The organism is Pantoea sp. B623, assembly GCF_024814475.1.
Classification (GTDB): domain Bacteria; phylum Pseudomonadota; class Gammaproteobacteria; order Enterobacterales; family Enterobacteriaceae; genus Pantoea; species Pantoea ananatis.
On sequence record NZ_JANUXM010000004.1, the window covers coordinates 4,308,072 to 4,365,742 of the forward strand.

52 protein-coding genes, 1 tRNA gene and 2 pseudogenes (2 of these 55 cut by a window edge) are annotated in these 57,671 nt (G+C 52.3%); 48 read left to right on the top strand and 7 right to left on the bottom strand.

Annotated features, from left to right (window positions below; translation table 11 throughout):
- From tagH to NXS97_RS22035, 36 genes are all read left to right on the top strand, one after another.
- A protein-coding gene (gene tagH / locus NXS97_RS21865; protein WP_116219943.1) for a type VI secretion system-associated FHA domain protein TagH crosses the window boundary here: on the top strand, positions 1 to 203 show its final stretch. Its footprint begins 1,693 nt before the window's first position; the window shows 203 of its 1,896 coding nt (coding positions 1,694-1,896); its start codon lies beyond the left edge, outside the window; its stop codon occupies positions 201 to 203.
- A complete protein-coding gene (locus tag NXS97_RS21870; protein ID WP_013026239.1) occupies positions 200 to 991 on the top strand; it encodes a PP2C family serine/threonine-protein phosphatase in 792 nt (263 codons plus the stop codon). The genes tagH and NXS97_RS21870 overlap by 4 nt, the downstream gene beginning before the upstream one ends.
- 10 nt (positions 992 to 1,001) lie before the next feature.
- Positions 1,002 to 2,015: a hypothetical protein gene (locus NXS97_RS21875; RefSeq protein ID WP_234033862.1), complete on the top strand. Its 1,014-nt coding sequence runs from the start codon at positions 1,002 to 1,004 to the stop codon at positions 2,013 to 2,015.
- 16 nt (positions 2,016 to 2,031) lie between these two features.
- Complete coding sequence (locus NXS97_RS21880; protein WP_019106469.1) at positions 2,032 to 2,859, top strand: type VI secretion system accessory protein TagJ; 828 nt, start codon at positions 2,032 to 2,034, stop codon at positions 2,857 to 2,859.
- Positions 2,849 to 3,424, top strand: a complete 576-nt coding sequence (gene tssE, locus NXS97_RS21885) for a type VI secretion system baseplate subunit TssE (RefSeq protein WP_013026236.1) — start codon at positions 2,849 to 2,851, stop codon at positions 3,422 to 3,424. Before NXS97_RS21880 ends, tssE begins: the two co-directional genes overlap by 11 nt.
- A gap of 2 nt (positions 3,425 to 3,426) precedes the next feature.
- Entirely contained in the window at positions 3,427 to 5,304 is a 1,878-nt protein-coding gene (gene tssF / locus NXS97_RS21890) for a type VI secretion system baseplate subunit TssF (protein ID WP_013026235.1), read from the top strand.
- Positions 5,301 to 6,350 (top strand): type VI secretion system baseplate subunit TssG, encoded by a 1,050-nt coding sequence (gene tssG, locus NXS97_RS21895; protein ID WP_116219944.1) that lies wholly within the window; start codon positions 5,301 to 5,303, stop codon positions 6,348 to 6,350. Before tssF ends, tssG begins: the two co-directional genes overlap by 4 nt.
- A 53-nt stretch (positions 6,351 to 6,403) precedes the next feature.
- Positions 6,404 to 9,013, top strand: a complete 2,610-nt coding sequence (gene tssH, locus NXS97_RS21900; RefSeq protein ID WP_116219945.1) for a type VI secretion system ATPase TssH — start codon at positions 6,404 to 6,406, stop codon at positions 9,011 to 9,013.
- A 29-nt stretch (positions 9,014 to 9,042) separates the two neighbouring features.
- Positions 9,043 to 10,506, top strand: a complete 1,464-nt coding sequence (locus tag NXS97_RS21905; RefSeq protein ID WP_116219946.1) for a serine/threonine protein kinase — start codon at positions 9,043 to 9,045, stop codon at positions 10,504 to 10,506.
- A gap of 11 nt (positions 10,507 to 10,517) precedes the next feature.
- The gene (locus tag NXS97_RS21910) at positions 10,518 to 12,734 is read left to right on the top strand and encodes a type VI secretion system Vgr family protein (RefSeq protein WP_259232799.1); all 2,217 of its coding nucleotides are present in this window, start codon (positions 10,518 to 10,520) and stop codon (positions 12,732 to 12,734) included.
- Between the two features lie 8 nt (positions 12,735 to 12,742).
- Positions 12,743 to 13,120 carry a hypothetical protein gene (locus NXS97_RS21915; RefSeq protein WP_116219948.1) on the top strand — a complete coding sequence of 126 codons (378 nt, stop codon included), beginning with the start codon at positions 12,743 to 12,745 and terminating at the stop codon, positions 13,118 to 13,120.
- 149 nt (positions 13,121 to 13,269) lie between these two features.
- Complete coding sequence (locus tag NXS97_RS21920; protein ID WP_246874118.1) at positions 13,270 to 13,614, top strand: DUF3592 domain-containing protein; 345 nt, start codon at positions 13,270 to 13,272, stop codon at positions 13,612 to 13,614.
- Positions 13,615 to 13,806: 192 nt separating this feature from the next.
- Entirely contained in the window at positions 13,807 to 13,995 is a 189-nt protein-coding gene (locus tag NXS97_RS21925; protein WP_116219949.1) for a hypothetical protein, read from the top strand.
- A gap of 308 nt (positions 13,996 to 14,303) precedes the next feature.
- The gene (locus NXS97_RS21930) at positions 14,304 to 16,844 is read left to right on the top strand and encodes a DUF2169 domain-containing protein (protein ID WP_259232800.1); all 2,541 of its coding nucleotides are present in this window, start codon (positions 14,304 to 14,306) and stop codon (positions 16,842 to 16,844) included.
- Positions 16,841 to 17,911, top strand: coding sequence for a pentapeptide repeat-containing protein (locus NXS97_RS21935; protein WP_116219951.1), 1,071 nt, complete (start codon positions 16,841 to 16,843; stop codon positions 17,909 to 17,911). Before NXS97_RS21930 ends, NXS97_RS21935 begins: the two co-directional genes overlap by 4 nt.
- A 12-nt stretch (positions 17,912 to 17,923) precedes the next feature.
- On the top strand, positions 17,924 to 18,529 hold the full coding sequence (locus NXS97_RS21940) for a DUF3540 domain-containing protein (protein ID WP_116219952.1): 606 nt from the start codon (positions 17,924 to 17,926) through the stop codon (positions 18,527 to 18,529).
- 9 nt (positions 18,530 to 18,538) lie between these two features.
- Complete coding sequence (locus NXS97_RS21945; RefSeq protein ID WP_014605535.1) at positions 18,539 to 18,931, top strand: DUF4150 domain-containing protein; 393 nt, start codon at positions 18,539 to 18,541, stop codon at positions 18,929 to 18,931.
- A gap of 47 nt (positions 18,932 to 18,978) precedes the next feature.
- The gene (locus tag NXS97_RS21950; RefSeq protein ID WP_210481238.1) at positions 18,979 to 21,543 is read left to right on the top strand and encodes a type VI secretion system Vgr family protein; all 2,565 of its coding nucleotides are present in this window, start codon (positions 18,979 to 18,981) and stop codon (positions 21,541 to 21,543) included.
- Positions 21,518 to 22,036: a hypothetical protein gene (locus NXS97_RS21955; RefSeq protein WP_024472413.1), complete on the top strand. Its 519-nt coding sequence runs from the start codon at positions 21,518 to 21,520 to the stop codon at positions 22,034 to 22,036. Before NXS97_RS21950 ends, NXS97_RS21955 begins: the two co-directional genes overlap by 26 nt.
- Before the next feature lie 123 nt (positions 22,037 to 22,159).
- Positions 22,160 to 22,975 carry a hypothetical protein gene (locus tag NXS97_RS21960; protein ID WP_246874119.1) on the top strand — a complete coding sequence of 272 codons (816 nt, stop codon included), beginning with the start codon at positions 22,160 to 22,162 and terminating at the stop codon, positions 22,973 to 22,975.
- A 12-nt stretch (positions 22,976 to 22,987) separates the two neighbouring features.
- Positions 22,988 to 23,428: a DcrB-related protein gene (locus NXS97_RS21965; RefSeq protein WP_022623326.1), complete on the top strand. Its 441-nt coding sequence runs from the start codon at positions 22,988 to 22,990 to the stop codon at positions 23,426 to 23,428.
- A gap of 3 nt (positions 23,429 to 23,431) precedes the next feature.
- Positions 23,432 to 27,847, top strand: coding sequence for an RHS repeat-associated core domain-containing protein (locus NXS97_RS21970; protein ID WP_234033866.1), 4,416 nt, complete (start codon positions 23,432 to 23,434; stop codon positions 27,845 to 27,847).
- Positions 27,844 to 28,320 carry a hypothetical protein gene (locus tag NXS97_RS21975; RefSeq protein ID WP_072136893.1) on the top strand — a complete coding sequence of 159 codons (477 nt, stop codon included), beginning with the start codon at positions 27,844 to 27,846 and terminating at the stop codon, positions 28,318 to 28,320. The genes NXS97_RS21970 and NXS97_RS21975 overlap by 4 nt, the downstream gene beginning before the upstream one ends.
- A 251-nt stretch (positions 28,321 to 28,571) precedes the next feature.
- Positions 28,572 to 28,853: a DUF6386 family protein gene (locus NXS97_RS23345; RefSeq protein WP_368845541.1), complete on the top strand. Its 282-nt coding sequence runs from the start codon at positions 28,572 to 28,574 to the stop codon at positions 28,851 to 28,853.
- A 1,080-nt stretch (positions 28,854 to 29,933) separates the two neighbouring features.
- A complete protein-coding gene (locus NXS97_RS21980) occupies positions 29,934 to 30,395 on the top strand; it encodes a PTS sugar transporter subunit IIA (RefSeq protein ID WP_105088250.1) in 462 nt (153 codons plus the stop codon).
- A complete protein-coding gene (locus NXS97_RS21985) occupies positions 30,392 to 30,715 on the top strand; it encodes a PTS fructose transporter subunit IIB (protein WP_013026223.1) in 324 nt (107 codons plus the stop codon). Before NXS97_RS21980 ends, NXS97_RS21985 begins: the two co-directional genes overlap by 4 nt.
- Positions 30,716 to 30,728: 13 nt before the next feature.
- On the top strand, positions 30,729 to 31,832 hold the full coding sequence (locus tag NXS97_RS21990; RefSeq protein WP_029568939.1) for a PTS fructose transporter subunit IIC: 1,104 nt from the start codon (positions 30,729 to 30,731) through the stop codon (positions 31,830 to 31,832).
- Positions 31,833 to 31,857: 25 nt separating this feature from the next.
- On the top strand, positions 31,858 to 34,491 hold the full coding sequence (gene mngB / locus NXS97_RS21995; protein WP_041457691.1) for a mannosylglycerate hydrolase: 2,634 nt from the start codon (positions 31,858 to 31,860) through the stop codon (positions 34,489 to 34,491).
- 41 nt (positions 34,492 to 34,532) lie between these two features.
- Positions 34,533 to 36,401: a PTS sugar transporter subunit IIA gene (locus tag NXS97_RS22000; protein WP_234033868.1), complete on the top strand. Its 1,869-nt coding sequence runs from the start codon at positions 34,533 to 34,535 to the stop codon at positions 36,399 to 36,401.
- Between the two features lie 42 nt (positions 36,402 to 36,443).
- Positions 36,444 to 37,616 carry a carbohydrate porin gene (locus tag NXS97_RS22005; RefSeq protein WP_014593967.1) on the top strand — a complete coding sequence of 391 codons (1,173 nt, stop codon included), beginning with the start codon at positions 36,444 to 36,446 and terminating at the stop codon, positions 37,614 to 37,616.
- A 229-nt stretch (positions 37,617 to 37,845) separates the two neighbouring features.
- Entirely contained in the window at positions 37,846 to 38,334 is a 489-nt protein-coding gene (locus NXS97_RS22010; RefSeq protein WP_014593966.1) for an Hsp20 family protein, read from the top strand.
- Positions 38,335 to 38,413: 79 nt separating this feature from the next.
- A complete protein-coding gene (locus NXS97_RS22015) occupies positions 38,414 to 38,710 on the top strand; it encodes a hypothetical protein (protein ID WP_013026217.1) in 297 nt (98 codons plus the stop codon).
- A gap of 251 nt (positions 38,711 to 38,961) precedes the next feature.
- Complete coding sequence (locus tag NXS97_RS22020; protein WP_116219956.1) at positions 38,962 to 39,765, top strand: ABC transporter ATP-binding protein; 804 nt, start codon at positions 38,962 to 38,964, stop codon at positions 39,763 to 39,765.
- A 31-nt stretch (positions 39,766 to 39,796) separates the two neighbouring features.
- Positions 39,797 to 40,729 (top strand): ABC transporter substrate-binding protein, encoded by a 933-nt coding sequence (locus tag NXS97_RS22025; RefSeq protein ID WP_181901431.1) that lies wholly within the window; start codon positions 39,797 to 39,799, stop codon positions 40,727 to 40,729.
- Positions 40,726 to 41,736, top strand: coding sequence for an iron ABC transporter permease (locus NXS97_RS22030; protein WP_022623311.1), 1,011 nt, complete (start codon positions 40,726 to 40,728; stop codon positions 41,734 to 41,736). The genes NXS97_RS22025 and NXS97_RS22030 overlap by 4 nt, the downstream gene beginning before the upstream one ends.
- 162 nt (positions 41,737 to 41,898) lie before the next feature.
- The gene (locus tag NXS97_RS22035) at positions 41,899 to 42,279 is read left to right on the top strand and encodes a pentapeptide repeat-containing protein (RefSeq protein WP_246874120.1); all 381 of its coding nucleotides are present in this window, start codon (positions 41,899 to 41,901) and stop codon (positions 42,277 to 42,279) included.
- A 331-nt stretch (positions 42,280 to 42,610) separates the two neighbouring features.
- On the opposite strand, the gene NXS97_RS22040 is transcribed toward NXS97_RS22035, so the two are convergent.
- The gene (locus NXS97_RS22040; RefSeq protein ID WP_014605550.1) at positions 42,611 to 43,849 is read right to left on the bottom strand and encodes an MFS transporter; all 1,239 of its coding nucleotides are present in this window, start codon (positions 43,847 to 43,849) and stop codon (positions 42,611 to 42,613) included.
- A 733-nt stretch (positions 43,850 to 44,582) separates the two neighbouring features.
- Between NXS97_RS22040 and hemH the strand changes: the two genes are divergently transcribed.
- From hemH to NXS97_RS22060, 5 genes and pseudogenes are all read left to right on the top strand, one after another.
- Positions 44,583 to 45,545 carry a ferrochelatase gene (gene hemH / locus NXS97_RS22045; protein ID WP_041930826.1) on the top strand — a complete coding sequence of 321 codons (963 nt, stop codon included), beginning with the start codon at positions 44,583 to 44,585 and terminating at the stop codon, positions 45,543 to 45,545.
- Positions 45,546 to 45,796: 251 nt separating this feature from the next.
- Positions 45,797 to 46,048 (top strand): annotated as a pseudogene (locus NXS97_RS23260) (hypothetical protein); the annotation flags it as partial.
- Positions 46,045 to 46,250 (top strand): annotated as a pseudogene (locus NXS97_RS22050) (helix-turn-helix domain-containing protein). The pseudogenes NXS97_RS23260 and NXS97_RS22050, both read left to right, overlap by 4 nt.
- 347 nt (positions 46,251 to 46,597) lie before the next feature.
- Positions 46,598 to 46,855 carry an AbrB/MazE/SpoVT family DNA-binding domain-containing protein gene (locus NXS97_RS22055; RefSeq protein WP_105076879.1) on the top strand — a complete coding sequence of 86 codons (258 nt, stop codon included), beginning with the start codon at positions 46,598 to 46,600 and terminating at the stop codon, positions 46,853 to 46,855.
- Positions 46,856 to 47,188 (top strand): type II toxin-antitoxin system PemK/MazF family toxin, encoded by a 333-nt coding sequence (locus NXS97_RS22060; protein WP_019106594.1) that lies wholly within the window; start codon positions 46,856 to 46,858, stop codon positions 47,186 to 47,188.
- Positions 47,189 to 47,260: 72 nt separating this feature from the next.
- Here the strand turns inward: NXS97_RS22060 and NXS97_RS22065 are convergent.
- The 3 genes from NXS97_RS22065 to NXS97_RS22075 all read right to left on the bottom strand — a co-directional run bounded on the left by NXS97_RS22065 (position 47,261) and on the right by NXS97_RS22075 (position 49,065).
- A tRNA-Asn gene (locus tag NXS97_RS22065) sits at positions 47,261 to 47,336 on the bottom strand.
- 112 nt (positions 47,337 to 47,448) lie between these two features.
- The gene (mtfA, locus tag NXS97_RS22070) at positions 47,449 to 48,216 is read right to left on the bottom strand and encodes a DgsA anti-repressor MtfA (protein WP_233266614.1); all 768 of its coding nucleotides are present in this window, start codon (positions 48,214 to 48,216) and stop codon (positions 47,449 to 47,451) included.
- 171 nt (positions 48,217 to 48,387) lie between these two features.
- Positions 48,388 to 49,065 (bottom strand): hypothetical protein, encoded by a 678-nt coding sequence (locus NXS97_RS22075; protein ID WP_013026204.1) that lies wholly within the window; start codon positions 49,063 to 49,065, stop codon positions 48,388 to 48,390.
- Positions 49,066 to 49,676: 611 nt separating this feature from the next.
- Between NXS97_RS22075 and NXS97_RS22080 the strand changes: the two genes are divergently transcribed.
- A complete protein-coding gene (locus NXS97_RS22080; protein WP_022623305.1) occupies positions 49,677 to 50,381 on the top strand; it encodes a phosphohydrolase in 705 nt (234 codons plus the stop codon).
- A 73-nt stretch (positions 50,382 to 50,454) separates the two neighbouring features.
- Entirely contained in the window at positions 50,455 to 50,709 is a 255-nt protein-coding gene (locus tag NXS97_RS22085) for an Arc family DNA-binding protein (RefSeq protein WP_013026202.1), read from the top strand.
- A 78-nt stretch (positions 50,710 to 50,787) separates the two neighbouring features.
- Here the strand turns inward: NXS97_RS22085 and NXS97_RS22090 are convergent, their stop codons facing one another.
- Both NXS97_RS22090 and dcm read right to left on the bottom strand, forming a co-directional pair.
- Positions 50,788 to 52,404, bottom strand: coding sequence for a methyl-accepting chemotaxis protein (locus NXS97_RS22090; protein WP_022623304.1), 1,617 nt, complete (start codon positions 52,402 to 52,404; stop codon positions 50,788 to 50,790).
- Positions 52,405 to 52,515: 111 nt separating this feature from the next.
- Positions 52,516 to 53,895 (bottom strand): DNA (cytosine-5-)-methyltransferase, encoded by a 1,380-nt coding sequence (gene dcm / locus NXS97_RS22095; protein ID WP_072136884.1) that lies wholly within the window; start codon positions 53,893 to 53,895, stop codon positions 52,516 to 52,518.
- 237 nt (positions 53,896 to 54,132) lie between these two features.
- Here dcm and NXS97_RS22100 point away from each other — a divergent pair, with 237 nt between their 5' ends.
- The 5 genes from NXS97_RS22100 (at position 54,133) to NXS97_RS22120 (ending at position 56,483) form a co-directional block, all read left to right on the top strand.
- The gene (locus tag NXS97_RS22100; protein ID WP_013026198.1) at positions 54,133 to 54,612 is read left to right on the top strand and encodes a very short patch repair endonuclease; all 480 of its coding nucleotides are present in this window, start codon (positions 54,133 to 54,135) and stop codon (positions 54,610 to 54,612) included.
- A 65-nt stretch (positions 54,613 to 54,677) separates the two neighbouring features.
- A complete protein-coding gene (locus tag NXS97_RS22105) occupies positions 54,678 to 54,953 on the top strand; it encodes a hypothetical protein (protein WP_013026197.1) in 276 nt (91 codons plus the stop codon).
- 97 nt (positions 54,954 to 55,050) lie between these two features.
- Entirely contained in the window at positions 55,051 to 55,953 is a 903-nt protein-coding gene (locus tag NXS97_RS22110; protein WP_013026196.1) for a DUF808 domain-containing protein, read from the top strand.
- A gap of 44 nt (positions 55,954 to 55,997) precedes the next feature.
- A complete protein-coding gene (locus NXS97_RS22115; protein WP_014605559.1) occupies positions 55,998 to 56,129 on the top strand; it encodes a hypothetical protein in 132 nt (43 codons plus the stop codon).
- Between the two features lie 171 nt (positions 56,130 to 56,300).
- Positions 56,301 to 56,483 carry a YodC family protein gene (locus NXS97_RS22120; protein WP_019106597.1) on the top strand — a complete coding sequence of 61 codons (183 nt, stop codon included), beginning with the start codon at positions 56,301 to 56,303 and terminating at the stop codon, positions 56,481 to 56,483.
- An 83-nt stretch (positions 56,484 to 56,566) separates the two neighbouring features.
- Here NXS97_RS22120 and NXS97_RS22125 read toward each other — a convergent pair whose 3' ends face one another.
- Positions 56,567 to 57,671: the 3' portion of a glycosyl transferase gene (locus NXS97_RS22125; RefSeq protein ID WP_014593955.1), read on the bottom strand. Its footprint extends 116 nt past the window's final position; the window shows 1,105 of its 1,221 coding nt (coding positions 117-1,221); its start codon lies off the right edge, out of view; the stop codon is at positions 56,567 to 56,569.

Below are 57,671 nucleotides of genomic sequence, written 5' to 3' on the forward strand. Positions count from 1 at the left end.
GTCAAAACGGTTCCGTATCGCGCATTGGACTACCCGGCAGCCGTAAAGCCGCGCTGTGGGAGCATTTCATCCAGCGCTATGGCGAAACTGCCGGTGAAATTGAAGATGACTTCCATACCTTGTTTGGCGAAGCCTTCTTGCACGCGTACGACATGGAAGTAAATCAGTATAAAGACTCACAAACCCACACGGATGACGCATGAATATCTCTACTGCTTCCACGTCGAATCAGGGCGACCGCGCCAGCAATCAGGATCAAACCGGTGAGAGCATCGGCGAGCGTTCGGCTTGCTTTGTGGTGTGTGATGGTGTGGCAGGGTTTCCCGGCGGTGACGTGGCAGCAAAAATTGCACGCAGTAGCCTGATGGAAGCCTTTGATGGCAATGCGCATCTCGATGCGCAAACCATTCGCGATTACGTGAATTATGCCAATGGCGCCATTCGGCAACAGCAAAAGGCAAACAGTCAGCACAGCCGGATGGGCACCACGCTGGTGAGTTTGTTTATCGACAGAGACTATGAACTGGCCTACTGGGCGCATGCAGGCGACAGTCGGCTTTACCTGTTTCGTCGGGGCTATCTCTACCACGTGACCACAGACCACAGCCTGATTCAGCAAATGAAAGATGCCGGGCACCAGACAGAAGGCATTAACAGTAACCTGCTCTATTTTGCATTAGGCATGGGCGATGAACAGCGGGATGCCAGTTACAGCGATGTGGTGCCTATTGAGGATGGGGATGCCTTTTTGCTGTGTACGGATGGTTTCTGGCATGGCGTGACGCTGGAACAAATGCAGCAATCATTGCATATGGTGAATACGCCAGAAGAGTGGCTGACCCTGATGCAACAAATTATCAAAAACAGCCAACCGCAGGGGGGTCAACAAGACAACTTCAGCGCCATGGCTGTGTGGGTAGGTTCACCAGAAGACACCACCTTATTGCACTCGCTGTCTGATGCGGCGCAGTTTTTCCCTCTTCGAGATTGAGAACGCCAACATGAAATATGGATTAGTGGGCCTGACTGCATTGCTGTTGAGTACACATGCCTTTGCAGAGAACTATCGCATTGTGCAGTCGCCAACTCAGAAACTGGATGTCTGGATTGATGATGTAAAAGATAACCAGCTGTCGAGCTGGTGTAAGAGCACCGTAAACCTGCGCATTGTGACGCATGGCGATAAAGATGCGTCGGTGCTGAGTGATTTCCTGCCGCGCGTTGCGGGCTTGATGGCCTCACAATGTAAGCCGTTACAGCAGCTGCACTGGCAATTAACCGATACCGAGGGCGGCGCACTCGCCAATGGTACGGCCGCGAAAGCGCAGCAGTGGAAATCGGTGGTGACTCCGCCTGCCGCTGCACAGCCCGTTCAACCGGCTCAGCCCGCCCAACAGGCGCCGGTGCAGCAGGCGCCCGTCAGCCCGCCCGCCGCGCCTGTCGTGCTGAATTCGCCAGCGGCGGATACCACACCGTGGCTTCAGTTTAGCTTGCTGGACGGTTGTCATTTCCGCACCTGGTGGCATCAGCCCTCGCAGGCCAGCGCCCTGTTTGTGCCGGCTAAACAGGGCGTCACCTGTGGCAAAGATGGTTGGTTAAGCGGGCACAGCACGCTGACCCAGACGGGCAAAGACGCGACCAAATCCGTTTCCGTGAGTTTTCTGCAGGGGTTCCCGGTTGCGGGCCTGAACGATAAACAGCAGGTTGATGAACTGACCATTACCACGGTTAACAGCGAACGCATGGTGCTGAGTGATGAAAAGTCACCCGACAGCTGGCTGGTGTTGCCATTTAGCCAGCAGTTTAACGGCTGGCAGGCGATAAACCAGGTGGTGGTTGAGATGCCCGCCAGTGAAGCGGCAGACGAAAATGCGCTGCGTGCGCGCCTGCAGGAAGTGCGTAAGATCTGGTCACCCTGGTTAAGTAGCCCTGCATCCATTAAGGTGCAGTTGGTGGAAAAACTGCATCCGGAACTCAAAGATCCGGCCGCAGCCGTGTATCGCACCATCAACTAAGGCATAAGGAGTTTGAATGGACTCATTACAACAGCGACTGGCCAATGCCACCCTGGCGGAAAACCTGTCCAGCATCACTGCACAAATCCAGGCGAATCCGGCTGATGCGGATTTACGCGCGGCATTTGTGCAACTCCTGTGCCTTGACGGTAACTGGAGCAGGGCGCAGACACAGCTGAAATCCTGGCTGGCCATGCTGCCTCAGGCGCAGCCCACCGTGACCTTGCTGCAACAGGCTATTGAGGGCGAACAGAAACGTGCAGCGGTTTTGCGCGGTGAAGCCGAGCCGCAACTGCCGGGAAGCGCCTGGCCGTGGTGCCAGGTTTTACTGGCCGCGCTGAAAGCGGACATAGCGGGCGACAAGGCCGTTGGTGCGGCACTGCGTGCTCAGGCGCTGGAAAGCGCAGAGGCGAGTGCCGGTACGGCCACAACCCAGGAGGGGGAAAGCCAGTTCGCCTGGATAATGGACGGTGACAGTCGCTTCGGACCGGTCTGTGAAGCCATCGCCAATGGACATTATTACTGGATCCCGTTTGCTGCCATCAGTGAAATAGAATTTCAGGCTCCGGCAAGCGTCACGGATCTGGTCTGGCGCCATACTCGCCTGCAGCTGGTGGACGGAAGTGAGCAAATTTGTCAGATTCCGGTGCGCTACCCGCTTCAGGACAAGGCTGATGAACGCTTCCTGCGGGCAAGCGTAACGGAGTGGCAGGAATCAGGCAGCGATGACGGTCAGTTTATCGGTCACGGGCAAAAGATGTGGCTCAGCGATGAAGCAGATTATCCCTTACTGACGCTGCAGCAGCTTATTTTCAACGAAACTGAGTTACCTCATGAGTCGTAATGACAATTCGTCCGGTGACGGCTATTCGCAGCTGCATGGCGGCTATCGTGCGCGCAAAAATCGCGACACGCTGACGGCGCGTGACAAACTGCAGTCGTCCCTGCTGGACAGGCTGACAGACGACGCGCCAGATAAAACCACCGAGTCAGGCAACAGTTCGATTATTACCCACAGTACGCTGCGACGTAATGTTCTGCGCGATCTCCAGTGGTTATTCAACACCATCAATAACGAGGCGCAGCACGATCTGAGCGACCTGACGGAGGTCCAGCGTTCCGTGCTGAATTTTGGCGTGGCCCCCCTGGCCGGACAGAATATCTCGGACATCGAATGGCAGGATATGCAACGGAAAATGACCGATGCCATTCTGCACTTTGAGCCACGCATTTTACCCCAGGGCTTACAGGTTCGCTGCGTAAGCGACTTGACCTCTCTGAGTCTGCACAACGTACTATCGATTGAGATTAAAGGCCGGTTATGGTGCGTGCCGTACCCGCTGGAGTTTCTGTTCCGCACTCAGGTTGATTTAGAGAGCGGCCATTTTGAACTACAGGATGCAGGTTAATCATGGACAGCAAGCTGCTTGATTACTACAACCGTGAACTGGCCTATCTGCGCGAGATGGGCGCGGAGTTTGCTGCCCAGTATCCCAAGGTCGCCGGGCGGCTTGGTATGCGCGGCATTGACGTCGCCGATCCTTACGTCGAAAGACTTATGGAGGGTTTCGCGTTTCTGACGTCACGCGTGCAGTTAAAGATGGATGCCGAGTTTCCACGCTTTTCTCAGCGGATGCTGGAAATGGTGGCACCGGGCTACCTTTCACCTACGCCGTCGATGGCCATCGCCCAGCTCACGCCGGACAGCCGCAAAGGCGATATCAGCAACGGTTTCTTAGTGCCGCGCGGCACAATGATGGAAAGCCAGAACCTGAAAAAAACGGGCGTCACCTGCAGCTATACCACCGCGCACGATGTGATGTTACAGCCCCTGCGTATCAGCGATGTGTCGTTAGGTGGCGTGCCAGCGGATATCCCGTTAGGCGAGTTGAAAGCGGGCGGCTCGACGGCGGCGTCCAGCGCCCTCCGTATCCGCATCACCTGCGAAGGCATTTCATCGTTAAGCCAGCTCAGTCTCGATGACGTGATGTTTTTCCTGAGCGGACCCGATATCCAGGCCCTGAAACTGATGGAGCTGCTGATGCAGCATCGTGTCGGGATCATCCTGCAGTCCGTGGAAGCAAAACCGCAACGTCAGGTTCTGCCGGATGACGCGCTTCAACAGGAAGGCTTTTCGACCGAGCAGGCCCTGCTGCCCGACGATCTGCGTAATTTTGACGGCTACCGCCTGTTGCAGGAGTATTTTGCATTCCCGGCACGCTTCCAGTTTATCAGCCTGCGTCAGCTGGCGCCTTTCCTGCAGCGCTGCGATAACGCCCTGTCGTTTGACATCGTCATCCTGCTGGATAAGGCCGATGCGGCGCTGGAAAGCGTTGTCGACAGCGCCCATCTGGCCCTGCACTGCACGCCGGTCATTAACCTGTTCCCGAAAACCGCCGAGCGGCTTAAGGTCAGTGACAGTCAGCACGAGTATCACCTGGTGGTCGATAACATTCGTCCGCTGGACTATGAGATCCATTCGGTGAAGCGCTTGTTTGCCTCTGTCGAAGGGCAGCGAGAAGAGCAGATCTTCCGGCCGTTCTGGAGCACCTTCAGCCATGACGGCGGGGATTATGGCGCGTATTTCTCCCTGCGTCGTGAACAGCGCACGCTCTCTGAGCACGCGTTGCGCTATGGCACCCGAACGGGCTATATCGGTTCTGAAGTGTTTCTCTCCCTGGTGGATCAAAATCATACACCGTGGAACAGCGATATCCGCTATTTGTCTGCGGAAGTGATGTGCACCAGCCGTGACCTGCCTTTGATGCTGCTACAGCAAGAGCAGGCCAACTTTGTGATGCCGGATTCCATTCCTGTCGGGCAACTTAAATTGTGCAAAGGCCCGACGCCACCGCGTCCGGCGCTGGCTGAAGGGCTTTCAGCATGGCGACTCATCAGTCATCTGCAGATGAACTATCTAAGCCTGATGGACAGCAGCGATGGCGAAGGGGCTGCGGCACTGCGCCAGATGCTGAGCCTGTATGCCAGCCTGGCCGAAACGCCGCTAACGCGTCAAATTGACGGAATTCGGCACTGCAACCTCAAAGCCGTTCACCGCCGGGTGCCCGAGCCGGGCCCCGTGGTGTTTGCGCGCGGGGTCAGCATTGCGCTTGAGGTGGATGAGCAGGCGTTTTCGGGTGCCAGCCCCTGGCTGTTCGGCAGCGTGCTGGAGCGGGTCTTTTCTCGCCTTGTGGCGCTTAACAGCTTTACCGAATTCACCCTGAGCAGCCAGCAGCGCGGCGAAGTGGGCTACTGGCCGCCGCGCATGGGCAAAAAGGCGCTGCTATGAGTGAGACGGCGCACGTTATTCCCCTACAGCGGGCGGTGCGTCTGCCTGACGGTTTCTGGCAGGCCGTGATGGCCGCGCCCTGGCGCTATGATCTGTTTCAGCTGCTACGCAAGCTGGACGCCCAGAGTGGGCAGCGTTATGCCTTAGGTAAAGCGCCACTGCCCAAATTTGAAGCCGTGCGTCTTGGGCAAAAGCCATCCCTGGCCTTTGCACCATCGACCGTGTCACAGGTTAAAGCGCGTGAGCAGGACGAACGCTACGACGTCTCCATTTACAGCTTTGGGCTGTTTGGTCCCAACGGTCCTCTCCCTACGCACCTGACGGAATATGTACGCGGACGTATCGATCACCATCAGGATAACAGCCTGAGCGCTTTCGCCGATCTGTTTCATCATCGTGCCACGCTGCTGTTCTACCGTGCCTGGGCTAATTCACAGCCAACCAGCTCCCTGGATCGCCGCGACGATCGGCGGTTTCAGGATTATCTGGCCTGCGTGGCCGGTATTGGGTTACCGGCCCAGCAGAAAGCCAGTTCGCTGAGTCTGCATGCGCGCCTCATGCTGTCAGGGCATCTCAGCCGCCACGGTCACGATGCCGAAGGGCTGGTACGCATTTTGCGTCACTACTTTGCCGTTCCGGTTAAGCTGCAACAGAACGTGCCGCAGTGGTTATCCCTGGACAGCCGCGATCAGGCCCGTCTGTCGGCCGGTCGCCATATGCCGCGCCTGGGTGAATCGGCCTTTCTCGGTGTGGCCGTTCGTGATGTCCAGCATCGTTTTCGTCTGCGTATCGGTCCACTGAGCGCCGAGCAGTACGAACGTTTTTTACCCAACGCGCAGGGCGCTTGCGAAGTGCGTGACTGGGTGCGCCACTATCTGGGTATTGAGATGCAGTGGGATCTCAGCCTGATTCTGGCAGCCGATGCCGTTAAGGGCGTAACCCTTGGCGGTCAGGCGCGGCTGGGCTACACCAGTTGGCTTGGACAGCAACCGCAGCCTGTCGATCGTGAAGATTTTGCCTTTGAGGTTGAAGCTACGCCGTCATAGCCCAACCGCTTTCCCCGATAGTTAGCCCGCTTCTTTCAATAAAGAGAACCGATATGTCAGAGATCAGCCGTGCCGTGCTATTCGGCAAACTGGATACGCTGTTATTTACCTCGCTTGAGAGTGCGACCGCCTTTTGTAAACTGCGTGGCAACCCCTATGTTGAACTGGTGCACTGGTTGCATCAGCTCATGCAGCAGCAGGATGGCGATCTTCAGCAGGTGATTAAGCATTTTTCACTGGATGAAAACGCGCTGACGCGGGATATCGTCGCTGCACTGGACCGCCTGCCGCGCGGTGCGGGTGCGGTGTCCGATCTCGCAGAACACATCGACAGCGCCGTTGAGCGCGCCTGGGTTTATGCATCACTCAAATACGGTGCGACCCGCATTCGCGGTGGTCACCTGCTGATAGGTATGCTGAAGACCTTTACGCTCGCCAGCGTCCTGAAAGGCATTTCCCCCCAGTTTTCACGCGTGAACGCCGATGCTTTACTGGAGCAGTTCGATACCTTGCTGGCGAACAGTAAAGAAGTTCAGCAGGCGCTGGTTCAGCCCGCAGGCGATGCTGCCGCCCCTCCGGCGGCGGGCGACAGCACGTTAGCGCAGTATGCGCAGGATCTGACCGCGCGAGCGCGCGACGGCAAAATCGACCCGGTTGCGGGCCGTGATGAAGAGATCCGCCAGATGGTGGATATCCTGATGCGCCGTCGCCAGAACAACCCGTTACTCACCGGTGAAGCTGGTGTGGGTAAAACGGCGGTGGTAGAAGGGCTGGCGCTGCGCATTGCCGCCGGTGATGTACCGGCACCGCTTCGTGACGTGCAACTGTGGCTGCTGGATATTGGCATGTTGCAGGCAGGCGCCGGCATGAAAGGCGAATTCGAAGCGCGTTTACAAGCCCTGATTAACGAAGTCCAGTCCAGCCCTACGCCAATTGTGTTATTCATTGATGAAATTCATACCCTGGTCGGTGCAGGCGGTCAGCAGGGCACAGGCGATGCCGCCAACCTGTTAAAGCCGGCCCTGGCGCGCGGACAGTTGCGCACGATTGGCGCAACGACCTGGGCGGAATACAAGAAATACATCGAAAAAGATCCTGCATTGACCCGCCGCTTCCAGACCGTTCAGGTGCAGGAGCCGGATGAAGCAAAAGCGATCCTGATGCTGCGCAGCACCGTGAGCGCGCTGGAAAAACACCATCAGGTGCTGTTACTGGATGAAGCCGTCAGCGCCGCCGTTAAGCTCTCTCACCGTTACATTCCTGCCCGCCAGCTGCCGGATAAAGCCGTAGCCTTACTGGATACCGCCTGTGCACGCGTTGCAGTCAGCCAGGGCGCACAGCCTGCCGCGCTGGAAGACTGCCTGCACCGTCTGGCCGCGCTGGAAATCGAAGCGGAGATCGCCGAACGTGAAGTCAAAGTGGGGCTGGGTGATGAAACCCGCCAGGCCACGATTGCTGCCCAGCGCGCTTCCCTGGAAGCAGAGCGCGATGCGCTGGACGCCCGCTGGCAGCAGGAGCGTGAGCTGGTCGAACAGCTGATTGCCCTGCGCGCGCGTTGCGTGACCGAAGGAGAAACTTCCCTGCGCGAGCAGCTCGATGAAACCCGACAGAAGTTGCATGCGGTTCAGGGTGAAGCCCCGTTACTGTTTGCTGCCGTTGACGCCAGCGTCGTTGCCGCAGTGGTATCCGACTGGACCGGCATTCCGCTGGGCCGGATGGTGAAAAACGAAATTGATGCCGTGCTTAACCTCGCGGACACGTTGAATCAGCGCGTAATTGGGCAGCGTCATGGGCTGGATCTGATTGCCAAACGCGTTCGCACCTCACGCGCCCGACTGGACAATCCCAATAAACCGGTCGGTGTGTTTATGCTTTGTGGCCCGTCAGGCGTCGGGAAAACCGAAACCGCGTTGGCGCTGGCCGAATCGCTTTATGGTGGAGAGCAAAACATCATCACCATCAACATGAGCGAGTTCCAGGAAGCGCACACCGTTTCAACGCTGAAAGGTGCGCCTCCAGGCTATGTAGGTTACGGTGAAGGCGGTGTGCTGACGGAGGCCGTGCGTCGTCGTCCTTACAGCGTCGTGCTGCTGGATGAGATTGAAAAAGCCCATCCTGATGTGCATGAGCTGTTTTTCCAGGTATTCGACAAAGGCTGGATGGAGGATGGCGAAGGGCGCCACATTGATTTCCGCAATACCATTATCATCCTCACCTCTAACGTCGGTACGCAACTGATCAGTGCGCTCTGTGCCGATCCGGAACTCATGCCGGATCCTGACGCGCTCAGCACCGCTTTACGTAAACCCTTACTGGAGGTGTTCCCGCCTGCACTGCTGGGCCGTCTGCTGGTGGTGCCTTACTATCCCCTCAGTGACGAGATGCTGGCAGAGATTGTTAAGCTGCAACTGGGGCGCATTGTTCGCCGCCTGGAAGAGAACCACGGTATTGAAGCCATTATTGACGATTCGGTCGTCAGCCAGATCGTGCAGCGTTGTACGGAAGTGGAGTCTGGAGGTCGCATGGTCGATGCCATCCTGACAAATACCCTGTTGCCGCAGATGAGCCAGATACTGCTCAGCGCCCATGCTCGTGATGAACGTTATCGTCGTGTGCAGGTCAGCTGTGATCAGGGCGAGTTTGTTTGCCAGTTTGCTGTCTAAAGCCGTTTGTTATCAGAGAGCTTTCGAATATGTCGGAAAATGATAATCACCAGAATGTACCCAATGCCCTCCCGATTGGTTACCGGTTTAATGAGTTTGAAATCAAAGATGTCATCGGCGGTGGCGGTTTCGGCATTGTCTATCGTGCCTGGGATCACCAACTGGAGCGCGATATCGCGATTAAAGAGTTTATGCCCGCGTCGCTGGCCGTGCGCAGCGACGACCTGAACCTGGTATTGCGGAGTGAGCGATTCAGTAAAACTTTCCATGCGGGCCTGAACAGCTTTATTCAGGAAGCCCGTCTGCTGGCACGTTTTAATCATCCGAACCTGCTTCACGTTCTGCGCTTTTGGGTGCAAAACGATACGGCCTATATGGGCACGGTGTTTTACAGCGGCACCACGTTGTCTAACATGCGTGAACGCCATCCCCATTTGATTGATGAGAACTGGATCCGTCGCCTGCTGCCACCGCTGCTGGGTGCCATCAAGACCATTCATGATGCGGGCTATCTGCACCGCGACATCTCGCTGGATAATATTCAAATCCAGAGCAATGGCGATCCGGTATTACTGGATTTCGGCTCCGCGCGCAAAACCATCGGTAACCTTTCTGATGAAAGTGAAACCATGCTGCGTCCGGGCTATGCGCCGATTGAACAGTACAGCGATAACGATGAAAGCGAACAGGGCGCGTGGACGGACATTTACGCGCTGGGTGCCGTGCTGCACACGTTAATCACCGGCGCACCGCCGCCGGTCAGCGTGGTGCGCAGTATTGAAGATAATTATCAACCGCTCGTGCAACGCGCACCTGCGGGTTACAGCGCAACGCTGCTGGCAGCGGTCGATAGCGCCTTGTCCCTTAAGCCGGAAGATCGCCCGCAGAGCATTGATGCGTTTGCCGCCTCGATGGTACTGCCTGAAAAAGCACCTGAACCGCTGCCTGAAGTGAAGCACAGTGGGCCGGGTACGATGCTGGTACCAATTCAGGAAGAGGATGAGGCGGCTGCCGCTGCAGCAACACCGCTGAAAAAGCTGATGCGTAACCGCTTTGTACTGCCTGGTTTGGTCGCTGCGGGCGTGCTGGTGGGTGTTTGTGTCGGTTTGCTGATGGCGGGCGGCGACAAAGACGGTGATGCACCTGCCAATGTCGCACAGACCGAAACGGCCCCAGCCACTCAGGCACCGGCTGAACAACCTGCTGCAACGCCTGTGCAAACCCAGACTGCCCAGGCCGAGCCGGAAAAACCTCAGGAGCCGGTTGCACCACCGCCTGAACCTGTGGCGCAGGTTTATATTAAGCTCCAGCCCGGCGAGCGTGTTCAGGTGAATGGCAAGCCTCAGGCAGTGGTTCCGGCAGCCAATGGTTTTGCGGCGCTGCAGCTGGCACCCGGCAACTACACGTTTTCTGTGACAGGCCAGCGTGGCGAACGTGAACAAACGTTGACCATTAATCAGGAAGGCGTCTGGTTACTTGATCCCCATATTTAACAGGTATGTCTATGTTCTCACGTATTACTGTACAACTTCCCGCACAAGGACTGCTGTTCCGACGTCTGAGCGGCAGCGAAGCGCTGTCCAAGTCGTTCGTGCTGCAAGCGGAGCTGCTCTCCACCGACGCGCGCATTGATCGTAAGTCGTTGCTGGGCAAGCCGGTCACGTTCACGCTGCCGACGGACGGTCTGCTGAGCGCGGTGAATCCGCGCTACATCAACGGCAAAATTACGCAGATAGGCGTGCGCAGCGAGGAGCTGGGCGGCGTGCGCTACGCCGTTTACGGGCTGACGGTGGAGTCGGATCTGTGGCCGATGAAGCGCGACCGCAACCTGCGCATCTTCCAGAGCCAGACGGTGCCGCAGATTGTGCAGACGCTGCTGAAGGAGTACGGAGTGAACGTGGAAACGCGCCTGGCGGGAAGCTACCGGGTGTGGGAATACTGCGTGCAGTATCAGGAGAGCAGCTTCGACTTTATCAGCCGGCTGATGGAGCTGGAGGGGATTTACTACTTCTTCCGTCACGAGGCGGACAAGCACACGCTGGTGCTGTGCGACGCCCCGGACCAGCACCAGGCGTTCCCGGGCTACGAGACGATAGCCTACCACGTGACGCCGTCGGGCGGCAGCGTGACGGAAGAGGGCGTGAGCCAGTGGGCGCTGTCGGAAAGCGTGACGCCGGGGATGTACAGCACGGACGACTACGACTTCCGCAAGCCGAACGCGTGGATGCTGCAGGCGCGGCAGAACCCGGTGTCGCCGACCCCGGGCTCGGTGGACGTTTACGACTGGCCGGGTCGCTTCGTGGAGCACGGTCACGGCGAGTACTACGCGCGTATCCGCCAGGAGGTGTGGCAGGTGGAGCACCACATGGTGAGCGGCAGCGGCACGGCGACGGGCATCGCGCCGGGCTACACTTTCGCGCTGCTGAACGCACCGCACTTCAGCGACAACGGCAAATACCTGGTGACGTCGGCGCACTACGACTTTGAAGAGAACAGCTACGCCAGCGGCGACGTGGGCGCCACGCGGCACAACATCGACTTCACGGTGCTGCCGGCGGCGGTGACGTACCGTGCGAAGCCGGAGACGCCGTGGCCGAAGACGCACGGCCCGCAGACGGCGAAGGTGGTGGGGCCGAAAGGCGAGAGCATCTGGACGGACAAATACGGCCGGGTGAAGGTGAAGTTCCACTGGGACCGTCTGGCGAAGGGCGACGACACGAGTTCGTGCTGGGTGCGCGTATCGAGTGCCTGGGCGGGTCAGGGCTTCGGCGGGGTGCAGATCCCGCGCGTGGGCGATGAGGTCGTCGTGGATTTTATCAACGGCGATCCTGACCGGCCAATCGTCACCGGGCGTGTCTACAACGAAGCCAGCATGCCACCCTGGGATCTCCCCGGCGATGCTACACGAATGGGCTTTATGACACGGAGTAAAGACGGACATCAGGCCAATGCCAGCTATCTGTTCTTTGAAGATAAGCCGGGCGGTGAACTGCTGAATATGCATGCTGAGAAAGACATGAATATTTCGGTGGAGAATGATAAGACCGTGAATATTGATGGCAATCGTAATACTATTATCGGTAAAGAACAGAAACATGAAGTTAAAGGTGATGCATCTTTCCACTACAAGCAAAAAAGGACAACAGTGGTAGACGGATCTGAGACTAAGAACTTCAACGATGGCGAGTTTTCCAAGGTAACTAATGGTCGTAGCATGGATATTGTCAGTGGTGGGGAGAAAATAAAAATAAAAGGTGATCAAGATATTAGAATCGCTGGTGATAAAAATTACAATCAAATCGGCAATCAAAATTCCACAGTTGAAGGTAATGTCAAGGAAGATGTTCATGGTAGTTGGGAGAAGAATGTTTTAGGAGGTAAGATTAATATTTTTAGCCCCAATGAAATCAGTATAAAAAGTAATACAAAGGTAAGCATTGAAGCCCCTTCAAGTTGGGTGAAAACTGCAGTTCATTCCTTTTCTATCACTGCATTCAATGAAAGTGTCACAGGGAATAATGCTTCTATTACCGGGAATAGTGTGACGGGTACTGGTATGAGTACTGCATTCACAACAGTAAGTAATAGCCTGACCGCATTGAGTAATACAAGTACACTAGTTAGTTACTCTACTAAAACTATTGATAATAAGCGTTCTCTAACGAAAATTGAGAACTCTCTCCAAAATTTAGTAATTAGTGCAATTCATTTATTTATATGAAGGTGAAAATGGGATTTCTAACTGAGGCGCCATTCATAATTGGCATTGTCGTTACAATCTGTGCTGTTGTTTTTTCTCTATCTATGTTAAAACCCAATAAAGCTCAATTAACCGGGATTAAAGACTGGACTACTCGTGATAGTTGGGCAGGGGAAGTAATAGTTGTTCCAGTAGAAAGTTGGTATCAAAATGATTCAAAATATGGGAATGATTATTTTTATGATTTTTGTTTTCATGCAAAAATCAACGGTGTTGAAAAGAAATATTGCGCGAAAGGTGTTGTGAGGCCTGATGATATACATAAAATAAAAAAAGGGATTAACGTGGCTGTAAAATATAGCAAAGATACACCACCTAAAATGGCCGTACTGAGCATAAGTATTTAGAGAGAAATATGTTATCCCCTTTCTATTAAGTGATTACCTCGGGAGCGCTACACTGGAAATCTAAAGCACTTACCTTATTTCTTTAATTAAGAGGTTGATAATGGATTTTTTAACCAGTAAGTGGTTTTATATTTCTCTCGCAATATCCGTTGTGGCCTTTTTTCGCTATTGCCAGAAACTTCAGTAATCACTTTCTTCCGCTTATAAAAGATGGTTTTGTTCAAAGTGCTGTTTTAAAAAATGGTATTGCAGTCAATGCTGATATTGTTTCAGCCCAGCAGACTACCATGTGGGGTGGTAATAAACCGATTTATAAAATGACTTTCAGGTTTAAAACACAACAGAATCAAGAAGTAGAAGCCAGTATTCTGAAAGATCTTAGTTTTGAGGAAATTGAACGTTTTAAACCAGGGAATGGAACAACAATTAAGTACGACCCTAAAGATCCTCAGCGTATTGCTTTATATGACAACCCCCTCATTCTGGAACGATGATGTCTTTTATTATTTATCCTCCTTTTATTATTGGTGTCATTGTATCCTTAACGGCCGCGATAGTGGCTTTTTCAGTTATAAAGCCTCAAAAGAAAGAAATGCTAGCTATTAAAAATTGGGTTTCTCGAGATAGATGGCACGGTGAGATTCTAACGACCAGATTATGCTCGTGGTCCAAAACGGAAGCGAAGTATGGTGATGAGTTTTTTTTACCTTTTTAAGTTCCATAAAAATGATTTAGATGAAAGGGAATATATAGCGGCAGGGTTAGTAAATGGGAAGGATGAACATAAAATCAGGGAAGGTTTAAATTTAGAAGTGAAATTGCAGGAACATCCGTCTGGAAAGGCTGCTGTGATAAATGTTGTTTTTGATTGTTGATTTTGAATGGAAGTTTATAAAAGTACCTTCACATTCTTTTAATGGTAAGGTAAAGATATTTTTATATATAAAGATGATTGCATAAGTGAAGTCCAAGAGCATGATTTGCTGTTGTTATGTATTCCGTTTATGAAGTGCTGGCTAGATAAAAATGATGAATTTTATATGGGTTTCTAACTTAAATAAAAGTAATTTCATGGTTTCTCTTCTCGGTTCTTTAATAAGGCGCTAAGGGGTATATGTAATTTTTTTATTCGAAATCATGCGCAGAATTAACGCTATTCATTGTCCACAGAGGAAACCCAGGCATGAAAATTATTAAACCTCTCCGCCTGAGCGTACTTAATCGTCCATATCGCTGGCAGGGTAAAAACCATCTTGGCGTCACCGTGCTGGCATTAGCCGATATGAGTGATAACCCGAAGCTCCGCCCGGAAATGGAACTGTGGCAACTCGCCGCCAGCGAATTACAAACCAGCGGCGGCGTCCTCGATTTAGCCATGCCAAAAGTGTGCGCCGAATTTCTGGCGACGGGCAATGCCTACACGCATCATCAAAGCGATAAAACCGCCTGCGCAGCAAAGATTGAAGTCGATACGCTAAGCAAGTCGCTGGCGGTATTTGGCGATCGCTACTGGGTTGGCAATAACATCACAGCGCCGCAGCCCTTTGAAGAAATGCGACTGGACTGGAGCCGGGTTTTTGGCGGCGAAGGGCACGATGACAATCCCTATGGCATTGGCATTCATCCCGAAATACATCAGGGCCATGAGTTCGTCCGCCTACCTAACATCGAAGCGATGAGCGGACGTCTTACGCAGCCTAAACAAAAGCCTGAACCTGCTGGATTTGGTCCGCTGGATATTAGCTGGCCACGACGTTTTAGTCGTATGGGAAAAAAATACGATTCCAGTTGGTTACAAAATGATTTTCCCGGTTTTGCGCGCGATATCGACTGGAAAGTCTTTAATGCTGCCAGTCCTGATCAATGGTGGGCAGATCGCGATACCTTACCTGAACAAGCCGCCTGGCGAATCTGGAATATGCATCCGCAAAAGCCGGTGCAGGAGGGCAAACTCCCTCCCTGGCAGGCACGCTGCTTTATTAATCGTCAGCGCGAAGATGAAACACTGTTTGAGGAAATTTCACTGCGGGCAACCACGGTGTGGTTCTTTCCTCATCTGGAGCAAATGGTTCTGTTATGGCAAGGGAACACGCGCATCAATGAAGATGACGCGGCTGATGTCTTGCAGTTGATGCCCGCGCTGGAAAAACGGGGTTCGCCGCGCTCGGTCAACCATTACCGCAAGGTGCTCACGCAACGCCTGGACAAGGAAAGCGGGGCGCTCTTTTCATTCCGCGAAAAGGATCTTATTCCAGATGACACGATCGGCCCCTGGATTGATAACCAGGTTGAGCAAACGCCCAGTCCGATGCGGGATAATATGCAAACGCGGGCAAAACTTCTTCGTGAGCAGCACCGTGCGCGTATTGAGGCATCCGGTGGAGATATAGGTGACTTACTCAACGAACCCGATGAGCCCGAACTGCCGAAGCTGGAAGACCTGCCGGAGTTTATCGAAAAAATGGAGCGCCAGGCCGAGGAGATGAAGGCACAGGCAGAGCAACGTAAACGCGATATTGAGGCTCGTTATCCGCAAAATGAAGGTGACGAACATCAGCCGCGTGGTCCGGAAACGCTTTTTCGTATGCAGGAAATGCTCCAGCGCAACAAAGCGAGCTTAAGTCAGAAAAAGCTGGCACAGATGCGTGATGCTCTTCATCAAATGTACCTCATGTCCGTCAACAGTCAGCCACCCGCCCTGCGCCTGAAGGGCGACCTGGCACAGATCATTCGTCAACGTGCGGAAAGGACGCTTGCTCAGGGTGGAAACTTTAGCGGCATGGATCTGACCGGCGCGGACTTTTCGGGTATGGATCTTCGCGGTGCCGACTTTAGTAAGACGCTGCTGGAATGTGCCGATTTAAGTCACTGCCAACTGGACGGTGCCAATTTCAACTGCGCAATGTTGGCGCGAACCGAATTGCACCATAGTTCGCTACGCAACTGTAATTTTGAACGCGCCAGCTTTGCTTTAGCCCAGTGCTGCCAAAGTGATTTCTCGGGATCGTACTTTAAAGATACACAGTTGCAAGAAACGCTTTTCGATAACTGTACCTTTAATGAAGCGACCTTCTGTGAATTATTGTTCCGGGAAACCTGGTTTACCCAATGCCGTTTTCAGCGCGCCATCCTTCAGGCTTGCGTGTTTATGGAACTCGATTTGCCGGGTCTTGATTTTACAGAGGCGAAACTCAGTAAAACGACATTTATAAAATCCACACTGGAACAGGCTGTTTTTATCCGTGCTGAATTAGAGAGCTGCTCATGGGTGGAAACGCAGGCTGACCATGCAACTTTCAGCGGCTCAATCTGGTTGACCTGTGCGGTGGCTTCCGGCAGTTCCCTTAATGATGCAGATTTCACGCACGCCACGCTGCGGCAAAGTAATCTGCGCCAGACACCGCTTAACGCTGCGGTGTTTATCCAGGCAAAACTGGAGAACAGTGATTTGAGTGAGGCAAGCTGTAAAGGGGCTAATTTTCAGCAAGCGAACCTGGCAGGCAGCCTGTTTGTGCGCACGGATTTTTGCGATGCAGATTTCACTGATGCCAATCTGATGGGCGCGATATTGCAAAAAAGCCAGTTAGGTGGGGCATGTTTCCGGGGCACGACGCTTTTTCGCGCCGATCTGTCTCAGGCTTTTACCAGCGAAACCACGGAACTTGATGGCGCCTTTACAAAGCGTATCAAAACGTTGCCGAAGCGTGATGGAGAAATTGTATGACAGCGCTCACTCCAGCGGAGCTGCATCGGCGAATCAAACAAGGTGAGGTCGTCAGCGAGTTAAACCTGAATGGCCTCAATCTGCAGGGATATGATCTTTCTGGTGGGATCTTTCAGGACGTGTCCTTAACAGGGGCGAATCTGCAGGGTGCCAATTTAAAAGAAACGGTTTTTACTGAATGTCAGCTTGACCAGGCTGATTTGCGCCAGGCAAAAATTGAGCAGAGTGTCTTTAACCAGTGCGAAATGTCGGGGTTAATGGCAGATGAGACAAGCCTGAGCGAAACCGTATTTAACCAGTGTGCGCTTACCAATAGCAGTTTTGCGCGTAGCACCTTGCTAAGCACGCAGTTTATGCAATGCCCGCTCGCGCAAGCTCAGTTTAAACAGGCACAGTTTGATCGCTGCGTCTTTTTTGAATCAGTGCTGGATGGAACAGACTTTGAGGGCTGCAAAAGTCTGCTGACGACCTTTTACAGCATTGACCTACGCCAGACAGTCCTGAGTGCGGGTGAGTTTGAACGCACGGTATTTTTTAAATGCGACCAACGCGAAAAGAATTATGCACAGCAACGGTTTATTGGTTGCCAGTTCATGGACTGCGCGCTGGATAAAGCGCTGTTTAATGATGCTCAACTTTCGCAATGCAATTTTAAAGGCGCTTCGCTTAAAGCCGCTCAGCTTAATCAGGTAAACGCCAGCCAGGCGCTGTTCATGGAAGCCGATCTCACTGGAGCACAATGCAAAGGAAGCCTGTTTGATCAGGCCATTTTCGTTGGTGCCATGCTTGAGCGCACTGATTTTACAGGCAGCCGTTTTTTCCAGAGCATCCTGCACCAGGTAAAGGCCTCTCAGGCGCTCTTCATTCGCTGCGACCTGACATACAGCGACTTTACCGCAGCCGATATCAGCATGGCAGACCTACGCGGTGCAACCTTTTCCCGAACGCGCATGCACCGGGCGCGCCAGGAGAACGCGCAGTTCTCTGGTCGTCAGGGCATTCTTGAATTTGATGAAGAATTACTGGCAGCTGAAGCCTGGAGCGCGCAGCGCCAGAGCCGCAGTTGAGGAGATCAAGCAATGAATAATGTCAATCATACGCTGGCAAAAGCCATTTTACCGCCGGTGCAGGCCGCGGGTGTTGTCACGCACTGCTTCGTCGATGGCAGCCTGACAGTTCAATGTGAAGGGCGAGGCTGGCATTGTCGCCGGGCAGCAAGTTGCGTCATTGTGCCGCAAATGGGTGACACAGTATTAGTCACCAGCGTCGAAAACCAGATTTGGCTACTGGCCGTGCTGGAGCGTAGCAATCCGCAAAAGGCCGAACTCAGCGTACCGGGCGATTTACATATCAATAGCGCCGGCGAGCTGAGCTTAAGCAGTGCCGCGCTGCGCGTCAGCGCTGAGCAAGGGGATTGCCATATCAACGAGATGAATTACAGTGGTGACAAACTGTCTGCCTGGGTCAGTCTTTCACGTATCGTGGGCAAACGTGCAGAATCCGTATGGCAAACCATCACCCAGATTAGCCATAACCTGCTGCGTACCACACACAACACCGAACAAGTTCGTGCTGGGCAACTTGATATGAAAGCGGAAGATTACGCACGTTTGCACGCTCACAATACGGTAATCACCTCGAAAGCGATAACCAAAGTGGATTCTGAACAGATTCATATGGGTTAAGGAGAAAAGATGTTTGCAAACTGTCAGCTTTTTGGTGTGGATCTGGCTTTCCCGGATGTGTGCCTGACGCCGACGCCCGCACCGGTGCCGATTCCTTATCCCGATATTGCGCTGGGGCCGACGGCAATTCCGAATGCGCTCAATATCCTTTTCATGGGAATGCCTGCGCATAATATGGCAACCGTAACGCCACTCACCAACGGCGATAACCCAGGCGTCGCAACCGGTGTGGCATCGGGAACGGTCATGGGACCTTCGCGTCACCTTACCGGTTCATTCACTGTGTTATTGAAAGGCACGCCGGCAACGCGGCTTACGAGCATGAGTCTGCAAAATTCAACGAATGCGATCGGCATGCGTATTGTTCCCAGCCAGTTCAAAGTATTGATGCTTGCGCCTTAACGCGTTAACCCTTTTTACCAACCCCTTTTCTGACAGGGATGAATTTTATGTTTTCACGTATTACAGTCCAGTTACCCGCACAAGGACTGCTGTTCCGACGTCTGAGCGGCAGCGAAGCGCTGTCCCAGTCGTTCGTGCTGCAAGCGGAGCTGCTCTCCACCGACGCGCGCATTGATCGTAAGTCGTTGCTGGGCAAGCCGGTCACGTTCACGCTGCCGACGGACGGTCTGCTGAGCGCGGTGAATCCGCGCTACATCAACGGCAAAATTACGCAGATAGGCGTGCGCAGCGAGGAGCTGGGCGGCGTGCGCTACGCCGTTTACGGGCTGACGGTGGAGTCGGATCTGTGGCCGATGAAGCGCGACCGCAACCTGCGCATCTTCCAGAGCCAGACGGTGCCGCAGATTGTGCAGACGCTGCTGAAGGAGTACGGAGTGAACGTGGAAACGCGCCTGGCGGGAAGCTACCGGGTGTGGGAATACTGCGTGCAGTATCAGGAGAGCAGCTTCGACTTTATCAGCCGGCTGATGGAGCTGGAGGGGATTTACTACTTCTTCCGTCACGAGGCGGACAAGCACACGCTGGTGCTGTGCGACGCCCCGGACCAGCACCAGGCGTTCCCGGGCTACGAGACGATAGCCTACCACGTGACGCCGTCGGGCGGCAGCGTGACGGAAGAGGGCGTGAGCCAGTGGGCGCTGTCGGAAAGCGTGACGCCGGGGATGTACAGCACGGACGACTACGACTTCCGCAAGCCGAACGCGTGGATGCTGCAGGCGCGGCAGAACCCGGTGTCGCCGACCCCGGGCTCGGTGGACGTTTACGACTGGCCGGGTCGCTTCGTGGAGCACGGTCACGGCGAGTACTACGCGCGTATCCGCCAGGAGGTGTGGCAGGTGGAGCACCACATGGTGAGCGGCAGCGGCACGGCGACGGGCATCGCGCCGGGCTACACTTTCGCGCTGCTGAACGCACCGCACTTCAGCGACAACGGCAAATACCTGGTGACGTCGGCGCACTACGACTTTGAAGAGAACAGCTACGCCAGCGGCGACGTGGGCGCCACGCGGCACAACATCGACTTCACGGTGCTGCCGGCGGCGGTGACGTACCGTGCGAAGCCGGAGACGCCGTGGCCGAAGACGCACGGCCCGCAGACGGCGAAGGTGGTGGGGCCGAAAGGCGAGAGCATCTGGACGGACAAATACGGCCGGGTGAAGGTGAAGTTCCACTGGGACCGTCTGGCGAAGGGCGACGACACGAGTTCGTGCTGGGTGCGCGTATCGAGTGCCTGGGCGGGTCAGGGCTTCGGCGGGGTGCAGATCCCGCGCGTCAACGATGAGGTCGTCGTGGACTTCATCAACGGCGATCCAGACCGTCCGTTGATCATTGGCCGCGTTTATAACGAAGCCAGTATGCCGCCATGGGCACTACCGGCTGCCGCCACACAAATGGGCTTTCTGAGTCGCTCGAAAGACGGCACTGCGGATACCGCGAACGCATTACGCTTTGAGGATAAGGCGGGCGAGGAGCATTTGTGGATCCAGGCGCAGAAGAACATGGATACCAACGTCAAAAATGACGAAACGCACAGCGTTGGTGGAGAACGAAGCCACTATGTTGCTAAAAATGAGCTGCATAGGGTTGAAGCCAATCAGAGTCAGGCTGTAAAAGGCGGAACCGAAATCCTGACTGGCCAGGGTAAAGTTGATGCCGTAGTTGAACAGTATGTTCTGGCGTCGGGAACACAGTTGAGGCTTGTTTCTGGTGAAAGTGCTATCGAGCTCAATGCCAACGGAACAATAAATCTTATTGGAAAAGATTTTAACTTCTTTGTTGAGAACGATGGACATATTACGACAGGTGGCAAACTGAATCTGAATACGTCGGGGGCTAAACCTGGCACAACTGCGCCGGGTGCAGGCCACAAAGGCGATATTAATGCGGCCGTACAGGAGAAATTTACGCCGGGAAAGCCTGATACGGCAGGTGCGCTGGCAAGCGCACCTGCCGACGCTTCAAATAATGTGGCTAATCCCACTCGTGTTCAAACATCCTCTTTTAGCGGTTATGGCAAAGATGTCGATAATTTGGTTGAGAAATCACCTACCATGAAACAGGATATCACCACATTGAAAAAGCGCGGATGGGTGTTTAAAGAAGGTGAGGCGGGCAAGGGGACTTCAGCGGATCGTCAGGGCCGTATCATAACCGTCGATAAAAGCCAGATGAATAACGCCGCTAAAGTCGTCCAGTCGCTGTCACATGAGAGTGGGCATGCACTTTATAAACCCAATATTGATCTGAGTTCTAAGAATAGTTATCTGAACAGTACACTCAGTGATGAAGGCGCTGCCACACTAAATAATATTCGTGTACAGCGTGAAATCATTGCTAATCAGGGGGGAGACATCGGTATAGCCGGTAATGCTGCGAATCAGAAGGATTACAACAGTATCTTCGACTCCTTGCAAAAAGGTGACATAACTGAGAGTGACGCAAGAATGAAAATTGGGCGCATCTTTGGAAAGGGTGAACAGACCTCCACCACTAAGGAGTTTTACGAAGATTATTATGGAGGTTGGTATGATAAAAATTACCCGTCAAAGTAAACTATCAGTCATATTAGTGGCAGGTTTTTTTATAAGCGGATTAGTGGAAGCAAAGATGCAAGCAAATGATATATGGAGTTTTGTCACTCAGATGAGTTCCAGTGTGAAAAGTTTGTCTGTGCAAGCTATTCACAATGCCCCAATGGCGTTCACATTAAAAAGTCAGAATGAATATATCAATTTTTACAGCGCTGACCGGGTCAGGCTTAACGATGCTTCCTTGATTAGCGATATCGAGTTGCGCTTGAGTAAAACCCCTGACGGAATGGCTCCCTTTCTGAGTTTTTCGCCACAAGGGAAATGCATTACACTTAATGACATAAAAGAACATTATCAGGCTATCCGGTTAACGGATTATCCACGCGGACAGTCTGAAAATGAGCTCACCAGCTACACATCATCCCCTGATGCCAACGGGCAGGTTATCACCTTTTCGTTCACGGCTAAAAATCCGGACTGCCTGAGTAGAGTCATTATTACCACTGAAGACTAAAGAGACTCGTTCTCAGTAATAACCGTCAGGCACAACACTCAGCAGCAATTTTTTCCCTGTTCGATTATCTTGCTCGAATGCCCCTCTCTCATTAGAAGATATATGACGTTAATCAGGTTTTTTATGGCACTGGCGTTTTTGCTAACATCCGTTTTAAGCGAGGCAAATACGGTGCCGACAGTATCAGCGCCTCCACTTAGCAATAACGATTTCTCGGTCCTGCTCAACGACTACGCTTTCACCCCCGGCGACGCATGGAACAACCAAAGCTTCATACGCGCAGGCAAAGCCCTGAGTTCCGTTGTGGCCGGAGAAGTCGTCATCAATGAGCAGCGGTACAACTATTACCAACATACCTATGAAGGCTTTCAGTTATTCAGCGCGACGGCGGTAGGAAACGCCAGCCATGCAATTCTGGCAGAGATCCTATTGGACGGTGCCAGCGTGCCGACGGCTCGTAACATAATCGTCGGCGATAGCGTGGAACAGGTTCAGAAAGCCTATGGACCCGGAAAAGAAGATAACAGTGATAATCAGCACTGGCTTATCTATCAGATGGGTGACAAGCAGTTGATGTTCGAAATTGACCAGCAAAAAGTCAGTAACATCATGTTGAATACCACCATGAGTGCAGAGCAACATGAAGTCAGCGCTGATCAGGCTATCGCCTTAGCGACGAACGCGATTCATACTTATCACCTCACCGCGCTTGATGATCAATGTCTGAGATACGACCTGGATGACACCAGTGAGAAGGCGTTCTACATCATCACGGTTCGTGAAGACAACCATGACGTCAGTTGCGGCGGGGACCCGGATATTTCTCCCCGGCTTTTTGATATCAAAGTTGCTCGGGATAACACACAGATACTCACAAATGCCGATAACGCGGATGGCGATTATCGTAGCCTGGTTCCACCCGCCACAAACAATCAATAAAACGGACATCCAATGAATTATCAGTTTAATGAAGGCGCTTTTGCGCTGTTTCCTGCTGCCTGGCAGGACACGACCATGAATATTTTGCGGGATGACGCCAGCGGACTGGCATTAGTGGTGAGCCGTGGTGTGATTCCTGAAGACAGCGATGCGGAAAAAGAGTTTCAGCGCCAGTGGGACACGTTGCGCAGCCAGATGGGGCACATTCAGCAGACGGAATTTGTTCGGGTTACGGCTGGCGCGGATAACGCTTTGCGTGCGCTAGAAGTTGAAACCGCCTTCGATCGTAACGGACAAGCCGTGTGGCAGCGACAGTTGGCGACCCGGGTTCCGGATAGCAACATCTTAATGATTTTTACCCTCTCCGCGATGCGCGCTTTCAACGAAGAAGACGGCCAGCGTTGGAATGCCTTCAAACAAAGCCTGAGTCTGAACAACCCACGGAAAGCATAAGCTATGGATAACCGTGCGGCCCGCGTGGGCGATGAGATCATTCATTCCAGCATTTTCGCTGATATCACCAGTATTGTCGCTGAGGGCGCAGCCTACGCGGTGATCGGTGCGGCGGTCGGTGCGGCGGCAACAGCAGCAGCACCATTGCTGGGGGCAGGAATGGCTGCGGCAGGCGTCGCAGCCATTGGTTCCAGCTGTCTGCTCAGCGGCATTATTGGCGGTGTATTAGCGAATGCTGCGGGCATTTCGGATGACATCACTAAAGCGGCCGATGGGCTGGGAGACATGATATTCCCGCCTTCTCCAGCCGGTGTGATCGCCAGCGGATCAGAGAATGTTCACGTTAATGGTCTTTTAGCTGCACGCGCGGCCGGGATGCTTACGCCCGGAGATACGCCGCCACCGGAACCGCAATCGCCCAAGAGTTTCGCAGACTATGGCGGCATGCTGCTCTCTGCGGTGGGTCAGTTTGGCAGTGCAATGTGGCAACCCACGGTAGCCTCCGCCGACGCTGGCACCTCTCCGCTGGAGCAGGACAAAGTGGCCTGTGAAAAGCACAGCGCACCGCAATATCTGGCGCAGGGATCGAAAAGCGTCTTTATCAATGGCCAGCCTGCGGTGCGGGCAAAGGATAAAACCACCTGTGATGCCACCGTGAGTGACGATGTTTCCCCCAATGTCATCATTGGTGGTGAAACCGTCACAGTAAGAGAAATTAAAAGTGGCAAGGTGCCAGGTCTGGCCGTGATGATGATCGGCCTTTCCCTGATTCGTGGTCGCCCCAGCCAGATCCTGAAAAACATGCCCTGCGCGCTGGCGAGCGCCGTGGGCGGGATGATGGCGGATATGGCGATTAACGCCGCCTTCTCGTCGCTGTTCCCGGTTCATGCCTCCACGGGCGTCAAAGTGCTTAACGATGATGCCGAGCGCGATTTCTCCCTTCCTGGTCGCTTCCCGCTCAGTTTCCAGCGTAGCTATAACAGCCTGACCCAGCGCAGCGGATTATTTGGTCTGGGCTGGGCGACGGTGTTTGACAGCTATATAACGCTGGATGGCAATCAGGCGACCTGGTTTGATGACAACGGGCGCGAACTGAGCTTTGCGGTTCCCGGTGAAAAAGAGGTGCTCTACAGCATCAGCGAAGGGCTGATGGTAAGGCGCAACGAACTGGGTGATATCGCCATTGCCGACGACGACGGTGCGGTATGGCGTCTGTACAGACGTACGGCCGCTGATCCGCAAGTGCTGCGGCTGGCTTCACTGAGCGACGAATACGGCAATGCGCTGGAGATGGGCTGGGACGAGCAGGCTCGCCTGGTGCGCATTCATGACGCGCCGCTGGCTATTGATGTCACCCTGCATTACGACGACAAACAGCATGCACAGCGCCCGACCTCGGCCAGCCATTTTGATGGTGAGCAGCACTGGCCATTAACGCACTGGACTTACAATGAACAGGGCCAGCTTGCCAGCGTCACCGATGCCGCAGGCGTTGTCTCGCGGCGCTTCCGTTACAACGATGACGGGTTAATGGTCTGGCATCAACTGCCGGGCGGGCTGGAAAGCGAATATCGCTGGCAGAAGCTGGATCACTGGCGCGTCGTTGAAAACCGCACCAATACCGGTGACGGCTGTCACATGCATTATGATCTTGATGCTGGCATCACGCGCGTATCGACCTATGACGGTCAGCAGCGCGAACATCACTGGAATGCTGCAGGGCTCATCACCTGCTTTATTGATGAGCGGGGCGAGACCTGGCGCTATGAGTGGGATGAAAACGAACTCCTGACGCGCCGTATCGATCCGCTGGGTAATGCGGTGAGCTTCACCTATGACGATCTCGGCAACCGTGTAGAAGAGAAAGATGCGGACGGCGGTGTACAGGCGGTGCAATGGCTGTCACACCGTTCTCTGCCCACGGTCGTTGCCGGGGCTGACGGTTCCACCACGAAATACTATTACGATCCCCATCATGGCCTTGAGCGCGTGGTTGATGCGCTCGGGCAGAGTACCTTTTATAAGCGGGATGAGTTTGGGCTGGTTGTCGAAGAGATTGACGCGGCAGGCAACAGCTATCGTCGTGAATTCAATGATGCCGGCCAGGTTATCCGCGAAACAGACTGTTCAGGGCTGACGACGCGCTACCGCTATCATCCGCTTGGCTGGCTCAGCTGTGTGACTGCGCCGGATGGTGAAGAAACCCGGTATCACTATGATGCTGCGGGCCGTCCTGTTCTGCTGGAGCGGGCAGAGGGCTGGGAAGAGCGATTGCGCTGGAGCGACAACGGCCTGCCACTGGCCCACGAGTCAGCGGATGGTAAACGTAGTGAATTCCGCTACGACAACGTCGGGCGCTTAATCGCCAACCGTAATGCCCAGGGCGAGACGGTTCAGCGCAGCTGGGACAGCCGTGGTCGGTTGACGGCGCTGCAAAACGAGAACGGCGAGCAGTATCAGTTCGAGTGGGGCGCAGATTCCCTGTTGCTGGCCCAGGTCGGGCTGGATGGCGTTGCCACGCGATACGAGTATGACGCGGCAGGACGCACGTTATCTCGCACCTTTGCCGCCGGGCATCCTCAGGCGATTACCCATCGCTATCACTGGAGCCGGGCGGGGCAACTGCTGGCACGGACCACGCCGGAAGGCCAGACGCGCTATCACTACAGCGGTGGTGGGCAGTTAAGTAAAGTGTCGCAGCATCTGCCGCTGTCTGACACCGAGTGGAGCCAGCAGGCCGAGCAGGAGATTGCGTTTACCTATGATGCGCTGGGCCGCATCGTAGGTGAGCAGGGTGAACAGGGCGCGCTGGCCTGGGATTACGACGCGCTGGGTAACTGCACGGCCTTAACCCTGCCGGATGGTCGCAACCTGAAGCAGCTTTACTACGGCAGCGGCCATTTACTGAGCATCGCGCTGGACAACCTGCCGGTCACCGAATTTACCCGTGACACATTGCATCGGGAACTCAGCCGCACGCAGGGCGGCCTGACCACGCGCAGTGAGTATGACCGGTTGGGCAGGCTGCGCCGCCGTGACGTTTTCAAAGGTGAAGCACAGCGTCCTGCGCCGCGCGTCTGGTCCCGCCGGCGGGACTTCGATTACGGCAACAACCTGATCCGTGAAGAGCGCGACGATAACCCGTTCAGCCAGACATTATGGCACTACGATAACGCCGGTCGGCTGCTGTCTCAGGAAGGCGCGCAGCCGGGTAATGAGCAGTGGCGCTGGGATGGCGCAGGCAACCCGCTGGATCGCCATGCCGCTTCCCACATCATGCATAACCGCGTCACTGAACTGAACGGTATCCGCTGGCAGTACGACATTCATGGCCGCACCACCGAAAAGGATGACGGCCAGACCCGCTGGCGCTACCGTTACGATGGTGAGCACCGCCTGACGGACGTCATCAGCGAACCGCGGGACCGCAATAAGCCACGCACTAAGGTGAGCTTCCGCTATGATACGCTGGGGCGACGCATCAGTAAAACCCGCCAGCAACTGTTACAGGGCAGGCCGTCTGGCAAGGCCGTCACAACGCGCTTTGTCTGGGAAGGCTATCGTCTGCTGCAGGAAATCCACGACGATACTCCGCTTACCTATGTCTACAGCGACAGCCAGAGCTATGAGCCGCTGGCCCGTATTGATGGCGTGGAAAGCCCGGAGATATTCTGGTTCCACTGCGCCGCTAACGGCACGCCGGAACTGCTGACTGACGTCGAAGGGCAGAAAACCTGGGAAGGTGTGAACAGTCCATGGGGCAAACTGCTGCGCGAGTCTAACCAGCGAATTCCGGTGGTGGAGCAGAACCTGCGTATGCAGGGCCAGTACCTGGATCGTGAAACCGGGCTGCACTATAATTTGTTCCGTTATTATGATCCGGACAGCGGCCGGTTTACCCAGCAGGACCCGATAGGGCTGGCGGGCGGGATCAACCTTTACCAGTATGCCCCGAATGCGCTGGGCTGGGTGGATCCGTGGGGGTTAAAATGCAAAGGTGCTGGAGATGAGCCAGCATTAGGCCCTCATGGTAAATTAAAAAATGATCCTCGCCCTGGGCAATCTCATCACCTAAATCAGGATGCTGCTTACAGGGATTTGATCCCACGAGATAGTGGGGCTGCAATAAAATTACAAGGAAACGCTTTTACTGAGCCAGGAACACCCCATTACGAAGCACATAAGTCTCTTGAAAATTTCTGGAATCGATACAGGAAGGGAGGAGAACTTTACAGAGAGGTGCCTACTAATCTTCAATATACACAAGCTCTGAAGCACTCTTTAGAGTCTACGGGGATGTCTCCTGAACAAGTAAAGGCTGCGGTAAAATATAGTATTCAAAATCGAATTGAACACGGAGCGCTTGGTGGGCAGAATGTGCCAAGAATACCGGGAAGAATAAATCAGGTGAAACCATGAAGATATCCAGATTGGCTGTAAGTCGTTTACAAAAAGTAAAATGGTTCGTGAATGTGGGTAAAGCAACCAATTTGCAGAAGATAAAAAAGGTTACTAATGAATCAGATTTCGTCAAGCACATAACAAGTATTGATTGGGAAAATGCAACGATTGAGGCTGGTAATGAGATTACAGGTTATTTAGCAAAAAAACATAGTAGAGAGTATCAGGAATGGAATCCCCTTGTGAGAGAAGCAAAAGATATCATTAATAAAGAAATCATTCCTCTTATAAAAATCGTTGATGGTATTGACGAAAGTATTATTTTAGATAATGTTAAGTGGGATTTAGTTAACTATCTAATGGAAGATGCTTATAAAGAATATCTGAAAGGTGATCTGTTTTTTGAATTTCTGCTTGAGGTTTATGAAGACGGTCACATTCCCTGTGGATGGGAAGGCAAATGGCCTTCAGGAAAACTTGTTATTTTTTAACTGAAAACGTTTACACATGAAATAAAACTAAATTGTGCATCATTCTATATGATGCTTTAAATTCTAGTGCTATACCAGTGATGAAGTGTTTAATTTGTTAATTACATTTTACTGTTATTTTTTTATAATGAGCGTCTAATCATGGAGTGGTTAGATGATTATCTACATTTGAAAGATAATGTATTATGAAAGTTAGTAATGTTGATTGAAATTAGATCCTATAATCAGTGGGGTGATATTCAAACAAAACTATAAGTTATGTTAAAACATATTCATTTATGAAAGATGCTGCAACATTATCAATTTTTTATTTAGCCTCTCTGAAACACAGAATCGATGATAATGTAGGCTGGCGGAGTATTGATGAAGGTGAAATTAATAAATGTAATTTTTTGAACATTTGTGAAGGTAGAAATTATAATATAAAAGTTTATCAGGTGATTCTGAGAATTTGTCACACATTCGCGTTGAATGTACCATCTGGAAAAGTATACATAGGTGCAGGAGAAGATACTAGAGGTGTTGTTTTTTAGCCTGACGATTCTGATTATATTTCAAGGGGTTTTTTAGATTTTAATTCCGAATATTATGATATCAATTGCGAAGAAGAGAGTGATGTAATAAAATGTATTTTTAATCTGCGTTAATAGTAAGAGTGATATAAAGGAGTTCATAAGGGCATAAGTTTGAGGTCATCAAAATTAAATTATTAATTATAAAAGTGCGATTGGGGGCTAAGTTGCATTTTTCATGGATGTTCAACTAATGCGTAACCTACTATTTTATAGATACGAATAATGCGACCCGATTTTCTAAATGGCTGCGAGTTGGTGGTTAGATAAATGATTTGATGCTGCAATAATATATCATTACCTAGGGGTATTTAGAATTTAAGCTTTTTGTGTTTGATTCATCACGCTCTGATTAAGACTTTAATAAATAAAATTGAGCTATATTTCATCGTTACTATAGATGCTGTTTAACACCAAAGTACCTTTTGACTTTTTAATATTTATGTTCGCCTTAATAACTTCTGTTTTTTCTTCACCGCCCACTTAGCATCATCGGAGCAAACGCTGATTATTTACACAAGCAATTTTTTTATTATAGGGATGCGTATGGCTGTTTACAATTAATTTTCAGTTTTTTTGTCGAAACTTGAGCCTGTTCACCATTGATTGTAAGACATTACGCCTCCTAAATGCTGCTCTGAAGTTGTGAATGAAATAATCGATACTGATCTGAGAACTTCATGTTTGCAGAACAATCAATCTTGTCATCCCGTTTTGCACCACCTCTATAATCCTAAGTTAAATAATAAATCCCCTGTTAAATAGTATCCACTTTCCTCAATCCTCCCTCACATACCCAAAAAATCACCTTTCAAACATTCCCAATCCATTCCCACCTTACAAACACCTCTAAAACCTGTCCTTATTCCTCCACGTGATCCATATCTCAAAGAAAGTTATTATTTAGACCTGCCTCCCATTTCTGGCCCGCTCTGCCGCAGACATCTTCCGCACCATACCGGAAACCGCTTGTGTTTACATACCTTAGGTTTCGGTTAGGATTTTCATCAAGGTACGGAACAATCCGGCAAGAGGGAAAACATGCTTATTGATCGCGAAAGCATATTCTTAAATAAAGTATTTACCAGCAAAGACGAGGTCTTTGATTTTATTGCTTCGCACGCGGTTGCACAGGGATGGGCGCTGAGTGCAGATGACATTAAAACGGATCTCTGGCAGCGAGAGCATGAATATTCCACGGGTTTTGAAAGTCAAATCGCCATGCCTCATGCCAAAACGGACAACGTAATAAAAGCCGGCGTGATTTTTATTCGGCTGAATGACGCAATTGAATGGCAAAGTCTGGATGGCGAACCCATCAAAATAATCTTCGCACTTTTGGTACCAAAATCTGGCGCCAGTCTTCTGCATTTAAAAATCATTAACGCGCTGGCAAGCCAGATTGTTGATGATGATTTCAGGCGAGCCTTATTTACGCTCGAAAACAGGGATGCCCTGTTCCAGTTTATGGTGCAACGAATCCAGTTTAAGGAGGAAGCATGAATATCGTAGGCGTCACGTCCTGTATTGCGGGCTTAGCCCATACGCCAATGGCAGCCAAATCGCTTGAGAAAGAGGGAAGAAAGCAGGGCCATCAGGTGCATATCGAACAGCAAGGGGCGATGGGGATGATCGATAAATTAACCCCGCAACATATTGCTGAAGCGGACTTTGTGCTGATTGCCGCCGATCGCTCGATTGAAGAAGAAGAGCGCTTTGCCGGTAAGACCGTCATTAGGGTGAAAATCAGTCAGTGCGTCGGACATGCAGCCGAGGTCATTGCAAAATGCGTGGCGGCTGTCGAGGCGCGCCGTAACCCGTGATATTGGTGACACTATGAAAAAAACTATGGTCAATATCAAAAACCATTTAATGACAGGGATCTCTTTTGCGCTGCCCGTCATTATTGCCGGCTCGTTAGTCGTCGCCGTGGCTAAGATTATCGGCATCATCTTGGGTGAACCCAATCTGGACAGCTTTGCCCACAGTAGCGGGCTGGAAAAATGGCTGTATCTTGCCCAGGATATCGGCTTCAAAATCATTGGATTAATGAATTACGTATTAGGTGCTTACGTTGCCTATTCAATAGCCGGGAAAAAAGGGCTGGCGCCAGGTTTTGCGGCGGGGCTGATTGCCTCTGTTACCGGATCCGGTTTTCTGGGAGCGGTACTGGGCGGCTTACTGGCGGGTTATTCTGCGGAATGGGTATCACGAAAAATCCGCATCACCGGTTCTGCCGCTTCGTCCGTGCCCCTAATCATCCTGCCGTTTATTACCGTCGGGTTGCAGGTTGTCGTGATGCTGTTGCTACTGGGCGATGTGCTGCACTGGCTCAACAGTTCTCTGATGGCCTGGGTGCAGCGCATGACCGAAGACGGCACCAATACCGTTGTGCTGGCGGCGGTACTGGGCGGCATGATCTGTTTTGACCTTGGCGGGCCGGTTAATAAAGCGGCATGGGGCACGGGAAATGTGTTGTTTATGAGTGGCGTTTATTTACCGGCTATTTTGGTCAATGTCGCGATTATTATTCCGCCATTAGGCTATGCCGCTGCCCGCTTTATCCGGCCAAGTAACTTCAGTGAAACCCTAAAAGAAGCCGGTAATGGCTCGGTGATTATGGGCATTCTGGGAATATCCGAAGGGGCAATACCGTTTACGTTAAAAAATCCCGCGCGATTAATTCCGTTAAACATACTGGCGGGCGCCATGGGTTCAATGACGGTGGCGCTGTTTAAAGCTTATCCCATTATGCCGCCGTTGGGGGGCTTGTACGGTGGTTTTACCGTCGGGAATCCGTGGGCCTATTTTCTTGGCGCGCTGGTGGGCACCTTAGTGATCGCAATAGGCGCTAACGTTTTAGTGAATTTTAATGAGACGGATGCGAACAGCGAGAGCATCAATACTTCCCCGGACGATATTGAAATTAAATTCGACTAAAGCGGTTTTTAGTAAGGTTAATAATATGAAAAAGCGGACAGTTCATCTCTATACGCACACGCACTGGGATCAGGAGTGGTATTTTACGTCTTCACGCTCGCGGATTTACCTGTACAACCATATTAAAAATCTTATTCAGGTACTGGAAACCCATCCTGAGTTTCCCTGCTATTTATTAGACGCACAAAGCTCACTTATCGAAAGCTATCTTCAGTGGGCTCCTGAGGATCGAGCCAGACTCACGAAACTGATCGCCGATGAACGTTTGCTGACGGGGCCGTGGTTTACCCAAACGGATCAGTTGGTGATTCATCAGGAGTCTGTTGTCAGGAATTTGTTTTACGGTATGGAAGTGGCTCAACGCCATGGCAACGTAATGATGCTGGGCTATGTTCCGGACTGTTTTGGCCAGGGCGGCAATATGCCGCAACTCTATCGCCAGTTCGGTATCCATCACGCCTTATTCTGGCGCGGCATCGCCGACAATACGCTGCACGAAACAGAATTTTTCTGGCAGGGTGATAACGGTGACCGGGTTTTTGCCCTGCAGATGCCGTGGGGTTATCACTACGGCGGCTTGCTGGATGAAACGCCTGAAACCATGAAAGCCTTTCTTGATGAGAAGATGGCTGCAATAGAAGCGCGTAGTCATCGCCAGCACCTGCTGTTTCCTCATGGCTTCGACCAGGCTCCCGTGCGCCGCAACTTGCCAGAATTAGTCGAGCAGTTTAATGCCCGTGATGATAGCCGCGAGTACCTCATCAGCAATCCGCTGACTGTCGTTAAGATGCTGGAACAGGAAGCCGGTGCAGAGGTTCGAACGCTAAAGGGTGAACTGACCGAAGCTAAGCATTCGCGCGTGCACAAAACGATCTTCTCCTGTCGTGCCGACCTGAAACTGTTAAACAATGAAGTTGAATCGCTGTTGGTGGATACGCTTGAGCCTGTGCTGGCGATAAGTCAGAGCCTGGGCAATGCCTATCCCAAACATATTGTCGCAACGATATGGAAACTGATGTTTTACAACGCCGCCCATGACAGCATCGGCGGATGTAACAGCGATGATACCAATCAGGATGTCTTCTTCCGCTATAAAGAAGCCAAAGGGCTGGCGCAGAATTTACTGGAGTTACATACCCGACTGATCACACAGCGCATTCCACGCCAGCATGATTTTACCTTCACCGTATTCAATCCACTGCCGTGGAGTGTTGCTCCTGGCATAACCTTTGAGGCCTGGCTGCCGGGGCTGCCGTTTACCTTGCGTGACGGCAACGGCAAAGCAATCCCCTGTGTTATCGAGTCTGAAGAAGATCTGACGCAATACGTACTTAATCAGACGATTCGCCTCGATCCGGGCAAAGCCTGGCATAAACCTGAAAAAGTCTGCCGTACGCGTCTGACCGTTAACAGCCCGGTATTACCGGCACTGGGCTATGACCGCTGGTACATTGATTTCAGTGAGGATAACGCCGCGAGGCCAGCGCTGAGCCAGGAGACAACGGCTGAAAATGACGTTTACCATATTCAGGCGGAAGCCGATGGCCTGTTAACCATTACCGATAAACGGAGCGGTAAACGCTATCCGCGGCAAATGCTGTTTGTGGAAAACGGTGATGATGGGGATTCATACAATTATTCGCCGCCTCGGGCCGACTGGATGATTACGTCTGAGGGTGCCATGACGACCGTTCAGAAACAAAAGAGTACCGTCAGCCAGGGCCTGATACTTCGCTACGCGCTCAAGGTCCCGGCTGATTTAGCCGAAAGGGCGGCAGGCACTGCCACGACAACCCTGAACCTCAAGGTAAAAGTCGTTCTGCAGAATGACGATCTTATTCGCTTTAATGTGGAAGTGGATAACAACGTTCTGAGTCATCGTCTTTGTGTGCACTTTGCCACTGATATTGCGGCCAGGGTTTCCTGTGCCGATCAGCTGTTTGGCGCGGTCACCCGACCGGTGCAACTTGGCAAGGCGCTGCAGTGCTGGGAAGAAGAGCGCTGGCAGGAAAAACCGATCTCGATTGAACCGATGCAAAGCTACGTCAATCTCCACGATGAGCAGCACGGCTTTACGCTGCACACCAATGGTGTGCGTGAATACGAAATCGTCGGGGATGATTTCAATACGCTCTCGCTGACGCTGTTCCGCACATTTGGCTTTATGGGTAAAGAAAATCTGCTTTATCGGCCGGGCCGCGCGTCCGGTGAAAGTATCGTAGAAACGCCCGATGCCCAGCTGTTGAAAACTATGACCTTCTCATTTGGCTGGCGAACTTACCTCGGCACATTCGATGAGGCCCAACATGCGCGCGTGTCGAAAACCTGGCTGACCGAGTTTCCCGTTTATCAGGACAGCGACTTCCTGAACGGACGACTGCGTTTTTGTCTGAATGACGAGGTGCGGGATTATCCCGAAACTTATAGCGCGCTAAGCCTGCCAGCAACACATCGCGATGCCCTGGTCAGTGCGGTGAAATGTGCGGAAGACCACAGCGGAATCATCATCAGATTTTATAATCCCCATCTGGAAACCGATGTCGTGATTCCGCCTCTGCAGGACGCGCGCTGCGTAATGCTCGATGAGATGACGCCCATGCAGGCACGGCAGACGCTCAAGCCTAACGACGTGCAGACGGTGCTGATTAAACGGATATAACCATGAGACTGTTCACCAGCAAACGGGTCAGGGACATCTTCATGACACTCGCGCAGGGCGATATCACGCAGGCCGCCCTGGCAAAAGAGATGAAGGTGTCAACAAGAACCATCCGTACTGACCTCAAAGAAGTGGGTGACATCGTCAGCCAGTCTGGTAACCGTCTTATCTATTCGCGAAAAAACGGCTTCTCATTACAGATTAGCGAGCCTGAGGCTCTGCAGGTTTTACTGGATCAGTGCCAACGGCCATGGAATGAAACACGTTCGGGGGCACAACGTCGCGCTGCCATGCTGGAGGCACTGCTGTTTGATGAGCAGGGCGTGAGGCTTGCTGAGCGGGAAGCCGAGTGGTTTATCAGTATCTACAGCTTAAGAAATGATATTACGTTGCTGAAGCGTCACGTCTCTCTCTATCAATTGCGTATTGTGTCGGAGGGTGAGGACATCTTTACGCTTAAAGGCAGCGAAATTGCCTTTCGGCGTTGCATCTACGACCACCGACTGCGCCTGACTCAGGCCACTGACGAGGACAGTTATGTCGGCCCGGTTACGGCATACCCGGACTGCAAAAACGCATTGAGCCAGTGCCTTGCAGAGAAAAGGATTGCGATAAGTGACGCGAATCTTCGCTTTTTAAGCCTGATCACAGGGATTGCGCAAGAGAGGATGGCGCGAGGCAAATGGCTACGGGATTTTGAATTTTGCGATGCGGAACCTGGCTGGAAAACGCTGGCTGAAGCCGTACTCCAGTCTTTGTGCGCTAACCCGGCGATGCCGTTTTCGCAAAGTGAAATTGACTTCATGGCCATGAATCTTGTCGCCTTTTGTACCACAACCTCCAGCCACAATCTGGTCTCTGAACAATACTCTGTTGAACGCACGATAATGAATCACTTCCTGAGCTACGTGAGTACATCGTGGTTTATTCATGTCAATTATGACGCGCTGTCCCAGGCGACGCTGCTAAGCCATATCAGAGCCATGCGCATTCGCGTCAACAACGCGATTACCATTGTTAATCCCTTACTGGAACAAATAAAACGCCACTATCCGTTAATGTATGAATTAACGCTTAGTGCATTCAGCGAACTGGATCAGTTCTTCAAGGCGACCGTCAGTGCCGATGAAATCGGTTATCTGGTCATGCATATTGGCGCCATTCTGGAAGACAGTATCAGCCATCAGAGTGGTCAGGGGATGCGGGCGCTGGTGGTTAGCGATCAGGGGATGGCCTCGACGCGAGTCGTCTGTCAAAAAATCCTTAGCATGTACCCGGGGTTAGATATCGTCAGGCAGATCTCCGTTGAGCAATATAGTCTGCTGCCTGAGGTTGACGAAGATATTGTCATCAGCCTGGTCAATATCGTTGAGAAGAATAAACGTATTATTTTATTGCCCCCGTTTCCAGAGAGAGGGCAGCTCGAAAATATAAAATATTATTTGGTGTCTGAAACACAGCCTGTCAACGCGATGCTAACGTATTTTTCTGCTGATAATTTTTTTGTATTAAATGCGGGAGATTATACCCGTTCATCATTAATTACGTTTCTTTGCGACAGGTTAACCGCGCAAGGGCGGGTTAACGATCATTTCTTATCGTCGGTATTAGATCGTGAAGCGCGGGCGTCAACGCTGCTGGATGATAAAATCGCCATCCCGCATCCGTTAGGGCCTGTTGCGGTACGCACCGCAGTCTCTGTCGCCATCTTTCCCGAGGGCATTGAGTGGGATAGCGGTAAACAGGTAAAACTTGTTTTTATGTTGGCCATCAGTGAGGACCAGTTCATTGACAGTATGCTGATATATGACTTCCTCACCAATATTCTGGATGACGATATTATAGAAAAAATAAGTCAGTGTAAAAATTATAACGAATTTATTACAGCCTCAAAAAAGTACTTCCTTTAAGAAATTTATTCACTCAGGGTTATTTAGCATAAGGAGTTGGTTATGAAATACCGGCATTATGTCTGGGGACTGGTTTTTATCTCTTCCGCTTCATTTTCCTCGATAACGTTTGATACAGAACAAGGCGCGCTGAAACTCTATGGTGATGTTGAGTTCAATCTCGATGGTGCAAGCAGAACGGGCCAAATTACCTCATTAAAAACCCGTGCTGATAAAAACTGGAAGGCAGGAGAAGCGGAACGCTGGGACGTCAATGGCCGAATTTTAATCGGGCTGGACGGTTACCGAAGCATGGCGGATCAATCCTTTGCTGGCTTTACCGTGCAACCGCTGGCCGATCTCTCTGGCGGACTTGAATTAGACGACGCGGCTTTCTTCTTTGGTCAGGAAAAAGACTGGAAAGTGCAAGTAGGCCGCTATGAAGCCTTCGATATGTTTCCGCTCAATCAGGACACGCTTATCGAATATTCCGGCAACACGGCCAACGATCTCTACGAAGATGGCTATGGCTATATCTACATGATGAAAGAGGCGCGCGGACGGGGATCGGCGGGGGCTATTCAGCTAAGTAAAACATGGCAACGTTTTTATTTTGAATTAAATGCCATGGCGAATGACGGCACGAGGTTGTTCCAGAATGGGGAATACCATGGGAATACACTGGAGCATAAAAAGAATGTTATTTATTTGCGCCCGGTTATCGCCTGGCGCCATAGCGACGTCACGGCGGCTGTCGGCATGGAAAGCAACGTGGTGAACAATGCCTATGGTTATACCGATAACCGGGGGCAGTTTAAGGATCAGTCTAAGCGCAATGGATATGGCGCCACGCTGAGCTGGGACGGGCAACGTGCGAATCCAGATTCAGGGGCGGTCATCAATCTCAGCACGGCCTATATGGATGCGACGGAAGAACAAAACTTCAGTGCTGGGCTGAATGGACTATGGCGCGACTTTCAGCTTGGCTATATCTACGCGCGTAACGATGTGAAAGCCTTTACGATGCAGTATATCAGCGGGGCCAGCCTGAGTGACTTCATCTTAGGCAAGTATGATATCCATACCATCCACTCCTCTTACCGTTTTCGCAATGTCATGAAGATGCAAAATTTCGATATTTACCTTGGCGCTTACTGGTCGCAGATTAATGCCGAACGGCACAGTGGCGATAACGAACGTTACGGGGCACGCGTCCGGTTTAAATACCATTTCTGATAGGCAATAAGCCGCTCCCGGTTGAGATGACATGGCATCTTTACAGGGCGCGGCGCGTCACTCAACATCGTCAAAAAGGCACCAGGTTCTGGCCCGCCAGCAGCTAAAAAAATTTCATGTTCATCCCTTGAAATCATCCAAAAAGATCCTATAAATTTTTGTGAGCAACGGGGAGGGTCCCCACTCAGATGAGCTTTTGAATGAACGATTAATTCAGGAGGTTATCACCATGGCATTACGTAATTTTCCACTGTTTCCTTCTGTTGCAGATTCTGCATTCTCAGACCGGTTCAACCGTATCGATCGGCTTTTCAGCCAGTTGACCGGTGATGCGCCCGTGTCGGTTTCACCCTCTTATGACCTCAGACAAACGGATAATGAGCACTATGAGCTCACCGTCAGTGTCCCCGGCTGGCAAGAACACGAGCTGGAGATCGAGGTGGCGGGCGGTCGCCTGACGGTTACCGGCCAGAAAGAGGTGGTTACAGATAAAGAGGCGGACAAAGAAGGCCAGAACAGCGGCTGGCTGCATCGGGGCATCAGTCGTTCAGACTTCCGTCTGAGCTACAGCGTGCCTGAACATATGAAAGTCACCACCGCACGGCTTCAGGATGGACTGCTGCGTGTCGGTTTGCATCATGAGGTGCCAGAAAGCGAGAAACCTCGCCGCATTCCGATTGAACACCGCACCTCAGAGGCGATTGAACATCAGGCTTAATGGCAGTTTGACCCGACAGCGGGGAGCGTGAACAGCGCTCTCCGCACTATGTTATCAAGCGGAGAATCAGGAGGCTGTTATGAGAGTCATCAGCGTGCCCGAAGATCGTAGCCTGTATCCTAAACTGGTCGGCGAGACCGTCATGGCTGCCAAACTGCAGCTAGGCAGGACCCGCTTGTCGGTGAATTACAATAAAGTGCCAGGCGGAATTCTGCCTGTGCTGGTGGTGGATTTTTACAACGAGAAGGGCAAGCTCTACACCCTGCGCTACAACCTGCCACCGGATACCCCAGAGCGTACCGATCGCCGGGTATCGTTGCTGATGCGCTTGATTGAGAAAGAGGCCAACGAGGAAAAGTTGGCTGAGGCAGTGTGACCGCTCAGGACAGCGGTAAACGCGAGGAAGTCGTTATGTTGAATACATTGATGCTGCATAGCGCTCTGGGGGCAGGCATGTTAGCGATGACGGCCAGCCTGTTGCATAACCGATTTAAATAGCCTGTTCCGTCATTCGTTATCCCTGTCTTTAAGTGCCGCGTCGTCGGCACTTTTTTTATGTCACCTGAGCGCTTGTTATTCTACCTTGCCATTGTTATGTTATAACGTAACAAAAACAGGTGGGGTGATATGATGCAGCCAGAGACATTACATGCCAGTGAATCGATATTGCGGGTGAACATTGGGGCGCTGCACAAACCCGATGGCGGCTGCCTGCTCAATGACATCACATTCGGCATCGGGACAGGGGAGCGCCTGGCGATCATTGGGCCGAACGGCAGCGGCAAAACCTCATTGCTGCGGGCGATGAGCCGTGAGCTGGCGGTACAGAAGGATGAGATAACGCTAAACGGTCGCTGCATCAAAACTTACACACGGCAGGAGTTAGCCACATGTATCGCCGTCATGGCGCAAAACGACGTGCCTGACCTGAGGCTGTCGGTTGAGGATTACGTTGCACTGGGTCGTCTTCCTCATGTGCGCGCCTGTCCACATTCTGTCAATCAGCGCGTTGTGAGTGAGGTGCTAGAGGAAACAGGGCTGGCGGCGTTACGGCGACGTTCACTAGATGCGTTATCAGGCGGTGAACGGCAAAGAGCGGCCCTGGCGCGCGTTCTGGCCCAAAAGCCACAGCTGATTCTGCTGGATGAACCGACCAATCATCTTGATCCCCTTGGACGACATGCGCTGCTGACGTTAATCAAAAACAAAGGCATCACGGCCGTGGCGGTCTTGCACGATTTATCACTTATAGATACGTTTGCCGACCGCGTGCTGATTCTGTCACAGGGGGAGCAGGTAGTATGTGATGCGCCCGCTCGCGCCCTGTCATCCCGCTATCTCCGGCCGGTATTCGGTTTAAACAGTTTTACCGTATCGCATCCCGCGAACGGGAGTCATTTACGCATTTTCGAGGTGCCAGACTGTGCCTGATTCGTTGTTAAGGCTCTGCTGCGCGGCATGGCTGGCGAGCATTCCTGTTGGACAAACCCTCGCGGCCGATTTCCCGGTCACCATTGAAAGCTGCGGTCAGCCGGTTACCTTTAATGCACCGCCTGAGCGGGCGGTCATTAACGACCTCAATATGTCAGAAATGGCCTTTGCGCTTCATTTGCAGGATCGCATCGTCGGGCTGACGGGCATTAGTGGCTGGTACAAGATGACACCGGAATTTAAGCAGGCGATGGGGGCCATTCCTGAGCTGGCGCCTAAGTATCCCTCTCTGGAAACGCTGGTGGCGGTGAATCCTGACTTCTTTTTTGCCGGCTGGAATTATGGCATGAAGGTGGGCGGCGACGTGACGCCAGCCTCGTTAAGTCAGTACGGCATCAAGACGCTGGTGCTGAGTGAAAGCTGCGTTTTTACCCAAAAGGACAAGCATAAAGCCAGCATGGATCTGCTTTATCACGATGAGCTGACGTTAGGTAAAATCTTTGGCAAACAGGCTGAGGCGCAGGCTTTAGTTAATCACTGGAAGGAGCGCCTGAGAATGATTCCTCAACGGCCCAGCGCGGTCCGGCCGTTAAAGGTCTTTGTCTACGACTCGGGGGAAGATAAGCCGTTTACCAGCGGAAAATATGCCATGCCAACCGCCATCATTGAAGCCGCCGGCGCAACCAATGCGCTGGAGGGGCTGGATATCAGTTGGGACACCACGTCATGGGAAAGTGTGGCGGCAACCGAACCTGATTTCATTATCTTGCTGGATTATCAAACCGGCGGCGGGGCGGATGCCCTTCGGCATTTCCTGGAAAGTCATCCGCTGATGAAACTCACGCCAGCCGTCAAAAATCATCGTTATCTGAAGCTGCAGTATGCTGAGCTGACGCCAGGCCCGGCTAATATTGCCGCGGTGGAGAAACTGGCGCGCGCCCTGTATTCAGGAACCGCGCCGTGAATGCTACACCTTACCGTTTTTTTTGCATCTTGTGCTTTTGCGTCCTTCTGCTGGCAGTGCTGATGTTAATCAGCGTTGCCAAAGGCACGGTCGCGTTATCCCTGACGCAGGTGTTGGGCGCACTGGAACTGATCGCCATGCCTCAGTCTGAAATGATCAGCCGGATTGTGATCGATCTCCGCTTGCCGCGCACGTTGCTTGCAGCCCTGACCGGTGCCGGGCTGGCGATGGTGGGAGCGCTGCTGCAAACCACCACCCGCAACGATCTGGCCGATCCTTTTCTTTTTGGTCTCTCTTCCGGTGCTTCGGCAGGTGCGGTGCTGGTCATCACCCGCTTTGGTAACGGGTTAGGTGAGCTGACCTTGCCGGTTGCCGCCTTTGCGGGCGGGCTCTGTTCTGCCGCTGCGGTCATGTTGCTTTTCTACTTCAAAAAACTGCGCAGCCCAGCACACCTGATCATCTGTGGGCTGGCTGTGTCTTTTCTTTTTGGCGCGCTCACCAGCTATTTTATTTTCTCTGGCGATCAGCGAGCGGCCAGTTCGGTGATGTTCTGGTCGCTGGGTGGCCTGGGGCTGGCCAGCTGGCAGAATCTGCCTGTTGCGCTTGCCGGTGTTGTCCTGCTGAGTGGCTTTGCTCTGATGCGTCACCGCTCGCTGGACGGTCTGCTGGCGGGCGAACAAACGGCGCTGTCGCTGGGGATTAACGTCAGTCGTTTGCGGATTGAAGTCTTTCTTTGTTGCGCGCTGACGACCTCAATGCTGGTCGCCCTCACCGGGGTGATTGGTTTTGTCGGCCTGATGGTACCGCACCTGTGTCGACCGGTCACAGGGGTAAAGCACCGTCTGCTGTTACCGCTGTGTGGCCTGGGCGGCGCGGTTTTGCTCTGTGGCGGGGATATCATCAGCCGAACGCTGCTGGCACCGCAGGAGCTGCCGATCGGGATTATTACGGCAGGCATCGGGGGGATTTTTGTGATTCTGCTGCTGACCCGTGCATCGAACACCTGAAGCAAAACGAGGCCAGTTCAGCCCGGAATATACGGATGCTCACCGCCTGTCACTAAGTAGCAAAATGTCACTCTTCTCTCAGGTGTGACAATTGGTCCCTTTACGGTATTAAATGAATTAAAGGCTGTGAACCTCTTCGAATCAAAGATAACGAATACTGATATGTCTTATTCGAAAGTATCAGGAAGTATTAATAATAGTATTCTGACAAATGTAGACTTTGAAAACGCGTGTTTAGATAGCGCTCTTTTATGCAAAGCAGAAATAAAAAGATGCAATTTTTCAAAAAGTAAACCAGTAATCAATGTGGATGATGCAGTGTGTGAAGCAAGTCATTTTGTCAAAGCAAAGTTTGTGGCTGGATCCTCAGGAATTGAGTACGGTGGTCGTCGCGTAAGATTTGTAGACTGTGATTTTACCGGCACTGTTTTTGATCGCGTTGAGTTTAGAGCAACGAAATATATTAATTGCACCTTTACTGATGCGAAATTAAAAAATGTGACTTTCGTGGAGTTAAGTTTGAGGGTGGTATTTTACCAATAACAACCCAGTTTGAAAATATGTATATACCTTCTCAGTTTATTTTATTTCGCAAATAAAGCCGAGAAAGAGAACTCAGCCTTACTCGGTTTTATTATTTAGTGTGGTTGGATCTTTTGAATATACCTGCACTTAATCTACTTAATCATCTGCTTAGTAAAATTAAAATACTCGCGCACTTCGTTGTTATCTGTCACTACACAGTCTATCTGCTAATATTTTAGCCCTACTTGCGGTTGGGCTATAGCGATAAAGCCTGCAGCATTCAATGTTGCAGCCAGGCTTTGCCAGTCAATAAGCGCATTTCTCAGTGCTGCAGCCTTCAACATCGCAATCACCCCACCGTTTCATTCTCAAGCTTCTGCCTTTTGCGCAGATTCGGAAACAGCGTCATCCAGAGCCCGACCACTACCAGCGTCCCGACGCCGCCAATCACCGCGGCAGGCACCGCGCCCATCCATGCTGCTAACAGCCCCGACTCAAACTCACCCAACTGGTTTGAAGTATTGATAAAGATGGCGTTAACCGCATTGACGCGGCCGCGCATCGTATCCGGTGTATCCAACTGAACCAGCGCGCCGCGAATCACCATGCTCACCATATCGAAACCGCCCAGCGCCGCCAGCGCCAGCAGTGAAAGCCACAGTTTGGTGGAAAGGGCAAACAGCAGCGTCGCCAGGCCAAAACCCGCAACGGAGCCAAACATAATCATGCCGACGTGCTTTTCCAGCTTGTTGCGGCTCAGCCAGACGCCGACCAACAGCGCCCCTACCGACGGCGCACCCCGCAACAGGCCAAGGCCCCATGGCCCGGTGTGCAGAATATCCTGGGCGAAGATAGGGAGCAGTGCGGTAGCACCGCCCAGTAGCACGGCAAACAGGTCGAGCGATATCACGCCGAGCACGTCTTTGCGTTCGCGAATAAAGCGCACGCCCATAAACATGTTCGACAAGGTCATCGGCATACGTTCCTGAGGAGGACGTTCGTAACGTAGGCGACTGACTAAGATTAGCGACAGCAAATAAAAGAGCGCTGAAACCCCGTAAACAACCTCGGGACCGGCCACGTAAAGCAGTCCGCCTAACGTCGGCCCGACAATCACCGCGGCCTGACCGCCGACGGAGCTGGCCGCCATGGCGCGCGCCAGAATCGATGGCGGGACCAGCGCAGGTAGCATTGAGGTAATAGCAGGCCACTCAAGTGCTTTAGCCAAAGCGATCAGGAAGACCAACCCCCAAATTTCAATCTTATCTGCCCAGTGCAGTAGCGTCAGCGCCACCAGGGCGAGCAGGGCGGCCCATTCAATGAGTTGCCCAATCACCACGATACGACGACGGTCGAATTGATCTGCCAGATGCCCTGCGGGCAAGGCTAACAGCACCGAAGGCAGAAACTGCATCAGGCCAATCATGCCCAGTGCCATGGCGCTGTGGGTAATCGCATAGATTTGCCAGCTGACGGCCACGGAAAACATCTGAAAGCCAAACGAAGAACAGGTACGGGCCAGCCAGAAGGCCACAAATGACCTGTGTTGCAGCAACGCGTCTTCGCCTGTAGAAACCCCTTTATGCATAATGATTCCTGTCCCGAACCGCCTGTTGGCGAAAGTGGTTGCATCAGTCTGATTCATGACCGTATTCGGTCTTATTTTGTCCTGGCTGAAGCACAGTGAGTGTGCTGTATGATCCGACTCGCTCGCCATAAACGGAATCGGGCAGCACGAGCATAGACGTCTAAATATTAGCATGCTCAATATTCACTTTGATAAATCGAAATATCGACAAGATGTGATAGTTCCCCCTGAATAGTCAGGGGATTATCCGATCGTCTTGTCATCAGTTATGGCGATAAAAAGCACGAACTGGCCTGGAGGGCGACAGGACTTATCAGAGCTATTGGTCGTTTGCCAGCAGGGCGATGGTAAGATACGACCCACTGTTTTTGACTCCTCAGATAACGCAGAGTTAAAAACTAAAAAAGGCGGTGTTGCTGCGCGTGGTGGTATTCACTGCCTGAAAATGTATTGAAGCGCGGCGAGCCAGATTTACTTTTTTGCAAACTGTCAGGTGCGCTTGCGTGTTTTCATTGATGGTCTGTACCGACAGCCCGGGGCATATGGCCGTGTCGGAGACAGCAAAGGGCGTTGAACGTTGACTCAGCGGTCGGTGCCGATCCGAAGGGTGAGTTAACCCGGTTTTCGTTTCGCCTCCGCACACGCCAGCGGCAAGGGCGGAGGTGATGATGTCCTTGAGTGTGCTACAGTGTTCAGGCACTTTTTTTCCATGGGTTTTCAGAGGTCCCAGCTAATGACGAATAAACAGGGTGTTTTAATTGTTAACCTTGGAACACCAAAAGAACCCACAACTGCTGCGGTTAAAACGTTTTTATCTAAATTTTTGCACGACTACAGAGTGGTCGATTTACCCAGGATCCTGTGGTGCCCAATCCTGCATGGCGTAATTATTCCGCTGCGCGCCAAACGCGTGGCCAAACTGTACTCCTCTATCTGGATGGACGAAGGTTCACCGCTGATGGTTTACAGCGTTCGCCAGGCTCGCGCACTTGAAGCGCTGACGGGCATGCCTGTCGAGTTAGGAATGAGCTATGGCGAGCCCAGCATTGGCGGCGCCATTGACAAACTGCTGGCCAAAGGTGTCGATAAAATTATCGTCATCCCGTTGTATCCGCAGTTTTCCTCGTCCACCGTCTCTTCCGTCTGGGACAGCGTCAGTCGTCACCTGCAGACGATGAAAAACCGTTACACGCCGGCGATCAACTTCATAAACGATTATGCCGATCATCCTGCCTACATCGAGGCGTTAAAAGCCTCTGTGCTGGAATCATTCGAGGCCAATGGCGTGCCGGATACGCTACTGGTCTCCTACCATGGCATACCGGTCAGGTTTTCTAACGAAGGGGATAAGTACCAGGATCGCTGTGCGTTAACCACCAAATTGCTCACCGAAGCCCTTAACATGCCATCGTTGAAGATTGTGATGACCTTCCAGTCACGATTTGGCAGAGAGCCCTGGCTAACGCCGTACACCGATGAAACCATCAAAAATCTTCCTGCGGAAGGCGTAAAAAGCCTGCAGGTGATTAGCCCGGGTTTTGCGGCAGACTGCCTGGAAACGCTGGAAGAACTGGATGAGCAGAACAGAGAAATCTTCATGCATGCAGGGGGAACGTCCTTTACCTATATCCCTGCGCTCAACGATAAGCCTGTTCATATTGAGATGCTGCGACAGCTGGCAGAGGGCGCGAAATAGCCTCCGGCGCGTGCTGACATCAGCCATCCGGCTATAACGCCAGCCGTGACGGGGCCAGAATGTGTGCATTCTGGCCCCGTTTTTTAGACGCGCAATGCTGACCGGATGCAGGCCGCCGGTTCGCACCGGAAATGCAGTGCTGGACGGTTCGTAACAAACCAGAACTTGAGTTTAGTGCGTAACGTTTCTACCGGTATTTTTTGTATAAGTGTTTTACAACGAGTGGCAAAACCTTCGATGGTTTTTTGTAACTGGTTGAAAGCCTGACCGTTGACACTCTCCCTGCGACCACTCCCCGTTTCGAGCCTGAATGTACGGAGCTTTGTCGTTACTGCCTTGCTATCACGCAAACTCTGTCGGGGCTGGGATTTGCCTCTGAAACGGAGAAGCACCTTAGCTGCCTGCTGTATGAACTGATCAACTATTTCGCTGCCGAAATGGAAGCCCCGCGCTGGCTCCGCACAGCCGACGGCGTGAAGTTTATCGGCGAGGTGACGGCATGACACAACAGGACTGGCATCCCGCCGACATTATTGCGGCCCTGAAAAACGGGAAACGTCGCTGGCGGCGGTTTCCCGTCAGGCAGGGCTGGCGTCCTCCACGCTGGCTAATGCGCTTACCCGCCGCTGGCCCAAAGGCGAAAGATTGATTGCTGAAACGTTAGACGTCGAGCCTGAAAAAATCTGGCCTTCGCGCTATCGCTGATGTTCCTCCGGCGCAGCCCTGATACGGAAGCTGCGCCGCATTTCGTTTATCTGATCCGTCATAATCCTTTGAACCGCAAAAACAGTTTTCTATTATCGGCCTTCTTACCACGAACTAAGTTCCTGACTGCACGAAGTGCTTCATGATCTAAAAGAAGCACCTGATGTATCAGGATGGTCGCCGTTTTACCGGCAATGCCGCCTTTGAAAACTGCCGGATCTGTCCTCTGATAGATTAAGGCTTTCTTCACGCTTTACTACGTTAAGGAAATCACAATGAATCTGATGAATAATTGTGCATCGCCTGCCGCAGATGTTATATTAAAATATAATATTCGGAGGTGCTCTATGTATACCACTCGTCTGAAAAAGGTTGGCGGATCTGTCATGCTGGCGGTCCCTCCGGCCGTGCTGAAAACGCTGGGGCTGTCGACGGACAGCGAAGTGGGCATGACCATTGATAGTGGCTGCCTCATAATTGAACCTCAAAAACGTCCCCGCTATTCACTCGAAGAACTACTGGCGCAGTGCGATCCGCACGCTGAAATAAGCGAAGAGGGTCAGGAATGGATTGATGCACCTGCGGTGGGCAAGGAGCTCCTGTAGATGGACAGAGGGGAAATCTGGCTCGTTTCACTAGATCCGAATGCCGGGCATGAACAAAGCGGAAGGCGTCCAGTACTGATTGTTTCTCCGGCGTCCTTTAATCAGTTTACGCGGCTACCTGTGGTTGTTCCCGTGACCAACGGCGGAAACTTTGCCCGCGCAGCGGGGTTTACTGTTTCACTGGATGGCGCAGGAACGAAAACAACGGGGGTAATTCGTTGTGACCAGCCCAGAACCATTGATATGGAAGCCCGGAACGGCAAATATCTTGAACGAATACCTGAAGTTATTGTGAATGAAGTGGTGGCCAGACTGGAGGCCATTCTGAGCTGAGATTTTAGATGTAAAAGGTAAACGCAGAAAAGCAAAAAACCTGCTCAGTTTCCTAAGCAGGCTTCTTAAATCTGGCTCCTCTGACTGGACTCGAACCAGTGACATACGGATTAACAGTCCGCCGTTCTACCGACTGAACTACAGAGGAATCGTGTGAACGAGGCGAATAGTAACGAGGTCGCCTCAAGGTGTCAACTGTAAAAAAGCGTTTAGCATTCAACTGGCTAGCTTTAATGCAAAGCGTTCGCGAAGTAAACAAATCACCGATCAGTCATCTGGATTCTGCTTAATGGATCCTGCTGGTAAAATTGCTGGAGATGTCCATACATCGCGGGAAAGCGTTCAGCTAACAGAACCGGTGCGGTAAAAAAATACTCGGATAACACCGCGAAGCATTCCGCAGGATCGCTGGCGGCATAAGGATCGATACTGGCGGCCTGTTCCCCGACCAGCTCAACCTCATTTTCAACCTCAGCCATGGCCTCACGCAGGTCTTTTTCCCACTGGGCGACGCCACGCAGAGGAATCAGTGGAACGCCGCTGGTGTAGCCGCTACCGCGGGCATCCAGCTTGTGTGCCACTTCATGAATGACCAGGTTATACCCTGACAGATCGAAGGAATCCTGAATATCCAGCCAGTTAAGGATCACCGGGCCCTGCGTCCAGCTCTGGCCCGCATGAACGGCAGGCGCGTGATGCACAAGGCCGTTTTCATCCTGCCACTCATCCGCCACATTAAAGGGCTCAGGATAGATGAGCACTTCATGAAAGCCATCCAGCCAGTCGAGACCCAGTTTCAACACGGGTAAGCAGAACAGCAGGGTAATACGCACGCTACGCAGCGCATCAAGTTGGCAGCCTTCAAGCGGAACCAGCTTTTTTTGCTGCAGAAAGCGCTGGGCCAGTTCTGTCAGCGACTGCTGTTCATCCTGTGTGAGAAGGGTAAAGATGGGCTGTGCCAGACCGGCCTGCCAGGGCAATTCGGTGACGGCGGTATCGCTATGCGTTTTCCATGGCCATTTTAACATCGTAAGTTCCGCACTGAATGCTGCTGTCGCAGAATCCTGAGAGACCAGACAGGAAAATGCCAGCATCGAAACGTCATGCTGGCATTGTCGGGCTTCAGGGATGAAGACGGTATATTCAACCCGTTAGCGAGGAGATTGTCTGTGATTTAGCCCGCAAAGCGCAGGCTAAATTTACTCACGCCCGGCGCGCTCAAACTCAATGACCCACACCCACGGGTTTACCTGCCAGCTGGTTGCACCGTACTGTTTCTGCCATGCCTTGCGATAGGCTTCTTTTGGCATTTCTGAATTCACATTCATGGTGAAAAAGTTATTCAGAAAGTGCGAGTCGGTTTGGACCCCTTCAGCCATGATGTCATCTTCACTGATATCCTGAATCTGCTCCACACGCACATCGGTAATGAGCAGATTGATACGGCTGGCCCAGCGCGGCATATGAATGGCCGTCTGCCAGCCAAACTGCTCGTCATCCGGGCCGCTCAGCGTATGCTGACCCAGTTCATTGCTGTCAGCACGGTACTGGCAAAATTCCGGCGTGCGGAACGGTACGGGATCGCGCTCGTAATCCGCCAGGGCATCCTGCGGCACAATCGGCCCACGCCAGGTTTCGCGCACCCAAAGCACGTCGCCCGGCATACCGTACGGGCAGTGATAGCGAATGTCATTCATCGACATCATTTTATCGCCATGCAGGTGGTTAGCCTGAACGTCAAAAGCATGAACCCCTTCGTGGTGATCCTGCCCCGGGCCAAAAGCCTGCGTTTTCATTATGCGCCGGGTTTGCGTTTGTTGGCCAACTAACAGGGCACGAACCCGCTGTTCGGAAAAAAGAATCGGCCGCTCTTTCATGGATTACCTCTTTTTATTAGTAGAACCCGGTTACTGCTAAAACAACAAGGGCATCTAAATGGTGGCAATATCATAAAAACTATAAATCATTACCCTTAACAATTTGCCGTCTCATAGTCATCTGAGCATTGGTGATTTTTGTCCCGAAAAACGGGGGCGGATAAAAAATCAACAATGCTGTTGTCAATGCGCGTTCCGGGACATCTGATAGTGAGAATACAGTACGTTATATCGGCAAAAATAGGAACCTTTTCAGATTTATCTGTGTGTAACTTTTGCCGATTTTAATGATAAGTGCGAACAGGTTATGTCATGTTTTTTGTTACTCCCCGAGAAAATGCCTATCATTAATCATTACATTTATTAAACTAATTAACCTGCCCGCAATTAAATCAGTCAAGGCTGAAAAAGCAGCAAACTGACGTTTTAATTACGGCAAAATGCTATAAAAATGATCAGCGTCGCATTTTTTTTCGAAATTATCCTGGGGCAAGGGCGATATTCCTCTGCTGTGTAAAGAAAATGTCATTAGCCATTCGCTATGATGGTCGGGCCTGAGCGCGTAATTCATCGTCAGTCAGGACGGACGTCAACCCAACAGGAAAGAGAATATGTCACTTACGCTTTGGCAGGCTCGCTATGAGACCTGGTTTGAAAACAACTGGATTCATGATGATGGCGCGCACGATATCGCACATTTACGCCGCGTATGGATGAGCGCTCAACGCATTATGGCCGGCACCCAAGCCGATCCGCTGGTGGTCCTGACCGCGTGTTATTTTCACGATGTGGTGAATTTACCGAAAAACCACCCTGAGCGTCACAAGGCATCCACCTATGCCGCCAGTGAAACGCAGCGCATTTTACAACAGGATTTCATCGATTTTCCTGAGGAATTGATGGAGCAGGTCATGCATGCGGTTCAGGCGCACAGCTTCAGTGCCGCCATTACGCCAAAAACGCTGGAGGCAAAAATTGTGCAGGATGCCGACAGGCTGGAATCGCTCGGTGCTATCGGTCTGGCGCGGGTGTTTTATACGGCAGGTTCCATGAATCGCCCCTTGTTTAACAGCGAGGATCCGCTCGGTAAAGATCGGGAACTCAATGATGTTAAGTGGACGCTGGATCACTTTCAGACCAAGCTACTGCGGTTGCCAGAAACCATGCAAACCGAAGCAGGGCGCAGGCTGGCAGAACACAATGCGGACTTTCTGGTGCACTATATGGCCAAGCTGTGTGCGGAACTGCAAGGCAACTTAGTCAGTCTGGATGAGTCAGTACTCCACGACTTTAGCCCTATACACGCTGAATATTAAATTTTTATGACAGTATAGGAATCGATACAGTCATCCGGTAGCGTGGCAGTAATAACAATAAAGGAGTGATGAAATGACCGAAACTGTTAATTTAACGATTAAAATTGATCCTGCACTGAAAGAACACATCAAACAGTTGGCGCTGGAAAATCAGGTGTCAATGAGTCAGGAAATCGTGCAACGGCTTCAGTCCAGCCTCAATGCGCCTGCTCAGCCTGTCATTGACAGTCAGAATACAGAGGAAGACACATCGGATGCATTAAGCTCCAGCGAAATCAAGCAGCTGCGCACGCTGCTGAAGAAGCAGAGCAAGAAAAAGAAATCGTAAAATTCGGTGTTTGTCCCCGCAAAACGATCAAAAGCCGCCTTTAACACTGGCGGCTTTTTTACATCCCAAGCTTAACGGCTACAGGGTGATACGGAACTGCTGCACGCTTTCGGCCAGGCGCGCGGCCTGCTGCTGCAGCGTATCGACCGTGCGGCCCTGGCGGGCGGTGAGGCTTTCGTTCGTCTGAAGCTGTTTATCCAGCGCCACCACTTCTGCAGCAATGCCCGAAACGCGGCGGCTTTGTGCGGTGGCGTTTTCCTGCAGCTCTTGCAACTGTGTCACAACGGCGCTGACCGACTGGCTTATCTGGTTAAACAGCGCCTCAAGCGATTTCACCTTATTGAAGCCCTCTGAAATGTGCAGTTGCGTATGATTAACGAGACCGTTTATCTGCTGCGCCGATTCGCCACTCTTGTTTGACAGGTTGCCCATCTCTTTCGCGACCACGCCAAAACTTCGTCCATACACGCCCGCATGAGCGGATTCGATGGCGGCATTGAGCGCCAGCAAACGCGTTTGCAGTGACAGGCCGTCCAGCATCTCAACGATACCCGCGATTTCGCCGGAGGAGGCGACGATATGGCGCATCTGAACCTCCATCTCATCCACCTGAAGCGTACATTGCTGCATCAGATCGTCGGCGAAATGCGCCTGTTCAGAGGCCTGCTGAGAAAACAGGGTGCTGTTTTCGACTTCTTCAGACACGCGATGCAGGCGCTGGGAAATATGGCTAAAGCTGCTGTTTTGCGCTTGATACTGTTCGCTGACCTGCTCATTAGTATGCTGCATTTCGCGCGTACCTTCGGCCACGCTTGCCGCAATCGTGTTAATTTCAGCCACGATGGTGCGCAGCCCCTGGCGCATCTCCGCCACTGCGTTGAAGAGTCTGGACGTTTCCAGCGATTGCAAACGCGGTGGAACCGGGCAGTTGATTAAATCACCGGTTGCGATGTCCTGTAACTGTCGACTGGCCAGACGTAAGGGGACGATCACACCACGCAGCAGCAATACGCCGCCGGTCAGCAGCAGGACAAACAGCAGTCCTGTCACCATTAGCGCCAGGTTGCGGCTTTCCATGAGTGTCTGAAGGGTCAGGCTGTTAACCGCAGTGAGCTGTTTATTGGTCTGCGTAATCTCGTTAAACCAGGCGCTATTGAACTGCTGCTGGTAAGCCTGCATCGGTACCATAAAGAAGGCGTCAATATTATTCCCCTCCAGACCTTTTAGCTGCTCCTCCAGTCCCTGTTTCAGCAACGTAAAGCCCTGCTGCAGTTCGCCGCCGGGTGCGGCGTGATAGCGAGCAAAAAGCTGTTCAGCATGAAGCAAAGACGATTTGGCTGTTTCTGCCAGACTTTTCCAGCTGTCAACCGATCCACTTTTCTGATCTTCCATTAAATACAGCCCGGCGCGGTGGCTGTTATCACTGGCCGTAAGCAGCTCGACGCGTGCGCGGTCCAGCAAGGCCAGCCGGTCACGCATGGCGCTGGCCTGGGTGAGGTTGACTTTGTTCTGGCTCACCTGAGCGGTCAGCAGAACAATCCCGATGGACTGCAGCAAACAAAACAGCACCACGAACAAAATAAAGTTCCCGCGCAGGCTGGTTAGCCAGGTGGGGATCGCCGGAAACCTAAAGCGGGAACGTCTTTTCAGCACGTGCCGCGACAACAAAGTGAGAGGTGACATCATTCTACCCATCCATTGAAAAAGCAGCAGTATTCTGGGCTTGCATGACGGCGTTGTGACAATCCCGCCTGACGGCAGGAAAAGAGAGGAATTGTTGCGCCTAAGCGCAACTTTTAGCGGGAATTATGCGTTCAACTGGCGGATATAGGGCGAAAGCAACTGTGCCACGGCGGCAAACACCGGTACCACCACCGAATTGCCAAACTGTTTATAGGCCTGCGTATCGGATACCGGGATGCGGAAGGGATGGCTGTCTGCACTATCAAATCCCATCAGTCGCGCGCATTCTCGCGGCGTTAACCGACGGGGCCGCCGCGCCATATTGGCGGCATCAAGAAAATCGGCTTCCCCTTTTTCCCGATCCCAACCGCGATCGATTAAAATTTCTGAGCCATCTTTATAGTATCGGGCTGACAGGGTGCGCACGCAGCAATGCACATTGTGTGGATCATTCAGGCCAAAGCCGAACCCGTTACCCCGTGCTTTATGCTTCTTAGCGTACTGGTAGAGGTAACGCCACAATACGGGCGACAGGATGTATTTGTCATCGGGCTGCGGCTCCAGCAGGCTCTGTAGGCTGGGCACCTGGGCGGGGAAAAATTGGCGAATGTCGCGCAGGCTAAACTGCGCTGAGCCAGCAATATCCCGCCGGATGCCGACCAGAACGATACGTTCACGATGCTGCGGCAAAAAAAAGCGTGCATCAATCACCTTCGGATCGGGCGCGCCAGCCTGGGCATCCGCCACGTCATAGCCCAGCTCGTCCAGGGTTTCCATAATCACCGCAAACGTCCGGCCTTTATCATGGCTCTTGAGATTCTTCACGTTTTCCAGGACGAAGAATGGCGGTTTCTTTGCCGCCAGAATGCGGGCGACGTCAAAAAACAGTGTGCCCTGCGCCTGACATTCAAAGCCATGAGCCCGGCCCAGCGCATTTTTTTTACTGACGCCCGCCAGAGAAAAAGGCTGGCAGGGAAAGCCCGCCAGCAGCACCTGATGGTCGGGAATGGCCGCATCAATCGACTGATAGATAGCCTGTTCGTCAGTAAGGCCGGCTGGCTGCGTGACCTGGCGAATATCCGTATTAAAGTGGTGCTCTGACGGATCGCTGTAGTGATTCGCCCGATAGGTGCGAATTGCCTCTTTATTCCACTCACTGGTAAATACACATTTACCGCCGATGCGCTCGAAGCCACGTCGAATACCGCCGATGCCGGCAAACAGATCGATAAAGCGGAAATCCGGAGAATCATAATGGGCAGGACGTGCAGGCAACAAATCCTGCAACAGCGACAGTTCTGCGGCGGCCAGCGAGGGTAACGCGCGCTTGCCCTGACGAATAGCGTTCAGCAGTGGCGGCGTCCAGTGCGGAAAGCCTGCCTGATGCAAACGTGCGACAACGTCCCTAACGGAATAGATCGACAGCACCTGTTGTAACATGTTCAGTTCATCGGAATGCAGAGCAGCAGGGAGAAGAGGTTCAGCGATTGCGACAGCGTGCATGCAAATATCCTTAACAGTGAAGCGCGTATGCTAACACTCCTTGCCCGAGGAGGAAATCTGCAGGCGCAGGTCAGGATGGTGTTTCAGTGTGCGCCAGCGTCAAAAAGGCACAATTGCCCGGGTCAGATCTAAACGGCGCGGTCTGGCGGTGAAAATATTTTCTCTGCTTTTATCTGGCCGACTTTCACTTTTCAGGGCGACGACTAAAGTTGAATAAGTCGCTATTAAGGAGGTGCTATGGCCGACGTTCACTCCAGCGAAACGCGCAGTAAAAATATGCGCGCAATTCGTCAACAGGACACTGCCATAGAGCAGCGAATCGCCTTGCTGCTCAAAGATCGTGGATTCAGCTATCGGGTACAGGACAAAAACCTGCCAGGCCGCCCTGACTTTGTCGTGACCTCGCATCAGGCGATTATCTTTGTGCATGGCTGCTTCTGGCACCGCCACCACTGTTATTTGTTTAAGATCCCCGCCACGCGCACCGAGTTCTGGACGGGCAAAATAAACAGTAATGTAGAACGGGATCGGCGTTATGTCCGGCAGCTGCGGGAGAATGGCTGGAAGGTGCTGATTATCTGGGAATGCGCGCTACGCGGTAAACTCAAACTGGACGATGAAGCCCTGCTTGAACGTCTCGAAGAGTGGCTGCTGGCGATGAATGACAGCGCTGAAATCGATCATCAGGGAATTCATCATTACCGAGAGGATGAATGATCCCACCTTGCTAATCAGTAACATAAAATGTTAGATAGACGCTTTTCCGTGACCGGGAGCCCGCAATGAGCAGCATAAAACTGACGGTTAAACGCTTGTATCAGATTCGTGATGAGCGCATGGTGAATACCAAAGCCACCGCCAGAATCTATGCTGGGGAAACGCTGGTGGCCACGGAAGAGATAACCGGCATGACGGAAAGCCCGGTCAGTAAATATCTGCACATGGATGGACTCGCAGGACAAGCGGTGCGCGTCGAATGGGATTGTGAGGGCATCGCTGATATGACCGTGACAGAAATTGAACGATGCCCATGTTGTCAACATAACGAACCGGAATAGGCACGACGGGCTGCACTGTCACGCGCTTCGTCGAGGATGACGCGTTGCGGCTGATGCAGACATAACCCGTTGCTGATGACCGAATAAGGGAAATACTTTGGCAGGAACCAGTTTATTAACGTTGCTCGATGATATTGCCACGCTGCTGGACGATATCTCGGTAATGGGAAAAGTCGCCGCGAAGAAGACGGCAGGCGTGCTGGGTGACGATTTGTCACTGAATGCGCAGCAGGTGAGTGGCGTGAAAGCCAATCGCGAACTGCCGGTCGTATGGGGCGTAGCCAAAGGCTCGTTCCTCAACAAACTGATACTCGTGCCGCTGGCATTGATTATCTCTACGTTTGCCCCCTGGCTGATTACGCCACTGTTAATGATTGGCGGTGCGTACCTCTGTTATGAAGGGGTGGAAAAGGTCCTGCACAGTCTGCAGCATGATAAACAGCAGAACTCGCCAGAGGCGCGTCAGCAACGCCTGGATAAGCTGTCAAAACAGGACCCGCGCGATTTCGAAAAGAAAAAGATCAAAGGCGCAGTGCGCACCGATTTTATTCTGTCGGCTGAAATCGTGGCCATTACCCTCGGTATCGTCTCCGAAGCGCCCTTGCTAAATCAGGTGCTTATCCTGTCAGGTATTGCGATTCTGGTCACGATTGGCGTATACGGCATTGTCGCCGGCATCGTTAAAATCGATGATTTAGGGTTCTGGCTACGTGATAAATCGTCACGCGTGGCCCAGGCGCTGGGCGCAGTATTACTGGCCGCTGCCCCCGTATTGATGAAAGTGTTGACCGTTGTCGGTACGCTGGCCATGTTCCTGGTCGGGGGCGGCATTATCGTCCACGGCCTGACGCCGTTGCATCATCTGATTGAAAATGCGATCGCACCCTTCAGCGGCCTGGTTGCTGGCCTGCTGAGCAACGGCGCAAACCTGGTGATTGGTTTTATCATTGGGTCGATCGTGCTGTTAGTGGTTAACCTTATTGCCAAACTGCGTGAGTAATCGGTATAAAAGCGCATTCTTTAACGCGTTCAGGGGAGAAAACGATGAGCGATGACATGTTTGAATTTGATATTGATGCTCAGTTAGAGCAGGCCGAAGCGAAGGCAGAAAAAAAGGCGGGCGAAGTGCCAGAAGACCTGATTGATGATGCCGATTGTGAAGGCTGCAAAATCTAATCCACTCAGCGCCCCAGGCGGATAATTCTTATCCGCCTGATTTGTTTTCGACATATCTCTCTACGTTATTCTGAATTCGCCATTTTTATGCGCGTCTTAACAGCAGCAACTCTTTTACCATGCTATAAAGAAATGGTTTCAATGACAGTCATTTCTCAAAGAGGGCGCAACATGGTTTTTGCAATCAGTGATGAAGTACAGCATAAGGAAGGCGGGCAAACGATGGTGGTGACCGGACATGCCAGCGGCATGGTTGAATGTCGATGGTACGATGGTTATGCGGTCCGGAATGAGGCTTTTCGCACCGATGAGCTCAGCCATTCCAGCGAATCGCAGCCCCAGTTTACTTCCTGATTTCTGTCAGTCAGGCCGTTAACGACGGCGGCCTGACTGGATTTATCACACTCTCCATCCTCACTGGCGCGATGCCTGCAGCGTTATACGTTGCCGTCGTTGTCCTCTTCTACCGCTTTATAAATACGCTGCAGGATATCCGGAAAAGCCGACTGAACCCGACTCCAGCTGGGAATAAACGGCTTGTCGTTCGGGCGCTCGATAAAGGACTGACCGGCATCCAGAATCGACTGGGTGAACATTTCGACGGCCGCTTCTTCAACATGCTGGTCGAATTTCAGGCCGTTCATTGCCGCCTCATGGTTATAGATTTCCATCATATCCAGCGCATTACGGTAATAGGTCGCTTTCAGTACCCGGAATGAGTCACTGGTCAGCGGCACGCCCATGGTTGCCAGCTTACGCAGCAGCGACTGGACAATATCGTTGCTCATGCGCTTAAGGCCACCGGTGCCATCATCTTCTGCCAGCGGCTGATGCTTGTGATCATAGTGATCTGCAATCTCCACCTGACACGACTGGCGCGTGGTGTAGTTACGGTAAATTTCAGAGAGCACGCCAATTTCCAGTCCCCAGTCGCCGGGGATTTTAATGCCGTTGAGCACGTGCGTGCGCATCGCAAACTCGCCCGAGAGCGGATAACGGAAGCTGGACAGGTAATCAAGGTATTCGGAGTGGCCATAGACTTTTTGTAACGAGCGCAGCAGCGGGCCTACCAGCAGGCGGCCCACGCGGCCATTGAGTTTACCGTCAGCGACGCGTGCGTAAAACCCTTTGCAGAATTCATACTGAAAAGCGGGGTTAGCCAGCGGATAAAGCAGGCGTGCCAGCATGCCGCGTTCGTAGGTGACAATATCGCAGTCGTGCAGCGCAACACAGCTGGTGCGATCCGAGGCCAGCGTATAACCGGTACAAAACCACACGTTGCGTCCTTTGCCCGGATGGGTGGGCGACAACCCCTCTTTATCCAGTTCCGCGTCAATGGCTTTGAGTCTGGGGCCGTCATTCCACAGGATGCGGTGCCGTTGCGGCAGTCGGGAAAAAAACTCGCGGGCATGCAGAAACTGGTCACGGTCAGCCCGATCTAACCCGATAACGATTTCATCCAGATAGGGGACCTTAGCCAGTTCATCAACAATTTTTGTCAACGCCGGACCTTCCAGCTCGGAAAAGAGGGAAGGCAGGATC

What these genes read in the sequence shown, in the direction of transcription:
- NXS97_RS21870 (WP_013026239.1), top strand. Translation starts at nt 200, where the DNA reads ATGAATATCTCTACTGCTTCCACGTCGAATCAGGGCGACCGCGCCAGC.
- NXS97_RS21875 (WP_234033862.1), top strand. Translation starts at nt 1,002, where the DNA reads ATGAAATATGGATTAGTGGGCCTGACTGCATTGCTGTTGAGTACACAT.
- NXS97_RS21880 (WP_019106469.1), top strand. Translation starts at nt 2,032, where the DNA reads ATGGACTCATTACAACAGCGACTGGCCAATGCCACCCTGGCGGAAAAC.
- tssE (WP_013026236.1), top strand. Translation starts at nt 2,849, where the DNA reads ATGAGTCGTAATGACAATTCGTCCGGTGACGGCTATTCGCAGCTGCAT.
- tssF (WP_013026235.1), top strand. Translation starts at nt 3,427, where the DNA reads ATGGACAGCAAGCTGCTTGATTACTACAACCGTGAACTGGCCTATCTG.
- tssG (WP_116219944.1), top strand. Translation starts at nt 5,301, where the DNA reads ATGAGTGAGACGGCGCACGTTATTCCCCTACAGCGGGCGGTGCGTCTG.
- tssH (WP_116219945.1), top strand. Translation starts at nt 6,404, where the DNA reads ATGTCAGAGATCAGCCGTGCCGTGCTATTCGGCAAACTGGATACGCTG.
- NXS97_RS21905 (WP_116219946.1), top strand. Translation starts at nt 9,043, where the DNA reads ATGTCGGAAAATGATAATCACCAGAATGTACCCAATGCCCTCCCGATT.
- NXS97_RS21910 (WP_259232799.1), top strand. Translation starts at nt 10,518, where the DNA reads ATGTTCTCACGTATTACTGTACAACTTCCCGCACAAGGACTGCTGTTC.
- NXS97_RS21915 (WP_116219948.1), top strand. Translation starts at nt 12,743, where the DNA reads ATGGGATTTCTAACTGAGGCGCCATTCATAATTGGCATTGTCGTTACA.
- NXS97_RS21925 (WP_116219949.1), top strand. Translation starts at nt 13,807, where the DNA reads ATGGTGATGAGTTTTTTTTACCTTTTTAAGTTCCATAAAAATGATTTA.
- NXS97_RS21930 (WP_259232800.1), top strand. Translation starts at nt 14,304, where the DNA reads ATGAAAATTATTAAACCTCTCCGCCTGAGCGTACTTAATCGTCCATAT.
- NXS97_RS21935 (WP_116219951.1), top strand. Translation starts at nt 16,841, where the DNA reads ATGACAGCGCTCACTCCAGCGGAGCTGCATCGGCGAATCAAACAAGGT.
- NXS97_RS21940 (WP_116219952.1), top strand. Translation starts at nt 17,924, where the DNA reads ATGAATAATGTCAATCATACGCTGGCAAAAGCCATTTTACCGCCGGTG.
- NXS97_RS21945 (WP_014605535.1), top strand. Translation starts at nt 18,539, where the DNA reads ATGTTTGCAAACTGTCAGCTTTTTGGTGTGGATCTGGCTTTCCCGGAT.
- NXS97_RS21950 (WP_210481238.1), top strand. Translation starts at nt 18,979, where the DNA reads ATGTTTTCACGTATTACAGTCCAGTTACCCGCACAAGGACTGCTGTTC.
- NXS97_RS21955 (WP_024472413.1), top strand. Translation starts at nt 21,518, where the DNA reads ATGATAAAAATTACCCGTCAAAGTAAACTATCAGTCATATTAGTGGCA.
- NXS97_RS21960 (WP_246874119.1), top strand. Translation starts at nt 22,160, where the DNA reads ATGGCACTGGCGTTTTTGCTAACATCCGTTTTAAGCGAGGCAAATACG.
- NXS97_RS21965 (WP_022623326.1), top strand. Translation starts at nt 22,988, where the DNA reads ATGAATTATCAGTTTAATGAAGGCGCTTTTGCGCTGTTTCCTGCTGCC.
- NXS97_RS21970 (WP_234033866.1), top strand. Translation starts at nt 23,432, where the DNA reads ATGGATAACCGTGCGGCCCGCGTGGGCGATGAGATCATTCATTCCAGC.
- NXS97_RS21975 (WP_072136893.1), top strand. Translation starts at nt 27,844, where the DNA reads ATGAAGATATCCAGATTGGCTGTAAGTCGTTTACAAAAAGTAAAATGG.
- NXS97_RS21980 (WP_105088250.1), top strand. Translation starts at nt 29,934, where the DNA reads ATGCTTATTGATCGCGAAAGCATATTCTTAAATAAAGTATTTACCAGC.
- NXS97_RS21985 (WP_013026223.1), top strand. Translation starts at nt 30,392, where the DNA reads ATGAATATCGTAGGCGTCACGTCCTGTATTGCGGGCTTAGCCCATACG.
- NXS97_RS21990 (WP_029568939.1), top strand. Translation starts at nt 30,729, where the DNA reads ATGAAAAAAACTATGGTCAATATCAAAAACCATTTAATGACAGGGATC.
- mngB (WP_041457691.1), top strand. Translation starts at nt 31,858, where the DNA reads ATGAAAAAGCGGACAGTTCATCTCTATACGCACACGCACTGGGATCAG.
- NXS97_RS22000 (WP_234033868.1), top strand. Translation starts at nt 34,533, where the DNA reads ATGACACTCGCGCAGGGCGATATCACGCAGGCCGCCCTGGCAAAAGAG.
- NXS97_RS22005 (WP_014593967.1), top strand. Translation starts at nt 36,444, where the DNA reads ATGAAATACCGGCATTATGTCTGGGGACTGGTTTTTATCTCTTCCGCT.
- NXS97_RS22010 (WP_014593966.1), top strand. Translation starts at nt 37,846, where the DNA reads ATGGCATTACGTAATTTTCCACTGTTTCCTTCTGTTGCAGATTCTGCA.
- NXS97_RS22015 (WP_013026217.1), top strand. Translation starts at nt 38,414, where the DNA reads ATGAGAGTCATCAGCGTGCCCGAAGATCGTAGCCTGTATCCTAAACTG.
- NXS97_RS22020 (WP_116219956.1), top strand. Translation starts at nt 38,962, where the DNA reads ATGATGCAGCCAGAGACATTACATGCCAGTGAATCGATATTGCGGGTG.
- NXS97_RS22035 (WP_246874120.1), top strand. Translation starts at nt 41,899, where the DNA reads ATGTCTTATTCGAAAGTATCAGGAAGTATTAATAATAGTATTCTGACA.
- NXS97_RS22040 (WP_014605550.1), bottom strand. Translation starts at nt 43,849, where the DNA reads ATGCATAAAGGGGTTTCTACAGGCGAAGACGCGTTGCTGCAACACAGG.
- hemH (WP_041930826.1), top strand. Translation starts at nt 44,583, where the DNA reads ATGACGAATAAACAGGGTGTTTTAATTGTTAACCTTGGAACACCAAAA.
- NXS97_RS22055 (WP_105076879.1), top strand. Translation starts at nt 46,598, where the DNA reads ATGTATACCACTCGTCTGAAAAAGGTTGGCGGATCTGTCATGCTGGCG.
- NXS97_RS22060 (WP_019106594.1), top strand. Translation starts at nt 46,856, where the DNA reads ATGGACAGAGGGGAAATCTGGCTCGTTTCACTAGATCCGAATGCCGGG.
- mtfA (WP_233266614.1), bottom strand. Translation starts at nt 48,216, where the DNA reads ATGTTAAAATGGCCATGGAAAACGCATAGCGATACCGCCGTCACCGAA.
- NXS97_RS22075 (WP_013026204.1), bottom strand. Translation starts at nt 49,065, where the DNA reads ATGAAAGAGCGGCCGATTCTTTTTTCCGAACAGCGGGTTCGTGCCCTG.
- NXS97_RS22080 (WP_022623305.1), top strand. Translation starts at nt 49,677, where the DNA reads ATGTCACTTACGCTTTGGCAGGCTCGCTATGAGACCTGGTTTGAAAAC.
- NXS97_RS22085 (WP_013026202.1), top strand. Translation starts at nt 50,455, where the DNA reads ATGACCGAAACTGTTAATTTAACGATTAAAATTGATCCTGCACTGAAA.
- NXS97_RS22090 (WP_022623304.1), bottom strand. Translation starts at nt 52,404, where the DNA reads ATGGGTAGAATGATGTCACCTCTCACTTTGTTGTCGCGGCACGTGCTG.
- dcm (WP_072136884.1), bottom strand. Translation starts at nt 53,895, where the DNA reads ATGCACGCTGTCGCAATCGCTGAACCTCTTCTCCCTGCTGCTCTGCAT.
- NXS97_RS22100 (WP_013026198.1), top strand. Translation starts at nt 54,133, where the DNA reads ATGGCCGACGTTCACTCCAGCGAAACGCGCAGTAAAAATATGCGCGCA.
- NXS97_RS22105 (WP_013026197.1), top strand. Translation starts at nt 54,678, where the DNA reads ATGAGCAGCATAAAACTGACGGTTAAACGCTTGTATCAGATTCGTGAT.
- NXS97_RS22115 (WP_014605559.1), top strand. Translation starts at nt 55,998, where the DNA reads ATGAGCGATGACATGTTTGAATTTGATATTGATGCTCAGTTAGAGCAG.
- NXS97_RS22120 (WP_019106597.1), top strand. Translation starts at nt 56,301, where the DNA reads ATGGTTTTTGCAATCAGTGATGAAGTACAGCATAAGGAAGGCGGGCAA.